This is a genomic window from Microvirga sp. 3-52, assembly GCF_018383585.1.
Taxonomy (GTDB): domain Bacteria; phylum Pseudomonadota; class Alphaproteobacteria; order Rhizobiales; family Beijerinckiaceae; genus Microvirga.
In genome coordinates this window covers 1-55,716 of sequence record NZ_JAHAMK010000023.1, presented here as the reverse complement: position 1 = coordinate 55,716, position 55,716 = coordinate 1, and the positions used below count along the sequence as shown (strand labels likewise).

Below are 55,716 nucleotides of genomic sequence, written 5' to 3'. Positions count from 1 at the left end.
TCGAGGCCGCCGATATGTTTCTGGGCGTAGAGCTCGATGCCGACCTGCTCGACAAGATTGATCTGGGTCTCGAGGAAGTCGATATGGCCTTCCTCATCCTTCATCAGCTCTTCGAACAGGATCTTGGAAACACGGTCGCCCACGCTCTCGCAATAGGCGGCGGCCTCCCCGTAGAGGTTACGGGCGTCGTATTCCGCCGCGAGGTCCGATTCGAGGATTTCCTGGATGTTCTGGCCGATGCGCAGGGGATCGAGCACTTGCAGGTTGGCGAAGCCCTCGAGGAAAATGATGCGCTCGATGAAGCGATCCGCGTGGTGCATCTCCTCGATGGATTCCTTGCGCCAGGTTTTCGCAAGCTCCTTGTATCCCCAATCGTCCAGCAGCCGGTAATGCAGCCAGTACTGGTTGACCGCCGTCAGCTCGCTACGCAGGCCGCGATTGAGATACTCGACTACCTTGGGATCACCCTTCATCCTACCCTCTCGTCCAATCGGCGCCGGATGCGCCGGACCATTCTTTAGAGGATTTATGAACTAGGGTGAAAGTCCTTTTGTTCAAAGGGTAGGTTCGGCAGCCGCTTTTTCCAGTGTCGTCGGGCAGCAGCCGCGGTTGCAGGCGGCGAGTGGTTCCACGCCCGCGTCACTCAGGGCCTGGTCCATGATGGCGCGGATCGTCCGCGCGCAGCGCCCGCAATTGGGACTGCAGCCGAGACAGCGATAGACCTGCGCCGGGGTACGCGGACATTCCGGTCCCGGCCTGAGGCACGCTTTGACATCACCGTCGGAGAGGATGTTGCAGGAGCAGACGATCATTTGTTGTTCTAGTTTAGAATGACTAAAAACTACATGCGATTTCAAATACTTAGCTGAGAAATGGGCCAAGCGCCAGCCCTATTCCCTGTGCCCAGATGTCACGGTTAAGCCGTAACGCTCAGGCGAGGCGCTTGAACAATCCGGGGTAGTCCAGGACGAAACCGTCCCCGTCCACCGGCAGGTCTGCTGTGAAGCCGCTCTCCAGGCTGTCGAAACGATAAAGGGAGCCTGTTTCGAGTGCCGTGTAGCGCTGGTCGGAGGGTGCGACGGTCAGACCAGGCACGTCGATGTAGCAGAGGCGGATGTCCATGCTCTCGCCGGTCTCAAGATCGAGGCGCCGGATGGGTAAGGTGTTGGTGAGCGGCGTCGCCTGGATGTCGACATCGATGCAGCCCTGGAGATCCGACCGGTCCTTGCCGTTCTCCTGCCAATGCCCCCGGCCGTCGCTCTCCAGATGCAGCGCCTGGCCGGAGGTGGTTCTCACGTGAACCTCCTTCGTGTGCCACAGGGCATCCAGCTTGAGGCGATAGGTGAGACCGAACTTGTTCTCACCTTCCTGGGCGATCACGACGCCGGAGATATGGAGCCCTCCGTCGGCCGGCCGCACATCCACATGCTCCATTCCCGTTGCGCAACCGTCCCAGGCCGACCAGCGGATGGTGCGGAAAATCAGTGTCGGAATGGACATGCCGAGGCTCCAAGCTTCACAGCTGCTTTGCCGGACAATTATGGCTCAGCCGGACGGCTTGTGAAATCGAATGCTCCGCAGGCGCTTGAGAAAAGCCATGCGCTTTTCCTCGAGCGGGGAGGGGCGACGGGCTGAAACCTTCCCGTCATGGCCGGCCTTGTGCCGGCCATCTCGATCAGAAGAGCGCTGCGCCTTTCGCATCGAGATCACCGGCACAAGGCCGGTGATGACGTGGTGGAGGTGGGTGAGAGGCCGCGGCTCTTCCAGCGTTTTCCATCATCCAGTCGCATCAGTACCCCTGCCGTCATGGCCGGGACAGGCCCGGCCATCCCGATCGGAAGAGCGCGGCGCTTCAACCAATCGGGATCACCGGCGCGAGGCCGGTGATGACGGGAAGGGGCGGCTTATGCCTTGAATTGGATGCGAGGCCCTGACTTTGCGCGCCTCGCCCTCAGTCCCGCACCACCACCACGTGGAGCCGCCGCGGACCGTGGGCGCCGAGCAGCAGGGTCTGCTCGATGTCGCCGGAGCGGGACGGGCCGGTGATCCAGTTCACCGTGCGCGGCATGGAGCCCTTGCCATAGGCGAAGCGCACCCGGTTCCAGACGGATTCGTAGTCGCTCGCGATATCCTTGGCCGAGACCACAATGATGTGGTTGTCGGGCAGGAAGTTGAGGGTGGAGGGATTGTCCGAGCCGGACACCATGGCCAGCGTGCCGGATTCCGCAATGCCCCCGAAGGCATGGCTCACCGCATTGAGATCGCTGCCCCGGCTCGGCCCATGGGCGATCTCGAGGGTCGTGTCGGACCATGGCATGGCCTTGAGGCGCGGATCGTCGCCCATGCGCAGGGTCGCGGGCAGGTTGTGGTTGCGCAGGAAGAGCGCGATCGATTGCGGCACCTCCGCCGGGGAGGCGACCTCCGTCACCGTGGCGAGCGCCGTCTCGACCATGGTCTTGAAGAGAGCAATCCGCTCGTCGCCCGAGACCTGTCCACGCTTGGGGATCACGCCTTTGGGCGCGCGTTCCAGGCGGTCCGCCACGATCTGCTGCCGGATGGTCTCGCTGCCCTTGACGCCGAGCGACCGGCGGATGTTGGCGAGGATGTCGTCGCGGGCGCTCATGCGTGGGTTCCCCGGCGCTCGCGCTTCCAGCGCTGCTGGAACGTCTCGCCCTGCGGGGCCGGGAAATCACGATACTTCGTCCAGCCCTTCGACAGGGGCAGCCACGTGAAGCGTCCGCGCCGGCGGCCCGCCAGAGCGAGGGCGCCCATGGCGACGCGGGTGGCCAGCCGGTAGAGGGCAGGGCGCTTGGCGAAGAAGCCCCAGAGCTGGAGGCCCGAGCGCACGGTGGCGGGCGTCAGGTGCCGCTCGAATTCCCGCTCGCGCCAGTGGCGCATGAGCTTGGGCAACGGAATGCGCACGGGGCACACGCTCTCGCAGCGCCCGCAGAAGGTGGAAGCGTTGGGCAGGTGGCCCGCCTTGTCGACGCCGATCAGGGACGGCGTGAGCACTGCGCCCATGGGGCCGGGATAGACCCAGCCATAGGCGTGCCCGCCGACCGCGTGATAGACCGGGCAATGGTTCATGCAGGCGCCGCAGCGGATGCAGCGCAGCATCTCCTCGAAGCTCGTCCCGAGCATGGAGGAGCGGCCGTTGTCGATGAGAACCACGTGGTAGTTCTCCGGCCCGTCCGCGTCGGCGCTGCGGCGGGGACCGGTGGAGAAGGTGGTGTAGACCGAGAGCTCCTGCCCGGTCGCCGAGCGGGCGAGCACGCGCAGCAGCTGGCTCACATCCTCCAGCGTCGGAACGAGCTTCTCGAGGGACGCCAGCACGATATGCGTCTTCGGCAGAATTTGGGTGAGATCGCCGTTGCCCTCGTTCGTCACGATGATCGACGTGCCGGTCTCGGCGACGAGGAAGTTGGCGCCCGTGATGCCCACATCCGCCGCGAGGAAGCGCTCGCGCAGGACGGCGCGCGCCTCGGTGAGGAGCTGCACGGGCTCCGAGAGATCGCGCTTGGCGTCGAGATGGGTGTGAACGCGCCGGAAATCCTCCTCCACCTGGGTGGCGTTGAGGTGGACGGCGGGCGCGATGATGTGGCTCGGCAACTCGTTGCGGAGCTGGATGATGTACTCGCCGAGATCCGTCTCGACGGGCCGGATGCCGTTCGCTTCCAGGTGATGGTTGATCCCGATCTCCTCCGAGATCATGGACTTGCCCTTCGTGACCGTCCTGGCACCGGCCTCGCGGCAGATGGTCAGGATGATGTCGCGGGCTTCCTGCGCATCGCGGGCGAAATGGACGTGCCCGCCGGAGGCCTTCACCTTCTCCTCGTAGGCTTCGAGGTAGAGGTCGAGATGCTCCAGCGTGTGGTTCTTGATGTCGCGCGCGGCATCCCGCAGCGCCTCGAACTCCGGCAGCTTGTCGGCGGCCATCTGGCGCTTGTCGATGAAGCCCTGCTTCACGTTGCCCAGCGCCTTCTGCAGCTGGTCGTCGTTCAGCGCCCGCGCGGCATTCTGCTTGAACTGGGGAGAAGTGGAATGAACGGTCATCTGACCTCTTTCTGTCCGACCCGTTGCCATTCGGCATAGGGGGGATGCTTGTCTTTCATCTCGTCATAGAGCCAGACCATGCGATCGCAAAACCACATCTTTGCAAACCAGGCGATCAGTCCGCCGGACACCGTGGCGAGGAGGTCGTTCAGCAGAGCTCCGACCAAGGCCAGAGCAAAGCCCGCTGCGGAGATGGCGGTCAGGATGTGTGCGGCACGAGCATGATGTTCAGGGATCGGCACGGCCTTTCGATTGAGCCAGACACGTTCCCCGAAGGTCGCCTTCGCGCTCCAGCCGTTCCTTCTAGCAGGAGCCGGGAACAGGCGCGGGTTGAGCCAGAGCCAGAGAACCACGAGTGCCACGGGGACCAAGGCCCAGATCCCGAGCCAGACATGGCTCCAGATCGCTGCAAGGAGGAGGGGCAGGGATGCCACGCGTGTCCAGACGCTCCACGGGCTTGCATGCCGCTCCCAGACCCGCTCATCCATCTGGAAGAGCCTGGCGGCAATGTGGCCGTATTCCGTCATGCGGAACGTGCTTCCTTCCCGGCAGCGATCGGCGGCTCGTCCGTCATGCCGGCGAGAACCTCCGCCACGTGGCGCACGTGGATCGGCTTGCCGTCGCGGCTGAGCTTGCCGGCCATGTTCATGAGGCAGCCGAGATCGCCTGCCAGCAGGGTGGGCACATGGGCATCCTCGACGTTCCTGGCCTTGGCATCGACGATGGCGCCCGAGATGTCGCTGTATTTTACCGCGAACGTGCCGCCGAAGCCGCAGCAGACATCGCTGTCCTTCATCTCGACGAGGGTCAGGCCCTCCATGCTGGCGAGGAGGCGGCGCGGCTGGGTCTTCACGCCGAGTTCCCGCAAGCCTGAGCAGGAATCGTGATAGGTGACGGCGCCATCGAAGGAGGCACCGACCTTGGTGACGCCGAGCACGTCGACCAGGAAGCTCGTGAGTTCATAAGTCTTGGCTGCAAGCGCATCGGCCTTGGCACGCCAGTTCGGATCCTCCTCGAAGAGTTCCGGGTAGTGGGCCTTGATCATGCCGGCGCAGGAGCCGGAGGGGGCAACCACGTAATCGTAGCCGTGGAACGCTTCGATCACCTGCATGGCCAGATCGCGCGTCGTGCCGCGATCGCCCGAGTTGTAGGCCGGCTGGCCGCAGCAGGTCTGCACGGGAGCATCGACGATGCAGCCGGCATCCTCCAGGAGTTTCACGGCCGCAAAGCCCACGGAGGGGCGCATCAGGTCGACGAGGCAGGTGACGAAAAGGCCGACGCGGGGTTTCGCCGGACGGCCCTGCGACATCAGAACGCTCATTGGGTCGCCTTCTTGCCCGAAGCGTCGAACTGCTTGAGATAGGCGACGAGGTCGTTGATCCGCTGCTCGTCCTTGAGGCCGGCATAGACCATCTTGGTGCCGGGAATCTTGGCGCGCGGGTTCTGGATGTATTCCTTGAACGTCGCCTCGTCCCAGGTGATGCCGGAATTCTTGTTGGCCGGGGAGTAGTTGTAGCCTTCGACGGATCCCGAGTGGCGGCCGAAGAGGCCGTTCAGCACCGGGCCCACGGCATTCTTGGCGCTTTCCCCGACTTGGTGACAGGCCCGGCATTGTGCAAACACCTTCTCGCCGGCGGCCGCATCCTGGGCCTGGGCAGACCCGAGCCCGGCGAGAAGCAGGGCGGCGGATAGAACGAAGGAACGCATCAAAAACTCCTTTGCTGGACACCTGTCCCATCTTAGAGAGATTCTACATTATTGGAAAACGCCACCAGGGAAAGCCGCCTTATTGTTAAGGTAGCCATTCCTTGAACGCAGCGATGATTCCTCCAGGAGGGTGCCATGACCATTGCATTTCCGAGACCGGACGAAAGGGTTCTGGCGCGCCGGAAGGAGATCGTCGAGGGTTTGGGACGCCTTGTCGCGTCGGAGGCGCTGATCGTTTCCGAGGATGAGCGCCGCGCCTTCGAGACCGACGGTCTGACCTCCTATCGCCAGATACCGCTGGCGGTCGTGCTGCCTTCCACCACTGAGGAAGTGTCGGCGATCCTGCGCTTCTGCCACGCGAACGGCGTGAAGGTGGTGCCGCGTGGGGCCGGAACGTCGCTCTGCGGCGGTGCGATCCCTCAAGCCGACGCGATCGTGCTCGGCGTCGCCAAGATGAACCGGGTGCTGGACGTCAGTTTCGAGGGGCGCACGGCGCGCGTTCAATCGGGCATCACCAATCTCGGCATCAGTCAGGCGGTGGCGCATGAGGGCTTTTTCTACGCCCCCGATCCGTCGAGCCAGCTCGCCTGCACCATCGCGGGCAATATCGCGATGAATTCGGGCGGCGCCCATTGCCTGAAATACGGCGTGACCACCAACAATCTTCTGGGCGTCACCATGGTGCTCCTCGACGGCACGGTGGTGGAGATCGGCGGCGAGCACCTGGACGCGCCGGGCTACGATCTCCTGGGCCTCGTCTGCGGCTCCGAAGGCCAGCTCGGCGTGGTGACGGAGGCGGTGGTGCGGATCCTGCGCGCGGCCGAGGGCGCGCGGCCGGCGCTCTTCGGCTTCGAGAGGGCGGAGGATGCGGGCGCCTGCGTGGCGGCGATCATCGGGGCGGGCATCATTCCCGTAGCGCTCGAATACATGGACAAGCCCGCGATCCAGATCTGCGAGGCCTTCGCCCATGCGGGCTATCCGCTCGACGTGGAGGCCATGCTGATCGTGGAGGTCGAGGGCTCCGATGCGGAGATCGACGACATGCTGCGCCGCATCGTCGCGATTGCGGAACCGTTCAAGCCGAAGACCATGAAGGTCTCGCAATCGGAGGCCGAGAGCGCGGCGATCTGGAAGGGGCGCAAATCGGCCTTCGGGGCCACGGGGCGCGTGGCCGATTACATCTGCATGGACGGCACGATCCCGACGGGGCAGCTGCCCTACGTGCTCAACCGGATCGACGAGATCGTGAAATCCTACGGGCTCGGCGTCGCCAACGTGTTCCACGCGGGCGACGGCAACCTGCATCCGCTCGTCATGTTCAACACCAACGTGCCGGGCGAGATGGAGAAGGCCGAGAAGGCGGGGGAGGACATCCTCAAGCTCTGCGTGGAAGTCGGCGGCTGCCTCACCGGCGAGCATGGGGTCGGCATCGAGAAACGGGATCTGATGACCCATCAGTTCAACGCCGCCGACCTGGAGCAGCAGATGCGCGTGCGCGGCGTGTTCGATCCTCAATGGCTGCTCAACCCCGCAAAGGTATTCCCGCTCGAAGGAAGGTTCGCCGCGTGACCACCCATACCCCCCGCGACGAGCAGGACGCATCGATCATCATCCGCGAAGCCGCCGCAACGGGCACGCTTCTGAACGTTTCCGGCAATGGCACGAAGGCGCCGATGGGCCGGCCGAACCAGACCGACGCCTCGATCTCGTCCTCCGCCATGGCCGGGATCACGCTCTACGAGCCGGCGGAACTGGTGATCTCCGCCCGCAGCGGCACGCCGGTGCTGGAGGTCATGCGGGTGCTGGCCGCGAAAGGGCAGGAGCTGCCGTTCGAGCCGATGGATTACCGTTCGCTCCTCGGCACCAGGGGCGATCCGACCATCGGCGCCATCGCGGCCATGAACATCTCCGGCCCGCGCCGGATCATGGCGGGCGCCGCCCGCGACAGCCTGATCGGTGTGCGCTTCGTCAACGGGCGCGGCGAGGTGGTGAAATCGGGCGGCCGCGTGATGAAGAACGTGACGGGCCTCGACCTCGTAAAACTCCTGGCCGGCTCCTGGGGCACGCTCGGCTTTCTCACCGAGGTCACCTTCAAGGTTCTGCCCAAGCAGGAGCGCATGGCGACCCTCGTCATCCGCGGCCTCGACGACAGGCAGGGCATCGAGGCCCTGTCGATGGCCCTCGGATCGCCCTTCGACGTGACGGGCGCAGCCCATGTTCCCGACCGCGACCGGCGCGGCGGCAGCACGCTGATCCGCCTCGAAGGGTTCAGGGTCTCGGTCGATTACCGCATGAACGAGCTCAAGCGCCTGCTGAAGCGCTTCCGGTTCATGGATCTGCTCGAAGGCGTCGGGGCCGAGGCGCTCTGGCAATCGGTGCGCGATGCGACGCTGCTGACGGATCAGGGCAATCGGGCGGTCTGGCGCGTGTCGACCGCGCCGATGAAGGGACCGGATCTCGTCGCCCAGGTTGCACGATCCCTCGATGCGCAATGGTTCTACGATTGGGGCGGCGGGCTTCTCTGGATCTCGACGCCGATCGACGGCGATTCGGGCGCCTCCGTCATGCGCGAGGCGACCAGAGCCTTCGGCGGTCATGCCACCCTCGTGCGCGCACCGGCCGAAATCCGTTCCACCCTAGACGTATTCGAGCCGCAGCCGGAGGCGCTCATGACGCTCACCCGCGGCATCAAGGCTTCCTTGGATCCGGCCGGAATTCTCAATCCGGGCCGGATGTATGCGGGGATCTGAGATGGCGGGCACGGCTTCTCTCGCGTCGGAGGCAAGGACGTCGAGCGCCTCGCGGACGGCGCTCATCGCCGGGCTCGCCCTCGGGCTCATTGCCCTCACGGCCGTCATCCTTCTGATGATGGGCCGGACGCCGATCTGCACCTGCGGCACCGTTGAACTGTGGCACGGAACCGTCAAGGATTCCGGCAATTCGCAGCACCTGACCGATTGGTACACGCCCTCCCACGTCATCCACGGCTTCCTGTTCTATCTGGGAGCCTGGAGCATCGGCGTCTTGCGCGGAAAGGCGCTTCCCCTCGGTGTCGCGCTTCTGCTCGCCATCGGCCTGGAGGCCACGTGGGAGATCGCCGAGAACACCAGCGCGGTCATCGATCGTTATCGTGCAACGAACATCGCGCTCGATTATTATGGCGACAGCGTCATCAATTCGGTTTCTGACATATTCGCGATGATCGCCGGGTTCGTGCTGGCGCGCCTCTGGCCGGTCTGGCTGACGGTTCTGCTGGCCGTGATCATGGAAGCCTTCGTCGGGTTCTGGATCCGCGACAACCTGATCCTGAACATCATCATGCTGATCCATCCCATTGACGCCATCAATCGATGGCAAGGGGCGATGTGAGATAAAACGATGCAAACCAATTTCACGCCCGATCAGCTCAGAGATCCCGCCATGGCCAGTTCGGAGAAGATCCTCCGGACCTGCGTCCATTGCGGCTTCTGCACCGCCACCTGCCCGACCTATCTGCTGCTCGGCGACGAGCTCGATTCCCCGCGCGGGCGCATCTACCTGATGAAGGACATGCTGGAGAGCGGGAAGCCCGCCTCTCCGGAGGTGGTCAAGCATATCGACCGCTGCCTCTCGTGCCTGTCCTGCATGACCACCTGTCCGTCCGGCGTGCATTACATGCATCTGGTCGATCATGCCCGCGCCTATATCGAGGCCACCTATACCCGGCCCTGGCACGATCGGCTCCTGCGCTGGGTTCTCGCCAGCGTGCTGCCGTATCCGAACCGCTTCCGCTTCGCCCTGGGCGCGGCGATGCTGGCCAAGCCCCTCAAGGGCGTGATCGGAGCGCTGCCGCTCCTCGGCAACCGCCTGCAGGCGATGATCGACCTGGCGCCGGTGAAGGCTCCCGCGCGGTCGCCCTTCGACCAGCCCGGCACCTTCAAGGCGCACGGGGAGCGCCGGGGCCGGGTCGCCATTCTGTCCGGCTGCGCCCAGCCGGTGCTCAAGCCGGGCTTCAACGAGGCGGCCGTTCGCCTCCTCAACCGCCACGGGGTCGACGTGGTCCAGCCCAAGGGGGAGGGCTGCTGCGGCGCGCTCGTGCACCACATGGGTCGCGACGAGGAGGCCCACGGCTTCGCCAGGCGCAACATCGACGCCTGGATCGCCGAGATGGACGGGGAGGGGCTCGATGCCATCATCATCACGGCGTCGGGCTGCGGCACGACGATCAAGGATTACGGCTTCATGTTCCGGGAGGACCCGGATTACGCCGAGAAGGCGGCCCGCGTCTCCGCCATCGCCAAGGACATCACGGAATACGTCACGTCCCTGACGCTCATGGAGCCGGTACGTGAGACGGATCTCGTGGTGGCCTACCATTCGGCGTGCTCCATGCAGCACGGGCAGGCGATCCGCACCGAGCCGAAGACCCTGCTGAAGCAGGCGGGCTTTACAGTAAAGGACGTGCCGGAAGGTCATATCTGCTGCGGATCGGCCGGCACCTACAACCTGCTCCAGCCGGAGATCGCCGCCCAGCTCCGGGCCCGGAAAGTCGCCAATATCGAGCGCACCAGGCCGGATCTCATCGCCACCGGCAATATCGGCTGCATGACCCAGATCGGGAAGGGCACCGAGATCCCCATCGTCCATACGGTCGAGCTTCTCGATTGGGCGACCGGCGGGCCGATGCCGGAAGCCCTGGAGGCGGCCGGTCTCCAGAAGCGCGTCTCCCAGCCGTTAACCATCGCGGCAGAGTAGGGCTGCTACATTCTTACGCAACGAAATTTCATTTCCAAACCGCTCCTATCTGAGCTAAAAGTTAGGAAAGTGTGAATTTCAGGGGCGTAAGGGCCGGCACATGTCTTCGGGATGGACGTCTTTCAGAAACCGTTTTGGCAAGAGGCACGATGAGGCTGGGGGCAGCCCCCTGCATCAGGGAGACGAGAGCGCCGAGGCCGTTGCTGCGCCTGCCGTTGCGCCTCCGGAAAAAGGCGAGACGATCGTGGTTCGCCCCAACGGAGCGCTCGATTCCGTCGGCCAGAAGAACGAGCTGATCCGCGTCCGCTTCGCCAACATGATCGACCGGCTGGAGGAGATCCGCAGCCTCAAGGAGGATTTCGCCCTTCTCAACGAGCCGGTGAACGACCTCATCCGCAGCTATCCACAGCTTCAGTCGCGCCTGCTCGAGACCGAGGCGGTGCTCAGGCAGGAAACCGACACGACCGTGGCCCTGCGCCGGGAACTCGGCGATCTCAACAGCCTTCATGCCCGGATTGTGGACGACCTGAACTCTGCCGTCGCCCAGCTGCGCAAGGCGGAGGCCAGGGTCCGCGATCAGGATTCCTTCATCGAGGATCTGCGCCTCAACGTGAAGGACAAGGAGGCGATCGTCGCCGACCTGGAGAACCAGCTTTCCATCGAGACCGAGCGCGCCCGCAACATCACGGAGGAGAACCAGGCTCTGCGTCTCGAGGCGCAGGAGGCGGACCAGACGGTGGCTCGTGCCGAGCGGGAGCTCATCGAGACCCGCGAGCGCAACGGCCTGCTCGATCATGAGGTCAAGCGCCTGCAGAAGGTGGCCGAGGAGCAGAATTACCGTCTCTCCAGCCTGACCAACCGTTATGGTGAAGTGGAAACGCAGCTCGAGGCCACGCGCCAGCGCGCCTCCGAGCTCGAGACCAAGCTCATGGCCGAGCAGGTGCTGCGCCAGCGTCTGGAAACCCAGATCGATTCCGAGCGCTCCGCCCATCAGACCGATCTGTCCTCCCTCGACATGAAGATCGAGGGCCTCAATTCCCGCCTGTCCGCCACGGACAAGATCCTGGCCCATACCCGCGACCAGCTGCGCGACAAGAACGAGGCTCTGCGCGGCGTCGAGCGCACCTTGAAAGAGACCACGATCGAAAAGAACACCCTCGACCGACGCCTTGAGGCGACTCAACAGGAAGTCGAGCGTCAGGTGGCCATGGTCAACGAACTCCAGCGCTCGCGCATCGAGCTGCAGGAGCGCGTCGAGATGCTCAACAAGGCCATCGCGGCCAAGGACTTCCAGATCGAAAGCTCCGACAACAAGCTGACGAGCCTCTCCGAGCGCATCGACCAGGTCACCAAGCGCTTCGAGCAGGAGCGCAACACCCTGGAGGCCGCCAACCGCCGCCTCACGGAGGAATTGCAGAACGAGAAGGCCGAGCGCTCCCTCATGCAGGGCGCCCTCGAGATCGCCCGCGAAAGCCGCATCAAGATCCAGAAAAAGTACATCTCGCTGCGCAAGAAGACGCGCCTCGACGCGCAGGAGGACGATCCGACCCTCCTCGACGAGGAGGAGATCGAAACGAATGTCCGGCCGCTGAAATCATCAGACGCGGAATAGACCCTTTACCTCCAGAGCCCCGCAGAGACGCGGGGCTTTTTCTTTTGGAATTGGAACTCCTCTCCACCACGTCATCACCGGCCTTGTGCCGGTGATCTCGATGCGAAAGGCGCATTACTTCTCCGTATCGGGATGGCCGGCACAAGGCCGGCCATGACGGGGAGGGTGTCATTTCCGACGGCTGGAAGACCGGGAGGGATACCCACTGACTGGTGTGGTGCCATGGATTCTCTTCCCCTGCGCTGACGCTCTGGCCAGGGACGACAATGCAGCGAGCGATGTGCCGGACGCATATTGCCGATCCATCCACTGCCCTTGGCGAACGTTCCGCTGCGCGCCACTTTGGGCTCATCGTCGAAATTCAGACCTCTCCCGAGCAAGAACGAAGGAAACCAGCGATGGCCCAGCATCCAGCAATCGCCCCCGACCGCGTCGCCGTCATCACGGGAGCCGCAAGCGGCATCGGGCTTGCGGCCGCCAGGCGGTTCGCGGAACTCGGGATGAAGGTCTGCCTGGCGGATCTCGAGGGCGAAGCGCTCCGGCGCAGCGCGGAGGACGTGGCACGCGTTGCGGGCCAGCCGGAGAACGTGCTTGCGGTGGCGACCGACGTCAGTCGCCTGGAGGATGTCGAGAGCCTCAAGGACAAGGTCCATGCGGCCTTCGGCGAGGTGGCTGTGCTGATGAACAATGCCGGGACCGAGGGCGGCGGGCAGATGTTCGGGGGTCCGCAGCGCTGGCGTGCGATACTCGAGACGAATCTCTGGGGCGTCATCAACGGCGTGCAGGTCTTCGCCCCGTCCATGATCGAACATAAGAGCCCGTGCGCGATCATCAATACGGGATCGAAACAGGGCATCACCACGCCGCCCGGCAACACCGCCTACAACATCTCCAAGGCCGGCGTGAAGGTTTTCACCGAGGCCCTCGCCCATGAACTGCGCAATACGCCCGATTGCCAGGTGAGCGCGCATCTCCTCATCCCGGGCTTCGTCTATACGGGCTTCACCAGGGCGAGAGGCCTCACGGAGAAGCCGGCCGGCGCCTGGGAGCCGGAGCAGGTCATCGAGTTCCTGCTGCCGGCCCTGGGGCGGAACGATTTCTACGTGCTCTGCCCCGACAACGAGACGACCAGGGAGATGGACGAGAAGCGCATCCGCTGGGCCGCCGAGGACCTCATCGAGAATCGCCCGCCGCTGTCACGCTGGCATCCCGACTACAAGGATGCGTTCGCCAAGGTGATGGAAGGCTAGGAGACCGCATCCGTGAGTTTCGATCCGGCAGTCTTCCGGCATCAGGTCAAAGGGATCCTCGACGATCACGCCGGGGCCTTCGGCGTGCCCGACGACCGACACACCATCCTCCGGCGCCAGATCGAAAGCGGGGACGACATTCATTCCCGCCGCACCTTTCCTGGGCATGTCACGACATCGGCGTTCATCCTCGACCGGGCAGGACGGCGCATCCTCCTGATCCACCACCGTTCCCTCGGGCGCTGGCTTCAGCCGGGCGGTCATTACGAGCCGCCGGACGATCTGGCGGGCTCCGCTCTTCGGGAGGCTATGGAGGAAACAGGCCTCCACGGTCTTGTGCTCGACCCGTGGCATGAAGCATCCCTCGTGCCCATCGACATCGACAGCCACCGCATACCGGCACGGCCCGAGCGGGATGAGCCCGAGCATTGGCACCATGATATGCGCTATGTGGTGAGGGCATTGGAGAGCGATGTAATACGGCCCGATCTGCGGGAGGTGCATGCTGCCGAATGGCGCAACCTTCGGGATTTGGAAAGCATCGCCCCGCAGGCCTTGCGGAATATGCGCAAGCTCGGCCTTGTCCGCCTCTAACAAAAGCCAGGGCCATGCTTACATCCTTCTCCAACGATCGATTGAAGGAGGCATGCCATGAACGATCAGGAACGCCAGGTCATCAGCGATATCTTCCGACGCTTGGAGCAGGTGGCGAACCAGCCCCGCGATCCGGAGGCCGAGCGCTTCATCGCCGAGAAACTGCGTCAGCAGCCCTATGCGCCCTACGCTCTGGCGCAGGCGGTCTTCGTTCAGGAACAGGCCTTGGCCAATCTCCAGGCCGAGAACGAGCAGCTGCGCGGCGCGCTCGATCACGCCAGCCGCCAGCCGCAGCAGGGCGGCTTCCTGTCGAGCATCTTCGGCGGCGGCGCATCGCGTCCGCCGGGACCGGCCTACAACACGCCGCCGGCCCGCCAAGCCTCGCCGTGGGGCCAGCCTCATCCCTCCCAGCAGCATTACGGTGCTCCCCAAGGCGGCATGACGGGTGGCGCGCCCGGCCCCTGGGGCGGCGGCATGATGCAGCGCGGTGGCGGGGGTGGGTTCCTCGGGACCGCTCTCACGACGGCGGCAGGCGTTGCGGGCGGCATGATGATCGCCAATGCCCTGACTCACGCCTTCAGCGGTGAGAACAATCCCCTGGGCGATGTGGCGTCCGCGGCCGGTCTCGGAGGAGCCGACAAGGCGGCCGATGCGGGTGCAGCTGATGCGGGCAATGCCGGCATCACGGACTCGCTCTACCAGGACGCGAACCAGCAGGAAGATCAGGGCGACTTCTCCGACTTCGGCGGCGATGGCGGAGACGAGGGCGATTGGGCCTGAGGACGGGTCATCGGTTTCGGAAGCGCCCGCCGGATGGCGGGCGTTTCTGTTTCAATGACCGGCCGTCTTCGAAAACACGTTGATGATCAGCACGCCCGCCAGAATGAACGCCATGCCGATGAGCGCAGGTGCGTCCAGCGGTTGGCGGTAGAACAGCAGGCCCACGAGAGCGATGAGCACGATGCCGACGCCGGACCAGATCGCATAGGCGATGCCGATGGGGATCGTGCGCATGGTCAGGGACAGGCAATAGAAGGCCAACCCATAGCCGACGATCACGATGACAGACGGCCAGAAGCGCGAGAAGCCCTCGGCCGCCTTCAGGGCCGAGGTCGCGATGACTTCGCTGACGATGGCGGCGAAGAGATAGGCGTAGTTCATGGCGTCCCTCATGCGGCTGGCAGTGTCGCCTTGAAGGAAGACGTCCCGCGATCCTCAAAAGCGAATGGCCGGGGCAAGCCCGGCCATCACGAACGACGATGAATGTCGATCGGGCGCGATCAGATCACGATCACGGTCGTTCCGACCTTCACGCGGTTGTAGAGATCGACCACGTCGTCGTTGAGCATGCGGATGCAGCCGGAGGAGACGGCCTGGCCGATGGTGTGCGGCTCGTTGGTGCCGTGGATGCGGTAGAGCGATGAGCCGAGATAGAGCGCGCGGGCGCCGAGCGGGTTGTCCGGCCCGCCCTCCATGAAGCGGGGAAGGTCGGGACGGCGGCGCAGCATGTCCGCCGGCGGACGCCAGGACGGCCATTCGCGCTTCATGGAAACGGTCTGGCGTCCGCTCCACTCGAATCCTTCGCGGCCGACGCCGATGCCGTAGCGGATGGCGCGACCACCGCCCTGAACGAGGTAGAGGAACTTGTTGTTGGTATCGACGACGATCGTGCCGGGACGCTCGGCGCCGCGATAGGACACGAGCTGGCGCTGGAACTCCGGCGCGATCGCATAATCGATGCTGTTGTCGTAGCCCGTGCCGTTCCCGTAATCCTGCGGCAGGGAGGCAACCGTGCTGCCGGTGGACGTCACGTCGTAGGGATAGCCGGCCATGCGCTCGGCCCGATTGGCCCGGGCGCGGGAGGACGGACGCGTCACCAGGGGATAGCTCTCGGCATAACCGTCCTCGGCGCGCGCATAGGGATAATCGTAGCCCGGAGCGATGTAGGCATTGCCGTAGAAATTGCCGCTTCTGTAGACCGGCTGCGCCGAGGCGGCGGCAGGAAGGAGGACGGCCAAAAGCATTGCAGAGCAAGGGATCCAAGCACGCATTGAAGTATCCTGTTTTCCGTGTTTTGCAGAATAAACGGCAAGCGCGGCTTTTGTTTCCGCCAAGCTCCATGAATTTAAGCTGAAGCCCGAGGATCGCTTTCCTGTCGATGCCCTGAAAAGAAGGATGAAGCCTCCCGGAAAGTGCTGTAAGAGCCTCCTTTCTTGCTGGCGCTCATCCCGGATGCCGGCCTTCACATCGTCGTGACATCATGAAATTCGGTCCCGCCCTGCGGGCGGCCGCAGGCATCGCGGTTCTGTCCATCATGGACGCGGTCATCAAGGGGATGTCCGCCTATTACCCGACCTTCCAGGTCGCCTTCCTGCGCTTCATGTGCGGAAGCCTCGTGGTCGCTGGCGTGGTGGCCGTCCTGAAGCCCGGCTGGCCGAACCGCGAGACCATCGCGGCCAACGCGATCCGCTCCGTGATCGCGGTCATCACGGCCTTGAGCTTCTTTTATGCCCTGGGGCAATTGCCGCTCGCCGAAACCCTCGTCCTCTCCTTCCTGTCGCCGATGTTCATCGCTCTGTTCGGGATGCTGATGCTGAAGGAGAAGGTCGATGCCCGGATCGTCGGCGCCATCGGGATCGGGTTTCTCGGAACCCTCGTCGTCGTCCTCGGCCAGTCGGAGGAGGCTGGTGCCGCCCGCTCGTGGATGGGCGTCGGCGCGGCGCTGCTGTCGGCCATCACCTATGCGCTGAGCCTCGTGCTGCTGCGTCAGCGCGCCCAGCGGGACAAGTTCCTGCACATCGTCATCTTCCAGAATATGGGGCCGTTCCTGCTGGTCGCGCCGTTCGGCATCTGGGCATGGCAGCCCCTGAACTACGCGCACCTGGCCTGGTTCATGCTGATGGGGGTGCTGGGCGTGATCGGCCACGTGCTCATGGCGACCGCCTATGCCAAGGCCGAGGCGGCGCGGCTGGCCCCGCTCGAATACACCGCCCTGATCTGGGCGGTGCTGATCGGGTACGGCGTGTTCAGCGAGATCCCGACCTGGGCGACGCTCGGCGGCGGCATCCTGATCGTCGGCGCAGCGATACTGACATCCAGGCGTTAAGCAGCCTTGCGGGCAGCCGCATCGAAGATCATGCAGGTTTCGGTGCCGTGGGCGAGAAGCCTCCCCTTGGCATCGAACAGCTTGCCCTCGGAGGTCGCGAGCGTGCCGCCGCGATGGATCAGAACGCCCTCGCAGGTGACCTTGCCCATGTTCGGCAGGATCGGCCTGACGAAATTGAGCTTCATCTCCACCGTCGTGTAGCCCTGGCCGGCCGCCAGGGTCGTGTGGACGGCGCAGGCCATGGCGCTGTCGAGAATGGCTGAGGTCCACCCGCCATGAATCGTGCCGAGTGGGTTGAAGAAGGCCTCCGTCGGCTCGCCCTCGAAGACCACCCGGCCTTCCTCCACAGGGGTCATGTAGACATGGGTCGAGCGCGAGAAGGGCGGAGCCGGGTGGCGGCCTTCGAGCATGCTTCGCAGGAAGGCCAACCCCGGCTCGGCCGTCAGAACATCCCGTGATACGATTCCGTGAGCCCGCTCAAGCATCGCCGTCTCCATCTGTGCAGATACACAGTATGGCAGGCTTGGAGGCTTCGCAACGGTTCTTAAGAGGGGTAGGCCGCCCTTCGCAGGGCCCTCATGGCCCTGTGGGCCTCCTCCGCATCGGTGTCCTTCAGTTTGGCTTCCAACTGGTCTTGGGCATTCTGCCAGAGCGGGATGGCAGCTTCCAGAATGGCCTGACCGGCAGGCGTCAGCCGGTGCCGCAGCCCCCGGCCGTCCCCCGTTACGGGCTCGATCCAGCCGTTCTCGGCCAGGACCTTCAGGTTGCGCACCAGGGTCGTTCGCTCCAGACCCAGGCGGTCCGCCAGAACGGTCTCGGAGGCTGTCGTGCCATGGCCGATGGCGCCGAGAATGCCGAATTGGGGCAGCTTGAGGCCCAGGGGGCGCAGGGCCGCCTCGTAGGTCCGGCTCAGGAGCCGGGCCGTCATGCGGGCATGAAGGGCAAAGCAGGTCTTGCCGATGGCTTCCAGGTCGGTCATGAAACGATCATGACCCGCCGTTAAGGAGCGTCAAGCCTCACTTTTTGAAGCTGACCTTCAGGCAGGCGTCTTGACTCCCTCCTCGCATATGCCTATCTCGCCGCAAGCGTTAGCACTCGTCAACGAACAGTGCTAACAGCCAGCAGACCACGGTGCGGCCAGAGGGGCCGCGCCCATCGTCAAAGGGGAAGTTCCATGAAGTTCCGTCCGCTGCACGACCGCGTTGTCGTCCGCCGCATCGAAGCCGAAGAGAAGACGGCCGGCGGCATCATCATCCCGGACACCGCCAAGGAAAAGCCGCAAGAGGGCGAAATCGTCGCCGTCGGCCCCGGCGCCCGTGACGAGAGCGGCAAGATTGCTGCCCTCGACGTGAAGGCCGGCGACCGCGTGCTCTTCGGCAAGTGGTCCGGCACCGAGGTGCGTATCGACGGCCAGGATCTCCTGATCATGAAGGAATCCGACATCATGGGCATCGTCGGCTAAATCGAGCCGCCGGAAGCCCTATCCCAAGTTTTCCAATTTAACTGGAGGCATAGCCCATGGCTGCCAAAGACGTTAAGTTTTCCTCGGACGCTNTCGAGCCGCCGGAAGCCCTATCCCAAGTTTTCCAATTTAACTGGAGGCATAGCCCATGGCTGCCAAAGACGTTAAGTTTTCCTCGGACGCTCGCGACAAGATGCTCCGTGGCGTCGACATCCTCGCCGATGCGGTGAAGGTCACCCTCGGTCCCAAGGGCCGCAACGTGGTGATCGAGAAGTCCTTCGGCGCGCCGCGCATCACCAAGGACGGCGTCACCGTCGCCAAGGAGATCGAGCTCGCCGACAAGTTCGAGAACATGGGCGCCCAGATGGTGCGCGAAGTGGCCTCGAAGACCAACGACATCGCCGGTGACGGCACCACCACCGCGACGGTTCTGGCCCAGGCCATCGTCCGCGAGGGTGCCAAGGCCGTGGCCGCCGGCATGAACCCCATGGACCTCAAGCGCGGCATCGATCTCGCCACCGCCGAGGCCGTGAAGGACATCCAGTCCCGCGCCAAGAAGGTGAAGTCCTCCGATGAGGTCGCCCAGGTCGGCACGATTTCGGCCAACGGCGACAAGGACATCGGCGAGATGATCGCCCACGCCATGCAGAAGGTCGGCAACGAGGGTGTCATCACCGTCGAGGAAGCCAAGACCGCCGAGACCGAGCTCGACGTCGTCGAGGGCATGCAGTTCGACCGCGGCTATCTCTCGCCGTACTTCATCACCAACGCCGAGAAGATGGTGGCCGAGCTCGAGGATCCCTACATCCTCATCCACGAGAAGAAGCTCTCGTCGCTCCAGCCGATGCTGCCGATCCTCGAGGCCGTCGTTCAGACCGGCAAGCCGCTCCTCATCATCGCTGAGGACGTGGAAGGCGAGGCTCTCGCCACTCTCGTGGTCAACAAGCTGCGTGGCGGCCTGAAGATCGCCGCCGTGAAGGCTCCGGGCTTCGGCGACCGCCGCAAGGCCATGCTCGAGGACATCGCCGTCCTTACCGCCGGCCAGACGATCTCCGAAGACCTCGGCATCAAGCTCGAGACCGTTCAGCTCCCGATGCTCGGCCGCGCCAAGCGCGTCCGCATCGAGAAGGAAAACACCACGATCATCGACGGCGCCGGCCAGAAGGCCGACATCGAGGCCCGCGTGTCGCAGATCAAGGCGCAGATCGAGGAGACCACCTCGGACTACGACCGTGAGAAGCTCCAGGAGCGTCTGGCCAAGCTCGCAGGCGGCGTCGCGGTGATCCGCGTCGGCGGTGCGACCGAGGTCGAGGTGAAGGAGAAGAAGGACCGCGTCGACGACGCTCTGAACGCCACCCGCGCTGCGGTGGAAGAGGGCATCGTTCCCGGCGGCGGCACGGCTCTGCTGCGCGCCAAGGCTGCGGTTGCGAAGCTCAAGACCGACAACCCGGACGTCCAGGCCGGCATCAAGATCGTGTTGCGCGCGCTGGAAGCTCCGCTCCGCCAGATCGCCGAGAACGCCGGCGTCGAGGGCTCGATCGTTGTCGGCAAGATCAACGACAACACCAAGTCCGACACCTACGGCTTCAACGCCCAGACGGAAGAGTTCGTGGACATGCTCCAGGCCGGCATCGTCGATCCGGCGAAGGTCGTCCGCACGGCTCTGCAGGACGCCGCTTCAGTGGCCGGCCTGCTCGTCACCACCGAGGCCATGGTGGCCGAGGCTCCCAAGCGCGAATCCGCTCCGGCCATGCCGGGCGGCGGCATGGGCGGCATGGGCGGCATGGACTTCTAACAAGTCCTCGCTAAACAGCACTGACTTAACGAGAGGCCCCGGAGGAAACTCCGGGGCTTTTCTTTGGGCGGAAGAAACCGGGTGGTTCACTCGGGAATGGCAGGTTGGAAATGTGTCAATAGTCGAACGAGTAAAATCATCCATTTTGCAACGTGCTTAAAAGCACTTAAGTTATAAAACTATATAACATATAAAGGACTGCCTTCCTCCGCTTAGGAGCATCCTGTGACCGTCCATATTATTGACGCAGCCAACCCACTGCCGCCCACCCATGGCGATGGCGAAACCGCTCTCCTGCTGAATGATAGAGACATAGTCGTCCTTGCGTCCGGATCGGAGATCGCAGCGCATGGCCAGTATACACAGGCCATTCAAGGCGGGTTGGCAACGACAATGATGTTGGATGGCCGCGTCTTCAGCGGAGCTGGCACAGCCATATACAGCCACGGAACAGTCAATGTTGGAGCCCGTGGTGAGGTATCGGGCCACTTGGCCGGTGTGGTGCTCAGCTATGATTTTGACTATGGCAGACCGAACGTCGTGATCAATGCCGGTACCATTTCAGGTGCACATGCTGGTGCCGTAGCGATGGCTGGCCGACAAAACTTCGTGACCAATTCTGGTGAGATCATTGGCGAGACTGGAATCTCAACGTCTGCTGGCATTCTCAATGTAACGAACTCTGGCCTCATTCGGGGTACCGACTTCGCAATCCGTTCGACTGGTCCAGCCATTATTGTCAACACGGGCCGTATCGAGGGATATGTCATCCTCAACTCTTCCGCAGGAACGACAAGTCTTTATGATGGACGTGGCGGCACGTTAACAAACGCAGTGTATTTTTCCAACGGTGACGATGTCGCTTATGGCGGAGATGGAGCCGAATGTTTCGCACTCGGGCTAGGCACAAATCTCGCTGATGGCGGTGCTGGCGTCGACTTGCTCATGTTTGATGAAGCGGGCACGACAGTCGACCTGAGATTAACCACACGTCAACAAACGACAGCAGGCAGTTGGGATACCATTCGCAACATCGAGGATCTCTCCGGAAGCAGTCAGGCCGATCACTTTATCGGAAACGAGGTCGCGAACACTCTTGCCGGTAATTCAGGAAATGACGCGCTTGAAGGGAATGGTGGCGATGATGTCCTAAGAGGCTGGGCAGGCTCCGATGAGTTATCTGGCGGGGATGGTACCGACATAGCGGGCTTTAATGGCCTATTCTCTGACTACATGATCGAACGGCTATTCAATGGTAGCGTAAGAATTGTCGACAAACGCGACGTAGAGACTAATCCGTTTTATCACGACGGCACTGACATCCTCACAGGCATCGAATACGCTCAATTCGCCGACCGCACGATTGCGCTGACGGCGACGACCAACTCTGCGCCGACCTTCATCAGCCTCGACGACACGAGCATTGAAGCGAGCGCCAAGCCCGGCGCTCTCGTCGGCCGTTTGAGCGGCGTCGATCCGGATGGCGATGCGCTCGGGTATTTCCTCGCCGCCAATCCCGGAAATCATTTCCGCATCCACGGTGATCAGCTTCTCGTCGACAAGGCGTTCGCCCCGAGCGATAAGTCCTTCGACATCGTCGTGCGGGCCAGCGACCCCAAGGGCGCGTCGCTCGACATGCATTTCCTCATCACGGTGACGGCCAACGGCGTGACGGTCCTTCCCTCTGATGCTCCATCAGAGCCCAGCGCACACCCGGAGGCGCGCGTTCTCCGGGGCGGCAGGAAGGCCGATATCCTCGCCGGCGGCGATGGCGACGACCATCTCAATGGCGGGCTCGGCAAGGACAGGATGACGGGCGGGGAGGGCGATGACGTGTTCGCCTTCACGACCAGGCTCGGCAAGGCGAACGTGGATCGGATCCTCGATTTCTCCTCCTCGGAGGATGCGATCCATCTCTCATCGAAAATCTTCGGCCGGCTCGCCAAGGGCGCTCTGTCGGAAGAGGCGTTCCACATCGGAGCGAAGGCCGCCGAGGCGGACGACCGCATCATCTTCAATAAGAGGACAGGCGCCCTGTCCTACGATGCCGACGGCTCGGGAACGCAATACGGAGCCATCAAGTTCGCGCAGCTGAAGGCCAAGACGGAGCTGACGGCGGACGACTTCTTCATCGTCTGATCGTTCACCGATCCGTTCAGATCAACACAAAGGCCCCGGGTCTCCCCGGGGCCTTCTTCGTATGAAAAGCGGAGAAGCGCTTACGCCGCCTTCTTCACCAGGCCCTCGGCTTCCAGCGCCTGCTGCACGCTCGGGCGGGAGGCGATGCGGGCCTGGAAGGCCTTCAGGTTCGGGAAGGGCGAGATGTCGACCGCATGGAAGTTGGTCCAGTTCACGACGGTGAAGAGATAGGCGTCCGCAATCGTGAAGGTCTCGCCCATCAGGTAGGGCTGCTTGGCCAGGGCCTCGTCGAGATAGGCGAAGCGGGTGGCGAGGCGCTCCTTGGTGGCGGCCTTCACCGCATCCGGGGTAGCCGGGTTCCACAGGGGGCCGAAACCCTTGTGGATCTCGGTGCTGATGAAGCCGAGCCATTCCAGGAGGCGGTAGCGCTCCATGGTGCCGGGAGCCGGCGCCAGATCCGTTCCGGGCTGCTGGTCGGCCAAGTACTGGACGATGGCGCTGGCCTCGGTGAGCACGGAGCCGTCCTGCAGGCCCAGCGCCGGCACATAGCCCTTCGGATTGACGGTCGCGTAGTTCGCCCCGGTCTCGGTGGTGCGGTTGGCGAGATCGACCTTTTCCAGGCTGAGGGGAATGCCGGCCTCACGGGCGACGATATGGGGCGCGAGCGAGCAGGCGCCCGGATAGTAGTAGAGCTTCATGGGTTTTCTCCAGGGTTGAAAAAGGATCAGGCTGCGGACTTGAGAGGGGCTGACGCGGGAGCGAGCGTCAGCGGGCTGGACGGCTTGAGGGCGTAGGCGCCGTCACCGAGGAGGGCTTGTGCGACGGACAGGACGATCAGGTAAAGCGGGTATTCCCAGCCGCCGCCTTGCGCCGAGAAGACCCAGCCATTGCCGATATGGACCCAGGCTGCGCCGAACAGGATCGGCAGCAGGCCCAAGGCCACCCAGCGGCTCTGCACGCCGAGCACGAGCAGGACGCCGCCGAGGAACTCGGCAAGGAATGTCGCATAGGCGAGGACACCGGGGAGACCCAGGGACTCGAAGTACTGCGCCGTGCCGGCCAGGGTGAAGGTTATCCCTTTCAGGACGATGCTGTGCGCGATGTACATGACACCGAGCGAGACGCGCAGGAGCAGGGCCGCGTAATCTGAAGCGGAAGGACGAGCGTGTGACATTGCAATTCTCCATGCAGGTGCATAGAGTTTTGATGCAAATGCATGGACCTGTCAATTTATATGCACTTGCATAGAAACCAGCGAAGGTTTGCCCCGATGCAAGAACCGTCTGCCGCTGTCATCAAGGCCTGGGGACGCCTGATCCGCGCCGAGCGCACGGTGGTGGGGCGCATCGAGGCGGAGCTCAAGGGCGCCGGATTCCCGTCCCTGCACTGGTACGACGTGCTGCTGGAGCTCAAGCGCGGGCCCAACGGACGGCTCACCCCGCGCCAAATCGAGGAGGCGGTGCTGTTCGAGCAGTACAACCTCTCGAGGCTTCTCGACCGCATGGAGGTCGAAGGATTGGTGCGGCGCATCCCCTTTCCCGGAGACAAGCGGCGTCAGCTGGTCGAGATCACCGGAGCGGGGCGGGCGCTGCAGGAGCGCATGTGGACCGTCTACGGCGCTGCCATCAACCGGTTCTTCGGAGAGAGGCTCGGGGAGAAGGAGGCAGGACAGCTATCGGCCCTGCTGCTCAAGCTGTTGCAGTCGGAGAATACCTGAGGCTCGAAGAACGAACTGGACTGAAGGGCGTTCATGAGAGAAGACGGCTAAGTTCCGGCGGCCGACGAGGGATTACCCGTGAAACAAAGCTCCTCTGCCTTGACCATCCTGCGGCGCAGCATTCTTGCCGGCCTTCTCGCCGGCCTCGCAGCCGTTCACGTGGCGGAGTGTTCTCCAGCGCAGGCACAGTCGGCATCACCCTCGCGCTCCAGTTCCACCTCCATCCGCACGCCGGATTTCGATGAGAGCGTGCGTTGGTACCAGGACAAGCTCGGGTTTCGGCTGATCGGCAGTCAGAGCCTCGTTCCCGGGCGCCGGGCCGTGCTGGAGCGGAGCGGCTTCCTGCTGGAAATCACCGAGGTCGATCACATCCTGCCGTCGGAGCCCAATACGACTGCGGCCGTTCAGGTGACCAAGGCTCCCGTGGTCAGTTTTCTCGTCCCCGATGTGGACAAGGAGATCGAGCGCCTGCGGAAGGCAGGCGTCGAGATTCTCCAAAATCCCGAGGACGAGCTCGACGGCCGCTATCGCACCGCGCAGATCCGCGACAACGGCCGCCATCGCATCGAGCTGCGCGAGCCTATCGACGAGAACGGCTTCAACGCGATGGGGCGGTGACGAAATTTTCTTGGTGCCGGGAATAATGTCAGGCGTGGCGTGTCTTGGAGGGGTGGTCATCATCGACCTCAGGAGGACACCCATGAAGCTGTTTCTGCGTCACGCCATTCTGACCGGAGCCCTCGTCGCCGCATCCGCCGCTCTCGCGCAGACCGCAGCCCCTGCGAAGGTGGCGGATACGAGCAAGGGCAAGGCTCTCGTCGACGCCAAGGGCATGACTCTCTACACCTTTGACCGCGACACGACGGGCAAGTCGGCCTGCAACGGCCAATGCGCCCAGAACTGGCCGCCGCTCATGGCGGCCGGCGGTGCCGCCGCATCGGGCGACTGGAGCGTGGTGACCCGCGATGACGGTTCCAAGCAATGGGCCTACAAGGGCAAGCCGCTCTATCTCTGGGTCAAGGACGCCAAACCCGGTGAAGTCACGGGCGATGGCGTCAACAACGTCTGGCATATTGCTGCGCCGTAGCGCATCGCGCGAAAAGGGGTTTCCACTTTTGAGCCGATGCCCTGGGCTTGTGGGACGAGCAGGTTCATCGTTGAATGATGCCTGATGCGTGAGAATTGACCTTGGACGAGATCGCTTCCCTTCTCGAGCCGCAGATCCCGGGCTTGCGCCGCTACGCCTGGGCCCTTCTGCGCGATTGCGAAGCGGCGGACGATCTCGTCCAGGACACTCTGGAGCGTGCGATCAGCCGCTGGAATCAGCGACGCGACGGCGATCTGAGAGCCTGGCTCTTCGCCATCCAGCGCAACCTGTTCATCAACGGACTGCGCCGGCGCAAGGCGCGCGGCACCCACGTGGGAGAGGAAGCCCTGAACGATGTTCCCGCGCCCGGGATGAGCCCTGAGAGCCATGCCGGTCTGCACGACGTTCTGAAGGGCCTCGATGCCTTGCCGGAGGAGCAGCGCTCCATCCTGTTGCTGGTCGGAGTCGAGGACCTGTCCTACGAGCAGGCGGCGCGGGTGCTGGACATCCCGCTCGGTACGGTGATGTCACGCTTAAGCCGGGCGCGGGCACGCTTGCGAGAGTTCATGGAGGCCAGGCGCAGCACCGCCTTGAGGAGAGTGAAGTGACGGGCGAGCGACCCATCGGAGAAGACGATCTGCAGGCTTATGTCGACGAGAGGCTCTCGCCTTCGCGGCTCGAGGCGGTGAAGGCGTATCTCACCGATCATCCGGCAACGGCCGAACAGGTCGAGCGCGAGATCGCGCACCGCGACGCCTTGCGCATGCGGCTCGCCTTCAAGGCTCAGGAGCCCATTCCTTCACGCCTGCGCATTGCCAATCTCGTTGCCGCCCGACGCCGTTCCCCGCTGGCCCGTCCCGCTGCTTACGCCGCGTTGGCATGGCTCGCCATCGGCGGAATCCTTGGGACCTGGGGTGGAGTGTGGTGGGCTTCCCGCCAGCCGATGCAGGCTGAGGCTATGAGCGTTGCCGACAACGCCATTGCGGCGCATCGCATCTATGTCGGCGAGCGGTTGCACCCTGTGGAAGTTCCCGCCGATCAGGAGGCGCATCTCGTACAATGGCTGTCGCGCCGCGTGGGCAAGCCGCTGACCGCACCGAACCTGAATGCCCAGGGCTATCATCTCATCGGTGGTCGCTTGCTGCCCGACGGCGGCGAAGCCGCCGCTCAATTCATGTACGAGGATGCGGGGGGCAGCCGTCTCACGCTCTATGCCCGCTCGGGGGGAAACGAGGCGCAGACATCCTTCCGCTTCGAAGAGAAGGGCGGTGTGTCCGCATTCTCCTGGATCGATAAGGGACTGTCTTACGTCGTCTCGGCGAAGGCGGATCGAACGCAGCTCCTGCCGATTGCCGAAGCGATCTATAAGCAGTTCGAGGCTACAGGCGACCCCGCGAAGGGCCGCCTGTAGCATTCATGGCGATCGTCAGCCGAAGACCGCAGGATCAGGCCCGACCCGGCCGGAGGCGTCGTCGAGGCCTTCGATCGCACGCATATCCTCTGCATCCAGCTTGAAGTCGAACACGTCGATGTTCTCGCGGATGCGGGAAGGCGTCACGGATTTCGGAATGACGACGAGGCCGTTGTCGAGGTGCCAGCGCAGGATGACCTGAGCCGGTGTTTTGCCATACTTGCGGCCGATTGCGGCAAGAGTTTCATCGGCGATCAGAGTGCCTTGCCCAAGCGGACTCCAGGACTCCGTGGTGATCCCGTTCCTCGCATGGAACGCACGCAGCTCCTTTTGCTGGAAGCGAGGATGCAGTTCGATCTGGTTGACGGAAGGCGTCACGCCGCTCTCGTCGATCAGCCGCTGCAGATGCTCTGCCATGAAGTTCGAAACGCCGATGGATTTCGCGCGTCCATCCTGCTTCAGCTTGGTCAAGGCACGCCACGTATCGCGGTAGGCCTCGCTGCCCGCGACGGGCCAGTGGATGAGATAGAGATCGACGTGATCGAGCTGGAGACGCGCCAGGCTCTCGTCGAATGCGCGCAAGGCCTCGTCGTAGCCGTGCCGGTCGTTCCAGACTTTCGTGGTGATGAAGAGCTCATCGCGCGAGACTGGCGCGGCCTTGATGGCCTGTCCCACGCCTTCCTCGTTGCCGTAGATGGCAGCGGTATCGATGGAGCGATAGCCCGCCTTGATGGCCTCGCCGATGGCACTCGCAGCTTCTTCGTTGGAGACCCGCCAGACGCCATAGCCAAATTGCGGCATGGCGTTTCCATCGTTCAGGCGGATCGTGGGTATGGTCGACATGGACTGCTCCATTGATTGTGCTGCGGGAAGGTAGATCTCACTCGGGCTAAGCAAATAGTGATCGCCTCGGGTCAGCGCCATCCCGGAACCGGCATGGCCAGCCTGCGTTCCAAGCTTGGCACCATTTCCTTGTAACAGGAGCTCGTCTTGTCCGTTCCAGAAGCGCGGAAGGGCACGCCCGATCCGACCCTCGACGAAGGTGAGTTCCGGAAACGGTTTCTCCAGCAATTCCAGGACCCGGCCTTCGAGCCGCTGGGAGGCGAGCTTCAACGGGTCGCCGATGCCGCCTGGGATGCCTACAGCCATCACCGGAAAAGTCCTCAGACCCGCAAGGCGGGTCCAGGGTTCGCCGATCCCGAATACGATCTCGCGGTCGCTTGGATCGCCGCGAAGGAGGCGATCGACCTTGCGCGGAAGCGGCACGAGGACAGGACGGGTCCGGCCCGCTTTCTCCTCGTCTCCGCTTCGTCCCGCAGCGAACTTACCTGTCCCGGCGAGATGTCCAAAAGCTATCGCCTCGTGGAGATTGCGCATCAGGTTCTTGCCAGTGCCGGCAACACCGAGGTCGAAGTGCTCGAATTGAGCCGTCTCACCGCCGAGTACGGCCGTCACATCCATCCCTGCAAGGCCTGCTTCTCGACGGCCGCCGCTTTGTGCCACTGGCCCTGCTCCTGCTATCCGAACTACTCCCTCGGCCAGACCCAGGACTGGATGAACGAGATCTATCCCCGCTGGGTCGAGGCTCACGGGGTGATGATCGTCACCCCCGTCAACTGGTATCAGGTCTCATCCCCCTTGAAGCTGATGATGGACCGGCTGGTCTGCGCCGATGGCGGCAATCCGGACCCGACTTCGACCCAGGGCAAGAAAACGGATCTCGCGAAGGGGCTCGAGCTGAGGGGCTGGGATTATCCCAAGCACCTGGAGGGCAGGCTCTTCTCCGTCATCGTCCATGGCGATACCGAGGGCGCGGGAAGCGTCCGCCGAAGCCTCTCCGACTGGCTGCGCGCCATGGACCTCGTGCCCGCCGGCGGGGCAGCGGAATTCGACCGCTATATCGGCTACTGGAAACCCTATGCCACCAGCCACGAGGAACTCGATCAGGATCAGGCCGTGCAGGACGAAGTGCGCAACGCCGCCTGGACTCTGCTGGAGGCCGTCCGCGCGAAGCGTTCCGGGGAACTCGTGACCGCCGGTGAAAACCTCAAGGAGCCGCGCCAGAAATAGGCCACATGCACAAGAAGCCGGGCGTCGTGCCCGGCTTCTGCATGAGACCTTGTCCGCCCACGCCTATTTCGGGGCCGACTTGACCTCGGCATCCCACTTCTTGAGCAGGCGCGTCCGCTCCGCCACGGAGCCGTATTTGGCGGTATCGTAGTTGATCAGCTTCATTTCCGCGAGCTTCGGCGCGTCCGGCGAGACGGGTGCGCTCTTGTTGGACGCGATGGAATAGATCTTCAGGTCCGCGCCCACCAGCTTCTGGGCCTCGGCCGAGAGGGCCCAGTCTACGAACTTTTGTGCCATGTCCGTGTTCTTGCCGCCTTTCACGACTGAAATCGAACCGGTCTCGTAGCCCGTGCCCTCGCAGGGCGCGAGGGTTTTGACGGGAGCCCCATCGGCGATCATCGTCACCATATCGTGCATGAACGCGATGGCGATTCCGGTTTCACCCAAGGCAACGGCCTTGACGGGTGCGGCTCCCGACTTGGTGTACTGATTGACGTTCCTGTGCAAGCCTTTCATGTAATCGAAGGCCTTGTCCTCGCCCATCAGCTGGACGAGCGAAGCCAGGAAGACATAAGCCGTGCCCGACGAGTTCGGGTCGGAGACTTGCACTTCATCACGGTACTTGGGATCGAGAAGATCCGCCCAGCACTTCGGTTCCGGCAGGCCGCGGCTTTCAAGCACTTTCGTGTTGTAGCCGATCCCGAGCGCGCCGAGATAGGTTCCCGTCGCACGATACCCGGCCTGCTGGGCGAAGCGCTGGGCCCAATCGTGCAACTCCGGCAGCTTGGGCGACTTGTATTCGACCGTCAGCCCTTCCTCGGCCGCCTGGATGTGGGAATCGCCAGGTCCACCCCACCAGACATCGGCGCGCGGATTCGATGCTTCAGCCCGGATCTGCGCCAGGGTTTCGCCGGTGCTCTTGCGCACCATCGTGGCCTTCGCACCCGTGGCCTTCTCGAAGGCCGCAACGCCCGCCCGGCACTGTTCTTCGAGAATGGAGCAATAGATAGTGATCGGCGCCTGAGCATGAGCGACGAGGGGGGGCGCGCAGAGTGTCGTCGTGAGAGCCAGGCCCAGCAGTGACAATCGCATGAGATTTCCTCCTGAGAGATCGGGCTGCATGGGCCCGACTTTCGGTTCTGCCTTTAGGACTGTCCGATGAGGAAGCTTAGCCGGCTCTTTGTCAAGGCGGCCTTGGTTGAACTTCCAGTCTCGATTCAGGGTTGGATGCCGAGGGCTCCATACGAAAAAGGCCGGGCTCTAAGCCCGGCCTTCGGATGCGGAAGGAATGCGTCGCTTACCAGCTGGTGAGCACGGAGCCTTTGAACTTCTCCTCGATGAACTGCTTCACCTCGGGCGTGTGGTAGGACTCGACGAGGGCCTTCACCCAGGGCTTGTTCTTGTCCTCGCTGCGCACCGCGATGAGGTTCACATAAGGACCTTTCGGATTCTCGCGGGCGATCGGGTCCTTCACCGGATCCAGGCCGCCCGATGTCGCGTAGTTGGTGTTGATGACAGCGGCATCGACGTCGTCGAGCACGCGTGGTCCCTGAGCGGCTTCGATCTCGACGAACTTGATCTTCTTCGGATTGTCCGTGACATCGAGCGGCGTCGGCTTGTAGCCCGTGCCTTCCTTCAGCTTGATGAGGCCCTTATCCTGCAGAAGAATGAGCGCGCGGCCGCCGTTGGTCGGGTCGTTGGGGATCGAAATCGTCGCCCCGTTCGGCAGCGCCTCGAGGCTCTTGTGCTTCCTCGAGTAGATGCCGATCGGGAAATTCACGGTGAGTGCGACGCTCTCGATCTTGAAGCCGCGGTCGGCGACCTGATTGTCGAGATAGGGCTGGTTCTGGAACGAGTTGGCCTCGATGTCGCCACCGGCCAGAGCCGTGTTCGGCACCACGTAGTCAGAGAACTCGAGGATCTTGATATCGAGGCCCTTCTTGGCGGCGATCGGCTTCACGGCTTCGAGGATCTGCGCATGCGGGCCGGGCGTGGCGCCGATGCGGATGGTCTGCGTCTGCGCGAGAGCGGGCAGGGCGGCAAAGGAGAGGAGGGCGGCGAGGCCCAGTTTCTTCAGGGTCATGTTTGTACTCCTTGTACGATGTTTTCTCGAAGGTCAGGCGTGACGGATGCGCTTGTTGAGGTTGCGCGCGAGGCGATCGCCGATGCTCTGCACGGCCTGAACGAGGACGATGAGCACGACCACGACGGCGAGCATCATTTCGGGCATGAAGCGCTGGTAGCCGTAGCGGATGCCGAGATCGCCGAGGCCGCCGCCGCCGACGGCGCCCACCATGGCCGAGAAGCCGAGGAGCGACACGACCGCGAGCGTGAGGCCGAGCACGATGCCGGGCAGGGCCTCGGGGATCAGCACCTTGCCGACGATCTGCAGCGGGCTCGCGCCGAAGGCGCGCGCGGCCTCGATCAGTCCCTGGTCGACCTCGCGGATCGCGCCCTCGATGAGACGTGCGATGAAGGGTGTAGCGGCGATCGTCAGCGGCACGATGGCGGCATTGGTGCCGATGGAGGTGCCGGCGATCAGACGCGTGAAGGGAATGATCGCCACGACGAGAATGATGAACGGCGTCGAGCGCGTGGCGTTGACGATGACGCCGAGCACCCGATTGACCCAAGGCGCGGCGAAAAGCTCGCCCTTGCCGGATGTGGCGAGGAACACGCCGAGCGGCAGGCCGAACGCGGTGGCGATCAGCGCTGCAACCGCGACCATGTAGAGGGTTTCGCCGGTGGAACTGGCGATAAGGTTGATCATCTCAGGCGACATGGCCGAGGACCTCCGTGTCGAGACCGTGCTTGTTCAGGAAATCGAGTGTTGTGGCGAGGGACTGCTCCGGGACACCCACGACGAGGGTGCCGAAGGGACGGCCTGCGATTTCGTCCACCGAGCCCGACAGGATGTTGGTCTCGATGTTGAGATCGCGGGCAAGGCGCGCGAGGACCGGATCCGTTGCATGCGGACCGCGGAATCCGATCCGGATGACCGCCTGGCTGCCGGGAGCCGCCTCGGGCCGAAGCCTGCCCTGCACATAGGGCGGCAGCGCACGGCCCGATTCGTCGGCCAGGAAGGAGCGGGTCACTTCGTGCTGCGGGCGGGTGAAGACCTCGAAGACGTCGCCCTGCTCGACGATCCGGCCGCCCTCGATCACAGCAACCTCGCGGGCGATGTTACGGATCACCGCCATTTCGTGAGTGATGAGCAGGATGGTCAGGCCGAGCTCGTCGTTGATGCGGCCGAGCAGGTCGAGGATCGACCGGGTGGTTTCCGGGTCGAGGGCCGACGTCGCTTCGTCGGACAGGAGAACCTTGGGCTTGGTGGCGAGCGCTCGGGCGATGCCGACGCGCTGCTTCTGGCCGCCGGAGAGCTCGGACGGATAGCGATTGCGCTTGTCCGTGAGGCCGACGAGGGCGAGGAGCTCCTCGACGCGGGTCTTGATCTCGGCCTTGTCGTAGCCTGCGACCTCCAGCGGCAGGGCGATGTTCTGAGCCGCCGTGCGCGAGGAAAGCAGGTTGAAGTGCTGGAAGATCATGCCGATGGAGCGCCGGGCATGGCGGAGGGCGGCCTCCGGAAGGGCCGCGATATCGGCGCCGTCCACGATGACCTTGCCGGAGGTGGGCTTTTCGAGCCCGTTCACAAGACGGATCAGGGTCGATTTGCCGGCGCCGGAACGACCGATCACGCCGAGGATGGAGCCCTGGGGCACGGCGAGGTTGATTTCCTGCAGCGCCGTCACGGGCTGGCCGTCGCGGCCGGGGAAGGTCTTCGACACCTTTTCCAGGCGCACGATGGGCTCCGCCGGGATCAGGCGCTGGGCTGTCTGGCCGGCGAGATATCCAAGAGGGGCGTTCATGAGGTCGCCTTTTTCGAGTGACGTTGGGGATGTCGATGTGACACATGAAACATCCCGTTCTCTAAGTCAACCTTTTCGTTCTTTAAACAGGACAATCTGTTTTGCCGAACGTGAGTGCCCTCCAACGGTCTGTTGCTCTTCTCACAAGGCTGCTATCGCTTGTCCGGGAAGGTGGTTCCTCCTTTCTTTCGCCACAAGCACGATTGATCCGGCTTCTCCAGGTTTCTATGGAGCCGAGAACGGGATCTCGGCAGGAGATGTGTATGATCAAGGCGAGCATCGCGCTGGCACTCGTGGGTCTGGGCGTACTGGCAGCATCCCTGTCCGGGGCGGCTGCGGTTCCGTTCTACCTGCCCCTCTCGACCCTGGCCCTCGCCGGGATCGTGTTCGTCGCAAGGGACATCCCCAAGTTCCTGCGCATCTTCGTCGTGATGCTGTCGGCGACCCATCTCGTGCTCGTCGCGCTCATCCTCGGTGCCGTCGCAGGGGCGATCACGGGCGACTACACCGGATATGTTCCGCCGCCCACCGCTGCGCTTGGTGCCACGGCCTTCGGGGCCATCATCTACGGCCTGTCATATGTCCCGGTCGTCCGCACCATCTGCCGCATCACCGATCGCTATCTCGACTCCCAGGCCGACAGCGTCATCCGCATCCCCTTCATCGGGCTCGTGCGGGCTCGCGAGGGCACCATCGGCACCTGGATGATCGGGATCCTCATCGCGATCAACCTCGCTCAGGTCGCGCTCAACGTTCGCCTCAGCTTCTTTTCGCGCGACATGTTCAATGCGCTCGAGGCCAAGGATGCCGCGGCCTTCTGGTATCAGCTCTTCGTCATCTTCACGCCTCTGGCGGGCGTGTTCGTCGCCATCGCACTGACCGAGGTGCTGCTGCAGAACGTGCTTACCATCCGCTGGCGCGCCTTTCTCAACACCTATTACGTGCGCGAGTGGCTCGGCGACGGGACGCATTATCGGATGCAGATCATCGGCCGGGGCGCGGACAACCCGGACCAGCGCATCTCGGAAGACCTGCGCAAGTTCGTCGAGAGTACCTATTCCCTGTCCGTCGGCCTGATGAATCAGGCCGCCACCCTGGTCTCCTTCGTGGCCATCCTCTGGACCATCTCGGCCGGGTTCACGTTTCCGGGAACGAGTGTCGAGATCCCCGGCCTGCTAGTGTGGGTCTGCGCGGCATACGCCATTCTCGGCACGTGGGTGACGCACCTCATCGGCCGACCGCTGATCGCCCTGAACTTCGAGCAGGAGCGGGTGGAGGCGAACTACCGCTTCTCTCTGGCGCGCCTGCGCGAATACACGGAGCAGGTCGCGCTACTTTCGGGCGAGTCGGCGGAGCGGGAAGGCCTCGGGCGGCGGTTCGGTCAGATCGTCGACAACTACATGCGGATCGTGTTCCGCCTCATCAAGCTCAACACCTTCACCTCTGCCTACTTCCAGGCCAACGTGGTGGTGCCTTACATCCTGACGGCGCCCTACTACTTCATCGGCAAGATCTCTCTGGGCCAGATGCAGCAGGTGGTCGGCGCGTTCTCGCGGGTGGAGTCGGCTCTTACCTATTTCATCACCATCTATACGACGCTTGCCGACTATAAGGCCGTGCTCGACCGTCTCACCACGTTCGAGGGCGCCATTGCATCGGCGCAGCGCGTCGGTGGCGAGAGCAAGCTCGTGATCACGGAGAAGGCCGGTCGGGAGCTGCGCCTGGAGGATCTGGACGTGCGGCTCCCCGACGGCAGCGCCCTGCTGCACACGGACGAGCTTGCCTTCCGTCCGGGCGAGCGCACCCTGATGACCGGTCCATCCGGCTCGGGCAAATCGACCCTCTTCCGCGCCATTGCCGGCATCTGGCCCTTTGGCCAGGGACAGATCCAGGTGCCGGAGGGGCAAAGCATGATGCTCCTTCCGCAGCGCCCCTATATTCCCATCGGAACCCTGCGCGACGCCGTGACCTATCCGGGCAAGATCGATGCCTACACGGCTGCCGAGATGGCGGAAGCCCTGCGCACTGCCAAGCTACCGCAGATCGCGGACAGGCTCGACGAGGAGCGAAACTGGGGACAGACCCTGTCGCTCGGCGAACAGCAGCGCTTGGCCGTCGCCCGCGCGCTCCTCGCCAAGCCCGACTGGCTGTTCCTGGACGAGGCGACGGCTGCCCTCGACGAGCCCACGGAACAGGACATCTACCGCATCATCAGGGAGAAGCTGCCGAACACGACGGTCGTCTCCATCGGTCACCGCTCGACGCTTGCCGCGTATCACGATCGGCGCATCGACATGAAGAAGACCGAAAGCGGCCTCTCGACCCCCGTCGACCTGCGCCAGGCCGAGCCTGCGGAGTAGTTCAACACTCCCTGCGACGTCATCACCGGCCTTGTGCCGGTGATCCCACTTCTGTAGGGCGCAACGCCTTTCCAATCGTCATGGCCGGAACAAGCCCGGCCATGACGATGAGGGTGTCATTCCCGGCAAACGTAGCGAAGGAAGAGTCTCTGCTCATAAGAGCTGCGGCTATTGATTTCCTTCCCCTCCGCGACGTGCTGGGCGGGAGCGACATCGAGAGAAAACGGAAAGGCCGGCGTCACGCCGGCCTTTTCATTCAAACTCAGCAGGAAAAGTCAGAGCGAGCGCTCCAGGATCAGCCGGCCGCCGTTCTGTGTCTGGATGATCAGGTTGCGGCCCTGGATGTCCCACTTGCCCGAGGAGCGGAGCGCCACGAGAAAAGCCTGTTCGATGGCCATGGTGGTCTTGTCGCAGCTCTTCTTCGTCAGGGCGAAGGGGCCGACGGCCAAGCCTTGCTCGCGCAGGGGATAGGCTGCCGTCGCATAGGTGTTGCACCCGCTGAAGCCCGTGGCGCGGAGCTGATCGTCGAGCTTGAAGCTCGGGCGGTCGCCGCTGAAAGGCTTGCCGTTCAGGCTGACGGCCACCCAGGAGGAGTTGAGCGGGAAGATCTTGCCTCCCTCACCCGGTTGCGGGACCTTGTTGTCCACCTGGCGGGTCGGGCCGACCGGCCGGCCGAGCGTCGCGGCCGTCTGGGCGTGAGCCACGGAGACGATGGCGAGGGCCGCCAGAAATGTCGCAAGTCGAAGGGCGTTCATCGGAACCTCTTCATCGAAAAAACGCAGGGACCATAAGGGGCCTTGAGCATTGAGGCAACGCCCAAGGTGATGTTGTCTTGTGTCTCACGTAATGGAACGCACGAAATCTGAAGTCTTCGTGAAAGAGACGGCAGGATCATGTCAGCCGATCCGTCGCAGGAGCCGCTCGGTGAGCGCGTTCGACGGCCGGAACAGATAGTCGAAGGCGCGGACCGTGATGTCCTGCGCACCGATGCCCTGCAGGGCCGCCACGATCTCGAACACCGTTGCCGCGCGGCAATGAAGCACGACCTCTCGGCCGAGGGCATTGCCGTAGGGGAGAGTTGCGCCATGGTCCTTCGCCAGCGCCACGAGCGCAGAGGCCCGGGCCGGATCGAGCGCCGCCCGCACCTCGCGGCTGGTGCGTGCCTCTTCCTCGGCGGCGATGCGCGTCAGCACGGCGGTCGCGGCATTGCGTGCCCTGTCTGACCAGGGCGCGCGGGCGGAGGCTACGAGGTTGGCCTCGGAACGCAGCATCACGCCGTCGTCGAGGATCTTCAGCGCATTGGCCGCAAGCGTCGCGCCCGTCGTGGTGATGTCGACGATGAGCTCCGCCGAGCCCGCCCCCGGCGCGCCTTCGGTGGCGCCCAGGCTCTCGACGATCCGGTAATCCGCCACGCTCTTCTCGGCAAAGAACCGGCGGGTGAGGTTCACGTATTTGGTCGCGACCCGCATCTTGGTGCCGTGACGGGCGCGAAGGTCGGCCGCCACCTCGTCGAGATCGGCCATGGTGCGCACGTCGATCCAGGCCTGCGGCACGGCGACGACCACATTGGCATGGCCGAAGCCGAGCGGGGTCAGCATCTCCACCGCCTCGTCCGCATCCGCGATCTGCTCGCGGATCAGATCCTCGCCGGTGATGCCGAGATGGGCCGTGCCGCTGGCGAGCTGGCTCACGATCTCGGAGGCCGAGAGGAAGGCGACCTCCACGTCGGGTACGCCGGCGAGCGTACCGCGATAGTCGCGCGCGCCGCGGGACTGGGTGAAGACAAGGCCGGCACGGGCGAAGAACGCAGCTGCGTTCTCCTGCAGGCGCCCCTTGGAAGGAACGGCCAGAATGAGAGGGGAATCGGTCATCAGGGCCTCCCCACGATGCGGTCGAGCCAGAAGGAGCAGCCGACCGCCGGGATCGGAGCCTCGGCGCCGAGATGCTCGAGCAGGTGGTCATAGCGTCCGCCGCCCACGATGGGCTTGCCGTCGCTGCGGCGCGGGTCCTGCACCTCGAAGATGAAGCCCGTGTAGTAGTCGAGGTTGCGGGCGAAGGTGGCGGCAAAGGAGAAGGCGCCCACATCGAGCCCGCGCGCTGCCATGAAGCCGGTGCGCTCCTCGAAGGTGGCGAGTGCCCCGTTTAGGTCGAGCCCCGCATCCTTGGCGAGGATCCTGACTGCATGAGCCGCCTGGTCCGGGTCGCCCGCGATGATGAGATAGCGCTCCAGCACCTGCCGCGCTTCATCGGGCAGGCCGGTGCGGTTCGCGGCGCGGGCTAGGAAGCGCTCGGCGATCTCGCCTGCGCTGCGTCCCCCGACGCGCGCAATGCCGGCAATCGAAAGAATGTCCTCCACGAAGGCCTTGGCGGCCTGAGGGGCTTGGCCCTCGATGGCGGCGAGCAGGCCGGCATGCTCTTGGGCACCCGGCCCATCGGGCTCGGCAAGACTCGCGAGACCCTGTCCCGACACGATGGCCCGGATCACGCGCCGCTTGGCGGCGGGCGCGATCCCCAGGGCATCGATCAGGGCATGGAGAAGGCCCATGTCGCCCAGCTTCACGATGGGGGCGGGGCCGCCGATCTGCTTGAGGCCGTCCAGGGCGACGGCGAGGATCTCCGCGTCGACGGCCGAGACATCCGTCCGGCCGATGGATTCGAGGCCTGCCTGCAGGAACTCGCCGTTCTCGCCTGCGCGCATCCGGAAGACGGGTCCGCCATAGGAATAGCCGGAGGGCTGGGCGCCATGTCGGGAGAGGTGCTGGAGGCAGACGGGAATCGTGTATTCGGGCCTGAGGCACAGCTCCGCCCCCGAGGCGTCCTGCGTCACGAACATGCGGCGCCGGATATCCTCGCCCGAGAGGTCGATGAAAACGTCCGCCGGCTGAAGCACCGGCGGCTCGATCCGCGCAAAGCCCTCACGCTCGAACAGCGCAATCAGCGCAACAATGGCATCCGTCTCCGTCACTGGCCCTGCCCAATCCTTGTGTTGGCATGCTCTCTAGCAATGCCCGGCCAGGAAGGCGATTGTTTTTGACGGGAAGGGTGAATGGGCGCGGGAAAGTGCGTGGTTCCGGGGCTGCGAAGCAGAACCGGGAACGCATGAGCATCTGATTGGAGGAAGATCGGTAGAGTAACCGCTACGTCAATCTGTATGCCGGCAGCGATTATGGGTCCCGGGTTCGCGCCAGAGGCGCGCCCCCGAATGACGGCGTGGCAATGAGAAACTCAGGGCTTCTCGGCCGTTTCGCTCTTCGCGCTCTTGGCCCTGGTCGTCTTCCGCTTGGTGTGGTCGCTGGAGCGTTGGACGTACTTGACCTTCTTGGGCTCCGACTTGGCGCCGCCCTCGGCCTCCCCTTCGCCCAGGAGGCTGGGGGGCAGGAAGTGACGGGCGGCTTCCGTCACGACGCCGGCCACCGCGCCCGCGGCCGTCTGGGTCAGGTCGGCACCCTGTGCGCCCGTATTGGCCACGGCGGCGCCGGCCTTCTTGGCCGTGCGGGTCTTGGTCAGGGCGGCAGCGGCGGCGCCGGCGGCGGCGATCAGGGCATCCGCGAGGATCTCACGGCCGAGGTCCGTGTTGATCAGGTCCATGAGGCCGGACTTCTTCGCCGATTTCGCCAGCTTCGTCCCGGAGCCCTTGCCCGAACCCTTCTTCGATTTTGCAGTGCTCTTCTTGTCCTTATCCTTCGGCATATTCATCTCCTGATGGTCAAGCTTGGGAGATAACCCCTATGAAACCATAGGGGTTCCCGAAAGGCCAAGCTTATCCGAAGTGGCGGCCCAGGACCTCGCGCACCGCCTTGACGAGATCCGCTTCAGAAACGGAAAACTGCGCCGGACGCGCAGCCTTCCACTCCTCGTTGGACGCGATGGCCTGGGCCGCCTTGGCGCCTTCGATCAGGTCCTTGATCTCGACCTCGCCGCGCTCGCGCTCGTTGGATCCCTGGATCACGACGCAGGGGCTCTGGCGCCGGTCGGCATATTTCATCTGCGCCTTCATGCCCGACGAGCCGAGATAGAGCTCGGCGCGGATGCCGGCCTGGCGCAGGGTGAAAACCATGCGCTGGTAGGCGGCGATCTGGTCTTTGTCCATGACGAGCACGACCACCGGACCGGGCTTCTCGGCCCCGGCGACGATGGGGCTTTTGACCATCTGCAGGGCCGAGAGAAGACGCGACACGCCGATGGAGAAGCCGGTGGCCGGAACCGGCTCGGAGCGGAAGCGGCCCACGAGGCCGTCATAGCGTCCGCCGCCGCCCACCGAGCCGAAGCGGACCGGGCGCCCGTCCTCGTCCTGGACCTGGAAGGTCAGCTCGGCCTCGTAGACGGGGCCGGTGTAATATTCGAGGCCTCGGACAACGGAGGGATCGATGGTGACGCGATCGTCGTAACCGGAGGAGGCCACGAGCGCTGCGATCTCCGCAAGCTCGTTCACGCCCTCAACGCCGCGGGCGGAGGAGCCGACCACCGTGCGCAGATTCTCGACCGTTGCCGCATTGTTCCCGCCCTTGGCGTCCGTGAAGGCGAGCACGCGCGCGATAGCATCGGGCTCGAGGCCTGCGCCCTTGGTGAAATCGCCGCTCTCGTCCTTGCGGCCCGCGCCGAGGAGCTGGCTTACGCCCTCGGGACCGAGGCGATCGAGCTTGTCGATGGCACGAAGAACCGTCAGGCGCTGATCGGCCCTGTCCTCGCCGCCGAGGCCGATGGCCTCCAGCACGCCGTCGAGAACCTTGCGGTTGTTGATCTTGATGATGAAGTCGCCGCGCTTGAGGCCGAGCCTCTCCATCGTGTCGGCGGCCATCATGCAGATTTCCGCATCCGCCGCGACGGAGGCTGCACCGACCGTATCGGCGTCGAACTGCATGAACTGGCGGAAGCGGCCCGGACCCGGCTTTTCGTTGCGGAACACCCAGCCGACCCGGTAGCTGCGATAGGGCTTCGGCAGGGCATCGAAGTTCTCGGCCACGTAACGGGCGAGCGGCGCGGTCAGGTCATAGCGCAGGGACAGCCACTGCTCGTCGTCGTCCTGGAACGAGAACACGCCCTCGTTGGGACGGTCCTGGTCGGGCAGGAACTTGCCCAGCGAGTCGGTGTACTCGACGAAGGGCGTCTCGACGCCCTCGAAGCCGTAAAGCTCATAGGAGTCGCGGATCGCCGCGAGCATGCGCTCTGTAGCGGCGAGGTCGGCGGGAATACGGTCGGCAAAGCCGCGCGGGGCGCGGGCCTTGATCTTGTCGGCCTTGGACATGGGTTTTTACAGCAGCCGTTGGATTGGAAAAACGTGCTGCGGTCCTACTCCCTGCGGCGGGGAGGGGCAAGAGAAGTTGCGATGTCCGCAACACCGCCCGCCATCCCGGACGAAGCGCAGCGAAGAACCGGGATCGGGTGCGAGTCCGGTGCCTGGACCTCCTCTGTCATTGCGCGCAGGCGGGAATCCAGAACCGCCGACAGTCCCGACGGTAGCACCGTCGCTGCTGGGACCCCGGCTTTCACCGGGACGACGGTGCCGGGCTGGTTTTCACGATCCCGATCGGCTGGCGCCGTCCGGCTCTGGCATTCTCAGCTCTCGCACCCTCCTTCGTCATCACCGGGCTTGACCTGGTGATCCCGATAAAGAGAAGCGCCGCGCCTCACCGCATCGGGATGGCCGGGACAAGCCCGGCCATGACGGGGGAGGATGTGACCCAGGACCGTGCCATGCCGTGAGCACGCACAGGGAACGAGCACCCGTAGCCCGGGGCCGGATCCCGTCCCGATGCGGCGGATCCCCGTCCCGGTCGATATCCGACCGGGAACGACAAGGGGTCGCTACGCCACCGCCCTGATCACCTTGGTGAGCTTCTCGACGATCTCGCCGATCTGCTCCTCGGTGATGATGAGCGGCGGGGAGAGGGCGATGGTGTCGCCGGTGACGCGCATCATCAGGCCGAAGTCGGCGAAGGCCCGGTCCATGGCCTCGTAGGCGCGCTTGCCCACGCCGTCGGGGCGCGAGGCGAGGTCGATGGCGCCCACGATCCCGATGGTGCGTATGTCGAGCACGTTCGGCAGGTCCTTCAGCGAATGAATCGCGTCGGCCCAGACCGGCTCCAGGGCTTTGGCCCGCTCGAACAGCTTCTCGTCGCGGTAGATGTCCTGGGTGGCGAGCGCCGCCGCGCAGGCGAGCGGGTGGCCGGAATAGGTATAGCCGTGGAACAGCTCGATCATGTGCTCGGGGCCGTTCATGAAGGCTTCGTAGAGGCCCTCGCGCACCAGCACGCCGCCCATGGGCACGGTGCCGGAATTCACGCCCTTGGCGAAGGTGATCATGTCGGGCACGACGCCGTAGCGCTCGGCGGCAAACGCCGTGCCGAGGCGGCCGAAGCCCGAGATCACCTCGTCGAAGATGAGCAGGATGCCGTGCTTGTCGCAGATCTCGCGCAGGCGCTTGAGATAGCCTTTCGGCGGCGGCAGCACGCCCGTGGAGCCCGCCATCGGCTCGACGATCACGGCCGCGATGGTCGAGGCGTCGTGGAGCGCCACGATGCGCTCCAGCTCGTCGGCGAGGTGCGTGCCCCATTCCGGCTCGCCGCGGGAGAAGGCCTGCTCGGCCCGGTTATAGGTGTGGGGCAGGTGATCGACGCCCGCCAGCAGGGAGCCGAAGAACTGGCGGTTCTTGACGATGCCGCCCACGGAGATGCCGCCGAAGCCGACACCGTGATAGCCGCGCTCGCGGCCGATGAGGCGCGTCCTGCTGCCCTGACCCTTTACGTTCCAATAGGCGAGAGCGACCTTGAGCGCCGTATCCACCGCCTCGGAGCCCGAGTTGCAGAAGAAGACGTGGTTCAGGTCGCCGGGCGCGAGCTGGGCCAGGCGTGAGGCGAGGGCGAAGCCGCCCGCATGGCCGAACTGGAAGGCCGGCGAATAGTCGAGTTCCTGCGCCTGGGCCTGGATGGCGGCCGTGATCTCGTCCCGGTTATGGCCGGCATTGCAGCACCAGAGGCCGGCAGCGCCGTCGATCACCTCCCGGCCATCCGGGGTGTAGTAGTACATGCCCTTGGCGCGGGCGATCATCCGGGGGCGCTGCTTGAAGGAACGGTTGGCCGTGAACGGCAGCCACCAGGCATCCAGGTCGTTGGGTGCAATGAGGTCGTTGGCGGCTCTGGAGGTCTGTGCGGTCATCATGGTCCCCGAAAGTGGCTGGCGGACGGAAACCTAAAGCATCGGACCCAAAAGTGGAAACCACTTTTGGGTCCGATGGGATGCTCAATCCCTTGAGTATCTCATCGTTCGGTGCGGCAAACCGGGATCACTTTTCAGTGGCGTGGCCCTGCGGGTCGCTGACGCGACCTCCGGGTTCGCACGATGCGCCCCGTTTCCAAGTGCAGCAAAAAGAACTTTCGGCAAAGCCATGAGCCGGGCGCAACCCTCGTCTCAGCCCGTCATGGCGTGCGCTTCATAGCCGGCGGCGTCCAGGGCGCTCGCCACCTCGACGCTCTGCGCCGTGGTCACGACATGCACGCGGCCATGCTCGAGATCGACCTCGACCCTGGCGCTGGGATCGAGACGCTGGATCGCCTTGGTGACTGACGTGACGCAACCCTGGCAGCTCATGCCATCGACTTGCATCAGCAGATCCTTGCGGGGTTCCTCCATCTGAAAGGTCCTTTCCGTTGCATCGGTCCGTCCGCCGACACCATGGGCGGGCAACGCGGCGCTGCGTAAAAATGTCCATTGCGGGAATACGAAACTTGCCCGGCGAATCGCCCTGATTCATTGTCGGTTAACAACTGATTCGCGCAAATCTGCCGAGCCAGGGGAGCGGGGGCACCCATGGTGACGAACAAGAAAAATAGATCAGTCCTGAGGGACAGGAAGGCGGCGATGCTCGCCTTCACGCCGGCCGTTCTGACAGCTGCCGCTTCGGCCTATGCGCCGATGGAGGCGAGTCACGTCCTGCCGGTTTTCGGTTTCCTGATCCTGGCCGTCTTCTTCGGTTTCGTCGTCCTGTGGTGGCAGGCCGAAACGGAGCGGCAGGGGCTGGCCATGCAGCTTGCGGGCCTTGAGCAGGAAGAGCGGGTTTCGAATGCTCCGCTGGTTCTGCGCCGGCCGATGCCCGCAGGCAGCCCGGGGGCCGTTCTGCGCGAGCTGGCGATGACCGCCGGCGTGCAGGAAGCCAGCGTGGCGATGAGCCCCGTGCCGCCGGCGCAGGTGCAGGCCGCGCGCTTCCCCGAGCCGGCCCTGCTGCCGTCCATGCGCAGGCCCTCTGCCGAGGAGTTCAGCCGCATGAGACTCGTGGCCCAGGCCTTCGAGGCCGACCGGATCGAGATGCACCTGCAGCCCGTGGTTTCGCTGCCGCACGGCAAGATCCGCTTCTACGAGGCGCTGGCCCGGTTGCGCCTGACGGACGGAACGCTGTTGGGTCCGGTTGAATTCCTCCCTCTCCTCGAAGCTTCCGGCCGCGCGTCGGATTTCGACCGGCGGGTCCTGATCCGCTCCATGGCCATCGCCCGCCATCTCGTCGCCCGCGGCAGCGAGGCCATCGTGGGCGTCAATCTCACCGCCCATTCCATCGCCGAGTCCGGCTTTCTATGGTCGCTGGCCGGGGTGCTCGACACCAGCCCGGACCTTCTGGGCAAGATCGTCCTGGAAATGCCCCAGCACAGCTGGCGCCACCTCGACGCGGATCTCAGGGCGGCGCTCGCCGTGTTGCGCGAACGCGGCGTGCCGTTCTCCCTCGATCGCGCCGTCGATCTCCGGTTCGATCCCGAGGCGCTGGCGGATCTCGGCATCCGGTTCATGAAACTGCCGGCCGATCTCATGATCGAGGCGGCCGAGCAGGCGGATGGCCGCTATGCCGGGCCGGAGCTCGACGTGCGCGATTTCGCCCCGTCCCTGCGCCGCCAGGGCATCCGGCTCATTGCCGAGCGGGTGGAGGACGATGAAATGGTGCCTGTGCTCTGCGATCTCGGCGTGCCGCTGGCGCAGGGCTTCGCTTTCGCGGGACCTCGCCCGGTCAAGCCGGAGGTTGCCGGTGAGCAGACGGCTCCGCAGCCCCTCGGCCTGGAGGATGCGCCGACCCTCCTGCGCCGCGCCGGTTGACGTGGAGCGCGCAGGAGCCCGCCCGGTTTCACCAATCGAGCGTCGGATTGTTCCTCAAAGCGGGACGCACCTTTGAGGAACAATCCGATGCTCATCATCTTGACTTGCGCATCGTTTGGCGCGGAAAACCGGGCCGACTTTCCGCCCGATGCGCCAGTGAGACCCCATGACCGCCTTGTTCCGCCCTGTTCACGTCGAGGGCCTGAAGCCTCTCGCCGATCGCTACGACCTCGTCCTCTGTGATGTCTGGGGCGTGCTGCATAACGGCGTGAAGGCCTATGAGGCGGCAAGCGATGCGCTCACGCGCTTTCGCGCCAAAGGCGGACGGGTCGTCCTCGTCTCCAACGCGCCGCGTCCCGGCGCATCGGTCGGGACCCAGCTCGACGGGTTCGGCGTACCCCACACGGCCTATGACGCCATCGTTACCTCCGGCGACCTGACGCGGCTGGCCATCGAGGAGCGCATCGACAGGATCGTCCATCATATCGGGCCGCCCCGCGACATGCCGATCTACGACGGCCTCGACGTCCGCTTCGGCTCCATCGACGAGGCCGATTACGTGGTCTGCTCGGGATTCGACAACGACGAGGAGGAGACGGTCGAGGATTACCGGGCCCCGCTCGAGGCCATGCTCCGGCGCGGCCTGCTGATGGTCTGCGCCAATCCCGATCTCATCGTCGAACGCGGCAACCTGATCCTGCCCTGCGCGGGCACGATTGCGCTCGCCTACGAGGAGATGGGCGGCAAGGTCTTCTATGCCGGAAAGCCCCATGGCCCCGTTTACGACAGGGCTCTCGACGTCGCGGCCGCGTTGAGCGGCCGGACCATTCCGAAGGCGAGGGTGCTCGCCGTCGGCGATGCGATCCGCACCGACATCGCGGGCGCCGTGGGTTTCGGCATCGACTCGCTGATGGTCGCCCGCGGCATCCACGCGGAAGAACTCGGCCTGCACAACGGGGGCCTGGTATCGGATCACGTGCAGGACTGGGTGGACCGTCAGCCTGCCCGGCCCACAGCTTTTACGGAAGTGCTGTGCTGGTAGGACACGGCCGGAAACGAGCTTGTCATCACCGGCCTTGTGCCGGTGATCCCGATCGGAAGAGCGCGGCGCCTGTCAGCATCGGGATGGCCGGGTCAAGCCCGGCCATGACGTAAGAGGATGTTACAAACGTCCGAGAATAAACTCCGGTCGGATCCCCAGTGCTCCCTCCCTTGACCCGAGAGCCGCTTTTCGACAGGGTCGCGCCCGCACCGATATCCGCCCGATGACTTCCGAGGTTCCTCCGCTGATGCCCCCTACGTTCGCGATCTGCCGCGATGGCGAGCCCGTGCCCGGGAGCCTCAAGGGAGCCATGGCGGCCATCGGCAATTTCGACGGCGTGCATCGGGGGCACCAGCATCTCCTGAAGATGGTCCTGACCTCCGGAAAACCGGCGGCGGTCGTCACCTTCGAGCCGCATCCGCGTACCTTCTTCCAGCCCGACAGGCCGCTGTTCCGTCTGACGCCCGAGGCCGTGAAGCTCAAGATCTTCGCGCGTCTCGGCCTCGATGGCGTATTCCAGAGACGGTTCAGCGGAAGCCTCGCGGCGCTGACGGCGGTGGGCTTCGTGGATCTGCTGGCGCAGGAGCTGCAGCTCTCGGGGGTGGTGATCGGCCACGATTTTCATTTCGGTCGCGGACGTGAGGGCAATCCGGCACGCATGGCCGAGCTGTGTCGCGCGCGGGGGCTCGAATGCCTGATCGCGCCGGCCATCATCGAAGGAACGGAGCCCGTTTCCTCGAGCGCCATTCGCGCCGCTCTGGAGGCGGGCGACATCGCCACCGCCAACTGGCTCCTCGGCTATCGCTGGTTCGTCGAGGCCGAGGTGCGCCACGGCGACAAGCGCGGCCGGGAGCTCGGCTACCCCACGGCCAATATGCGCCTTCCCGACGATTGCCGCCTCCGGCACGGGATCTACGCGGTCAGGGCCTCGGTGGCGGGCCAGCCGATCGACGGCGTGGCCAGCTTCGGCCGCCGCCCTACCTTCGACAACGGCGCGCCTCTGCTCGAGGTGCATCTGTTCGATTTCACCGGCGATCTCTACGGACAGATTCTCGATGTGGAATTCATCGGCTGGATCCGCGGCGAGGAACGGTTCGACGGCATCGAGGCGCTGATCGCCCGGATGGACCGGGATTCCGTCGAGGCGAGGCGAATGCTGGCCGAGGACGACGCGGTGTCGATGATCGGGTGATCCTTCAGCTTCGTGCTGCGGGCTGACATTCATCCGGGATCGGCCCCGAAGCCCCCACGTCATGGCCGGCCTTGCGCCGGCCATGACGTAAATGACATGCCGTTCTGCATCCAAGCTTGGAATGGGCGCCTCAGCTCCGGGAGTGCCATGCAACCCTATGCTGCCGGCTTCAGCGCCCGCGCGGCCATGGCGTAGCCGCCCATGGCGCCGTCGACGAAATGGATGTGATCGCTGCGGGTGGCCGAGGGCACGAAACAGGTCATGAGGGCTGCCTCCTGCCGGTGCAGGCCGTAATGGGCGGTCCCCTTCTGCTGCGCCTCCATGAGCAGGGCTTCCAACCGGTCGGCGAGGGCAGGGGTGCAGTCGAGCGTCATGCGCAGGCCGTCGTCGAATTTGCGGAAGTCCGTGTTCTCGACGAGCTGGCGCCGATAGCGGGCCGGATCGAACCGGCCGACCGTCAGTCCGAACCGGAGGATCGCGAAGGAGATCAGGCGAAGTCCCGCCAGCTTTCCCAGGGTGACGAGGCCCGCCCCGTCCCTTGTGACGGTTTTCGCCTCGATGCCGAAACCCTTGAAGGGCGTGGTCAGGGCAGGTCCGTTCTCAGGGAGAGGGCGCCCGGCCTCCTGGCCGTCGACCAGGGAGAGAACCTGCCCGACGAGAGCGTTGAAGGCGTCCGTGCTCGCCATGGGATCGGGAAGAAGGATCAGGGAGAGAATGACGCCGCGCTGGGGCATGATCTCGTCGAAGCGGCAGGTCAGCCCGGTCAGGTCGGGCAGGGTGCCGGGTCGTGCGGGAGGAATGGTGAAGGCGCCGTCCTTCATCCGCTGTTCCGCATAGGCGAGGCCGCCGCCGGAGAACATGGCGTAGGAGACGTCGGGAGAGGCCGCGAAACGGGCGATCCGCACATCGTGGCCTCTGGCGCGGATCTCGGACACGGGAACGACGGCGATGCGCAGTTCGAAATCGAACGAATCGCGCACCCAGGCCGCGACGGCCGCAAGCGTTTCCCGCGCCAGATCGGCTTGCGAGGCGGGCAGGGCGAAGCTCGCCCCGTCCCCGCCGAACACGAAGGGAAACGCGCTCGTACCGAGCTTGTTGGAGACAGCCGCGATGACGGAGGCGGCCGCCGTGTTGACCTCCTTGTAGCGCCCGGCCCCGATGGCGGAGGTCGAGCGCACGATGTCGCTGAGGCCGAGCACCCAATCGTCCGGCACCGGCATGTAGAGCCCGGGATCGGTCAACTGGGAGAAATGACCGAAGACGGGCAGGCGGGCGTAGAAGTCCGCCTCAGCCCTGCCGCCCGTCTCATGCAGGCCGGCCGCCACGGGCCGTCAGCCCACCGCTTCGCCCTCCGGCGCCCCCCGGCCCAGCTCGTCCGGCAGCGGATCGCCTTCGGCCACGAAGCGCAAGGAGACCGAGTTCATGCAGTAGCGCTCGCCCGTGGGAGGCGGGCCGTCGTTGAACACGTGGCCGAGATGGCCCTCGCAGCGGGCGCAGCGGATCTCGGTGCGGACCATGCCGTAGCTAGTGTCGCGCACGAAGGCGACGTGCTCGCGGTCGATCGGGTCGAAGAAGCTCGGCCAGCCGGTGCCGGATTCGAACTTCGTGCCTGCATTGAACAGGGGCAGCCCGCAGAGGCGGCAGCAATAGGTGCCTTTCTCCTTGGCCTCGTTGAAGATGCCGCAGAACGGCCGTTCCGTTCCGTGCTCCAGAAGAACCCGGCGCTCCTCGTCGTCGAGATTGGCGACGAGCCTGCGGAATTCCTCCGGATTTGGGGCTGTCAGGTCGAAGCCCGCACGGGAGCGCTGTCCGGCTGTGGTGGTTGAGTCTGCCATGGGTCAAATCCTCCTGCCCGTCGCATCGCTCGGGAGACTATAAGGTTGGTTCCTGCCCTTAAATAGGGAGTCGGCCCGGCAATCACCACGCTTTATTATCCGGCCCGGCGCTGCTAAAAGGCTCGTCATGTCCATGGTTTCTCAGGCTCAGCCGGCGGCCCGCATAGGCGCTGCGCGAATTATCGGCCCGGCTTTCGCATGACCTGCGAAGGTCCGGGATCCTAGCCGTTCGACCCTGACAGAAGCCCGATGCGCCCGCCTGATTCACGGGCCACACAAGACCGATTGACCATTATGACCGATAAGCCTGAAAGCGCCGCCCGAGACTATTCCGAGACCCTGTTCCTGCCCCAGACCGAGTTCCCCATGCGGGCTGGCCTGCCGCAGCGCGAGCCGCAGCTCCTGCAGCGCTGGAACGAGAACAGGCTCTACGAGCGTCTGCGCGAGGTCCAGAAGGGCCGTCCGCGCTTCGTGCTCCACGACGGTCCTCCCTATGCGAACGGGAACATCCATATCGGCCATGCGCTCAACAAGATCCTGAAGGACATGGTGGTCCGCTCGCAGGGCATGCTGGGCTTCGATTCCAACTACGTCCCCGGCTGGGACTGCCACGGCCTGCCGATCGAGTGGAAGATCGAGGAGGAGTATCGTTCCAAGGGCAAGAACAAGGACGATGTGGACATCGTCGAGTTCCGCCGCGAGTGCCGGGCGTTCGCCGAGAAATGGATCGACGTACAGCGCGAGGAGTTCAAGCGCCTCGGCGTCGAGGGCGACTGGACGAACCCGTACCAGACCATGAGCTACGACGCGGAAGCGCAGATCGCCCGCGAGATCATGAAGTTCGCGGTGAGCGACCAGCTCTATCGCGGCTCCAAGCCGGTCATGTGGTCCTCCGTCGAGAAGACCGCGCTCGCCGAGGCCGAGGTCGAGTACCACGAGAAGACCTCGACCACGATCTGGGTGAAGTTCAAGATCACCAACACGCTGGACGGCGATCTCGACAATGCGTCCGTGGTCATCTGGACGACGACGCCGTGGACCATCCCGGCCAACCGCGCCATCGCCTATGGCGAAAACATCGCCTACGGCCTCTACGAGGTCACGGAAGCGGCCGAGGACAATTGGGCTAAGGTGGGCGACCGTCTCGTGATCGCCGACAAGCTTGCCGCCGACGTGTTCGCGGCGGCGCGCGTTGCCGAATACGAGCGCGTGAAGGACGTGCTGCCGGTGATGCTCGAGCGCTGCGCGCATCCGTTCCGCGGGCTCGAGGGCGCGCACGGCTATTGGGATTTCGGCGTGCCGGTCCTGCCGGCCGATTATGTGACCGACGATGCGGGCACGGGCTTCGTGCACACGGCTCCCGGCCACGGCGCGGACGACTACAACACGTATGTGAAGCACCGCGACGTGTTCGCCGCCTGCGGCACCAGGGAAGTGCCGCACACGGTCTCGCCGGACTCGTCCTACTTCCCCGACGTGCCGTTCTTCGCGGGCGAACGCATCTATGACGACAAGGGCAAGGATGCGGGCGCCAACGAAGCGGTGATCAGGAAGCTCGTCGAAGTCGGTGCGCTCATCGCGCGCGGGCGTCTCAAGCACCAGTACCCGCATTCGTGGCGCTCGAAGGGTCCGCTGATCTTCCGCAACACGCCGCAATGGTTCATCTCCATGGACAAGCCGCTCGACGACAAGGGCGACACCCTGCGTCAGCGCGCGCTCCATGGCATCAAGACCGTCGAGTGGGTGCCCGAGACGGGCGAGAACCGCATCAACGGCATGATCGAGAACCGGCCCGACTGGGTGGTCTCGCGTCAGCGCGCCTGGGGCGTGCCGATCGCCGTGTTCGTGAAGAAGGGCACCAACGAGATCCTCAAGGACGAACGCGTCAACAACGCCATCGCGGAAGCCTTCGAGAAAGAGGGCGCCGATGCATGGTACGCGGATGACGGTTCGCGTTTCCTGAAGGCGGGCGGCTACGACCTCGCCGACTTCGACAAGATCAACGACATCCTCGACGTGTGGTTCGATTCCGGCTGCACGCACGCCTTCGCGCTCGAAAAGCGCGAGGACCTGAAGGTGACGCGCAAGGTGGACGGCGGACCCGATCAGGTCATGTACCTGGAAGGCTCCGACCAGCATCGCGGCTGGTTCCACTCGTCGCTGCTCGAGAGCTGCGGCACGCGCGGCCGCGCGCCCTACGACATCGTTCTGACCCACGGCTTCGTCCTCGACGAGAAGGGCCAGAAGATGTCGAAGTCCCTCGGCAACGTGGTCGCGCCGCAGAAGGTGATCCAGGATTCCGGCGCCGACATCCTGCGCCTTTGGGTGGCGGCATCCGACTACTCGGACGATCTGCGCATCGGCCCAGAGATCCTGAAGACCTTCGTCGAGACCTATCGCAAGCTGCGCAACACGGTCCGGTGGATGCTGGGTTCGCTCGCGCATTTCCGCGAGGCCGACAGGGTTGCGGTGGGCGAGATGCCGGAGCTCGAGCGCTTTGTGCTGCATCGCCTCGCAGAGCTCGATGGCGAGATGCGCGAGGCCTACAGCACCTTCGACTACAAGCGGGTGATCGCGCTCCTCAACTCGTTCATGACCACGGATCTGTCGGCGTTCTATTTCGACATCCGCAAGGACGCGCTCTATTGCGATCCGATCTCGAGCACCGTTCGCAGGAGCGCGCTGACCGTGATCGACCAGACCTTCCGCTGCGTGGCGACCTGGATCGCGCCGATCCTGGCGTTCACGGCGGAGGAGGCCTGGCTCGCGCGCTATCCGCAGGCCGAGTCGGTGCACCTCGAAACCTTCCCGCACGTGCCGGCGGAATGGCGCGACGATGCGCTGGCCGAGCGCTGGGCGAAGATCCGTCGCGTGCGCCGCGCAGTCACCGGCGCGCTGGAGATCGAGCGTGCGCAGAAGCGCATCGGTGCGAGCCTCGAGGCGGCACCCGTCGTTCACATCGCCGACGAGAGCCTGTTCAAGGCCGTCCAGGGTCTCGACCTTGCCGAGATCTGCATCACGTCCGGTATCCGGGTGGCGCAGGGCGAGGGGCCGTCCGAGGCCTTCCGTCTCGAGGACGTGAAGGGTGTCGCCGTCGTGCCGGCGCTCGCTCAGGGACACAAGTGCGCCCGCTCCTGGAAGGTCACGCCCGATGTCGGCGCCGATCCCGATTACCCGGACGTGACGCCCCGCGATGCGGCGGCTTTGCGCGAGTGGGATCAGCTGAAGGCTGCGGCGGAATGAGCAAGTCCGAGGATCCCGGCATCCCGCTCACCGAGGGCGGAATGGCATCTCAACCCGGTTCGCCGCGTCCGCGCGCGGCGAGCAGGCCCCGTTCTTCGAAGGGGCGGGGCAGGGGCCGCGCGTCCCGGAAGGGCCTGTCCGTTGCCGCGTTCCTCGGCTTCTCGGCAGCCCTGATCACCCTCATCCTCGATCAGGCCACCAAGCTCTACAGCCTGTTCGTCTACGACCTGCCGGTGAAGGAGCCGGTCGAGTTCGCTCCCTTCATCAACCTGATCGTGGTCTGGAACCGGGGCATCTCCTACGGCCTGTTCCAGCAGAACTCGGAGATCGGCCGCTGGGGGCTGATCATCATTTCCATCCTGGCCGCCATCGGCCTGTCCTTCTGGATCCGCCGTACCACGGCCAAGCTGCTCGCCGTTTCCCTGGGCCTGATCGTGGGCGGAGCGATCGGCAACGTCATCGACCGGCTCGCCTACGGGGCCGTGTTCGATTTCATCCAGATCCATATCGGTTCATGGTCCTGGTACGTGTTCAACGTGGCGGATGCCGCCATCGTTGCGGGGGTGGTCGGTTTGCTTTATGACTCCTTCGTCCTGGAGGGGCGGCGGGCGAAATAATGATATTTTATGTCGTCGTCTGCCATATGTTCGCCAGAATGAGCGATCAGGCCTTCCGGCCACAATGAGAAACTGATGGTGGGTGCCATGAAGGGAATGAAAAACATCGGCCGGGCGGGGGCCTTGGCGCTTCTGATCGTCGCCACCGGCGCTTCGGCCGAGGAGGGCGAGGCCGTGAAAAGCATTCTCGGCGCCATCGGCATCATTCCCAAGGAAAAGGCGCCCATCACCTACAACGAGCGTGCCCCGCTCGTGCTGCCGCCCAAGATGGACCTGCCCCATCCGGCCGCCGGCGGTGCCGAAGCGCGCAACGGCAACTGGCCCAAAGATCCGGACGTGGCCGCTCGCCGGAAGGCTGCGGCCGAGGCTCGCACACCCTATACCAGCTCCGAGCTTTACAAGCACAGCGAGGGCAAGCCTCTCTCCATCGACGAGATGCGGGCCGGGCGCAATCCTAACAACGTCTCGACCGGCCCGCAGGGGCCCGTCGGCCGGCAGACCGATATCGCCCGCATGAGCCCCGACGAGCTGCGCGCCTTCGCGAAAGACGACAAGCCGCAGCTGCAGGGCGACGGCCTCGACCGCCGCTACCTGAGCGATCCTCCGGGCACACTGCTCAAGGCCCAAGGCGGCGGCAAGCTCAAGGCCTCTGCCGATCCGATCGTGTCGGGCGATCCCGACAGCCCTTCGGCCTATCTCCGCCAGCAGCAGAGCAGGCAGTAAGCATTGTCTCTCCCTTCTTTCTTCAGGCGAACGGGTTCACCCGCTTCGCCTGAAAACGTTATGGGATCCGTGAAAAGCCAAGTCTGTCCCAGCGACTCCAGACAAAGAGTGCCGCACAGGAAAGATCAGCGGCTTCGCTTGCATAGCCTCTCGATTTGACTATCCCGTAGGAACCATCCTGCGAAATGATTTGATGTCGCCAAGGTTGAAACATCATGGACACTGCCTCAAAGCCCCTTCTTCGCGCCGACGCCGCCTCTTTCGGGCGGACGGAAGGCAGTGGTCCGAACCTGTCTTCCTTCACGCTTGATAACGGCCTCGATGTCGTGGTCATTCCGGATCGCCGCGTTCCCGTCGTCACGCATATGATCTGGTATCGCAACGGCTCGGCGGATGATCCGCTTGGACAATCCGGTATTGCGCACTTCCTCGAGCACCTGATGTTCAAGGGCACCGAGAAGCATCCGGCCGGCGAGTTCTCGAAGGTGGTGTCCGGTCTCGGCGGACAGGAGAATGCGTTCACCTCGTTCGATTACACGGCCTACTTCCAGCGCGTCGCCCGCGAGAACCTCAAGACCATGATGGAGTTCGAGGCGGATCGCATGACGAACCTCCTTCTGGAGGAATCCGTCATCGCGCCTGAGCGCGACGTGGTGCTGGAAGAGCGCCGCATGCGCGTCGAGACCGACCCTTCGGCCCAGCTCTCGGAAGCGATGGCGGCTTCGCTCTTCGTGCACCATCCCTACGGCATTCCGATCATCGGCTGGATGCACGAGATCGAGACGCTCAACCGCGACCATGCGCTCGACTACTATCGCCGCTTCTACACGCCCGAGAACGGCATCCTGGTCGTTGCAGGCGATGTGGGCGAGGACGAGGTGCGCCGGCTGGCCGATGCCACCTATGGCCGCGTCGCACCGCAGGGCAAGCGTCCAGTGCGGTTGCGTCCGCGCGAGCCGGAGCCCGTGGCCGCGCGTCACCTCACCGTAGCCGATCCCAAGGTCGAGCAGCCGACCATGCAGCGGCTTTATCTCGTGCCCTCCTGCCGCACGGCATCGCAGCGCGACTGCTATTCGCTCGAGCTTCTCGCCGAAGTGATCGGCGGCGGCCCGACATCTTATCTCTACCGCAAGCTCGTGATGGAGCGCGGCATCGCGGTGAATGCCGGCGCCTGGTACATGTCCTCCGCCATGGAGGACACGCGTTTCTGCGTCTATGCGGTGCCGGCTGAAGGTGTGTCGCTGCAGGCGCTGGAAGAGGCCGTCGATCAGGTGCTCAGGACAATTCCCGCCGAGGCGCTGGATGCGGATTCCATCGAGCGCGCCAAGACGCGCCTTGTGGCGGAGACGATCTATTCCACCGACAGCCAATCCTCGCTCGCCCGCATCTACGGCTCGGCGCTCGCCATCGGCGAGACCATCGAGGAGGTGCGTCGCTGGCCGGTCGAGATCGAGACCGTTCTGAAGGACGATCTAGCCTCTGCGGCCGAGCGCTATCTCACCCCCCGCCGTTCCGTGACGGGTTATCTGCAGAAGTCGGCTTCCTGACCGCCTGCACAAGAACCGAGGTAACCATGACAGCGTCTGTCGAAACCATGTCCTCGTCTCCGACCACGGTGAAGGCCCTGACCTCAGCCAGCGGTGTCGAGGCGTGGCACGTCGAATCCGACGTAGTGCCGCTGATTGCCGTTTCCTTCATTTTCGAGGGCGGCTCGGCACACGATCCTGCGGACAAGCCCGGCGTGGCGCAGATGCTCGCGCGTCTGCTCGACGAAGGTGCGGGTGAATACGATTCCGATGCGTTCCAGGAACGGCTGGCGGCACGTGCCATCGAGTTGTCCTTCAACGCCGGCAACGATGCGCTCGGCGGCTCCCTGAAGACGCTGGTCAAGCATGCGGATGAAGCCTTCGAGCTGCTGCGCCTCGCGCTCGCCGAGCCGCGCTTCGATCAGGATTCCATCGAGCGCGTCCGCGCCCAGACCATCGCGGGACTCAAGTACCAGCAGAACGATCCCGGCGTCATGGCGACGCGCCGGTTCTTCGAGGAGGGCTTTGCCGGCCACCCCTATGGTCGTCCGACTTCCGGCACGCCCGAGAGCGTCGCGGCGATCACGCGGGACGATCTCGTGGCCATGCACAAGGCGATCATCGCCCGCGGGCGCGTGAAGGTCGCTGTCGTTGGCGCCATCAGTGGCGACAATCTCTCCGCTCTGCTCGACAAGGTGTTCGGCACCCTGGCCGAAGCCAAGGCGCTCAGCATCATCGAGCCCGCGTCCCTGCAGAAGCTGGGGTCGCGCATCGTGGTCGATCTCGACGTGCCGCAATCGGTCATCCGCTTCGGCATGAACGGCATTGCTTGGCGCGATCCGGGATTCATCCCGGCCTATGTGCTCAACCACATCCTGGGCGGCGGCGCGTTCACCTCGCGCCTGTTCCAGGAGGTGCGCGAGAAGCGCGGCCTCGCCTACAGCGTCGGCACCTCCCTCGTGAGCTACCGCTCGGCGAGCATGACCTGGGGCTACACCGCCACCAAGAACGAGCGCGTGGTCGAGGCCCTCGACGTCATCGCCGACGAGATGGCGAAACTGACGAGCGAAGGCCCGTCCGACGAGGAGCTGCAGAAGGCGAAGGATTACCTCATCGGCTCCTATGCGCTCGGCTTCGATACCTCGACCAAGATCGCCCATACCCTGGCGCAGATCGCCTTCGAGGGTCTCGGCATCGATTACATCGCCCGCCGCAACGGCCTGGTCGGGGCCGTGACACAGGCCGACATTCGCATGGCTGCCGAACGCATCTTCAGTGACGGAAAGATGCTTACGGTGATTGCGGGGCGGCCGACGGGGGGCTGACGCTGCCAACCCGAGCCAGCGAGCTTGTCCTAAGCTCGACTTTGGCCAATCAGGCTGCTCGGCAGAGTGCGTAGACCAGGCATTGCTGAAGTGCCCGCGAGGGTTTTGGTGTTTTGTTCCGATGTTGGGACGTGAGGAAACCCGTTTCACGCCAGATATCCCGCCGCACGGCGGC

The 55,716-nt window shown here is 64.4% G+C and carries 55 protein-coding genes (1 of these 55 only partly in view); 27 read left to right on the top strand and 28 right to left on the bottom strand.

Annotated features, from left to right (window positions below; all coding sequences use genetic code 11):
* From bfr to KHP60_RS17095, 8 genes are all read right to left on the bottom strand, one after another.
* Positions 1-473 carry the 5' portion of a bacterioferritin gene (gene bfr, locus KHP60_RS17130; RefSeq protein ID WP_213565542.1) on the bottom strand. It extends 13 nt beyond the left edge of the window, so 473 of the gene's 486 nt are visible here — the first part of the coding sequence; the start codon lies at positions 471-473; its stop codon lies beyond the left edge, outside the window.
* Between the two features lie 81 nt (positions 474-554).
* A complete protein-coding gene (locus KHP60_RS17125; RefSeq protein ID WP_213565541.1) occupies positions 555-812 on the bottom strand; it encodes a bacterioferritin-associated ferredoxin in 258 nt (85 codons plus the stop codon).
* Positions 813-930: 118 nt separating this feature from the next.
* Positions 931-1,500: a putative glycolipid-binding domain-containing protein gene (locus tag KHP60_RS17120; protein ID WP_213565540.1), complete on the bottom strand. Its 570-nt coding sequence runs from the start codon at positions 1,498-1,500 to the stop codon at positions 931-933.
* Between the two features lie 451 nt (positions 1,501-1,951).
* Positions 1,952-2,623 carry a lactate utilization protein gene (locus KHP60_RS17115; protein ID WP_213565539.1) on the bottom strand — a complete coding sequence of 224 codons (672 nt, stop codon included), beginning with the start codon at positions 2,621-2,623 and terminating at the stop codon, positions 1,952-1,954.
* Positions 2,620-4,053 (bottom strand): LutB/LldF family L-lactate oxidation iron-sulfur protein, encoded by a 1,434-nt coding sequence (locus tag KHP60_RS17110; RefSeq protein WP_213565538.1) that lies wholly within the window; start codon positions 4,051-4,053, stop codon positions 2,620-2,622. Before KHP60_RS17110 ends, KHP60_RS17115 begins: the two co-directional genes overlap by 4 nt.
* Positions 4,050-4,580, bottom strand: a complete 531-nt coding sequence (locus KHP60_RS17105) for a DUF6653 family protein (protein ID WP_249688872.1) — start codon at positions 4,578-4,580, stop codon at positions 4,050-4,052. Before KHP60_RS17105 ends, KHP60_RS17110 begins: the two co-directional genes overlap by 4 nt.
* Positions 4,577-5,374 carry a (Fe-S)-binding protein gene (locus KHP60_RS17100; RefSeq protein ID WP_213565537.1) on the bottom strand — a complete coding sequence of 266 codons (798 nt, stop codon included), beginning with the start codon at positions 5,372-5,374 and terminating at the stop codon, positions 4,577-4,579. Before KHP60_RS17100 ends, KHP60_RS17105 begins: the two co-directional genes overlap by 4 nt.
* Complete coding sequence (locus KHP60_RS17095) at positions 5,371-5,760, bottom strand: cytochrome c family protein (RefSeq protein WP_213565536.1); 390 nt, start codon at positions 5,758-5,760, stop codon at positions 5,371-5,373. Before KHP60_RS17095 ends, KHP60_RS17100 begins: the two co-directional genes overlap by 4 nt.
* Before the next feature lie 135 nt (positions 5,761-5,895).
* On the opposite strand from KHP60_RS17095, the gene KHP60_RS17090 reads away from it, so the two are divergent.
* From KHP60_RS17090 to KHP60_RS17055, 8 genes are all read left to right on the top strand, one after another.
* A complete protein-coding gene (locus KHP60_RS17090) occupies positions 5,896-7,329 on the top strand; it encodes an FAD-linked oxidase C-terminal domain-containing protein (RefSeq protein WP_213565535.1) in 1,434 nt (477 codons plus the stop codon).
* Positions 7,326-8,510 carry an FAD-binding protein gene (locus tag KHP60_RS17085; protein ID WP_213565534.1) on the top strand — a complete coding sequence of 395 codons (1,185 nt, stop codon included), beginning with the start codon at positions 7,326-7,328 and terminating at the stop codon, positions 8,508-8,510. Before KHP60_RS17090 ends, KHP60_RS17085 begins: the two co-directional genes overlap by 4 nt.
* A 1-nt stretch (position 8,511) precedes the next feature.
* Entirely contained in the window at positions 8,512-9,129 is a 618-nt protein-coding gene (locus tag KHP60_RS17080) for a DUF2585 family protein (RefSeq protein ID WP_213565533.1), read from the top strand.
* A gap of 9 nt (positions 9,130-9,138) precedes the next feature.
* Positions 9,139-10,494 carry a glycolate oxidase subunit GlcF gene (gene glcF / locus KHP60_RS17075; RefSeq protein ID WP_213565532.1) on the top strand — a complete coding sequence of 452 codons (1,356 nt, stop codon included), beginning with the start codon at positions 9,139-9,141 and terminating at the stop codon, positions 10,492-10,494.
* 244 nt (positions 10,495-10,738) lie between these two features.
* A complete protein-coding gene (locus KHP60_RS17070) occupies positions 10,739-12,106 on the top strand; it encodes a chromosome partitioning protein ParA (protein ID WP_213565531.1) in 1,368 nt (455 codons plus the stop codon).
* Between the two features lie 398 nt (positions 12,107-12,504).
* Positions 12,505-13,356 (top strand): SDR family NAD(P)-dependent oxidoreductase, encoded by an 852-nt coding sequence (locus tag KHP60_RS17065; protein WP_213565530.1) that lies wholly within the window; start codon positions 12,505-12,507, stop codon positions 13,354-13,356.
* 12 nt (positions 13,357-13,368) lie between these two features.
* Positions 13,369-13,950 (top strand): NUDIX hydrolase, encoded by a 582-nt coding sequence (locus KHP60_RS25245; RefSeq protein WP_213565529.1) that lies wholly within the window; start codon positions 13,369-13,371, stop codon positions 13,948-13,950.
* A gap of 57 nt (positions 13,951-14,007) precedes the next feature.
* Positions 14,008-14,730, top strand: a complete 723-nt coding sequence (locus tag KHP60_RS17055; protein ID WP_213565528.1) for a DUF2076 domain-containing protein — start codon at positions 14,008-14,010, stop codon at positions 14,728-14,730.
* Between the two features lie 51 nt (positions 14,731-14,781).
* On the opposite strand, the gene KHP60_RS17050 is transcribed toward KHP60_RS17055, so the two are convergent.
* Entirely contained in the window at positions 14,782-15,111 is a 330-nt protein-coding gene (locus KHP60_RS17050) for a multidrug efflux SMR transporter (protein WP_213565527.1), read from the bottom strand.
* Between the two features lie 119 nt (positions 15,112-15,230).
* Positions 15,231-15,974, bottom strand: a complete 744-nt coding sequence (locus KHP60_RS17045; RefSeq protein WP_213565526.1) for a L,D-transpeptidase — start codon at positions 15,972-15,974, stop codon at positions 15,231-15,233.
* Between the two features lie 236 nt (positions 15,975-16,210).
* Between KHP60_RS17045 and KHP60_RS17040 the strand changes: the two genes are divergently transcribed.
* Complete coding sequence (locus KHP60_RS17040) at positions 16,211-17,056, top strand: DMT family transporter (protein ID WP_213565525.1); 846 nt, start codon at positions 16,211-16,213, stop codon at positions 17,054-17,056.
* Here the strand turns inward: KHP60_RS17040 and KHP60_RS17035 are convergent.
* Both KHP60_RS17035 and KHP60_RS17030 read right to left on the bottom strand, forming a co-directional pair.
* The gene (locus KHP60_RS17035; protein WP_249688871.1) at positions 17,053-17,541 is read right to left on the bottom strand and encodes a PaaI family thioesterase; all 489 of its coding nucleotides are present in this window, start codon (positions 17,539-17,541) and stop codon (positions 17,053-17,055) included. The genes KHP60_RS17040 and KHP60_RS17035 overlap by 4 nt on opposite strands.
* A 59-nt stretch (positions 17,542-17,600) precedes the next feature.
* Positions 17,601-18,035 (bottom strand): MarR family winged helix-turn-helix transcriptional regulator, encoded by a 435-nt coding sequence (locus KHP60_RS17030; protein WP_213565523.1) that lies wholly within the window; start codon positions 18,033-18,035, stop codon positions 17,601-17,603.
* Between the two features lie 195 nt (positions 18,036-18,230).
* Between KHP60_RS17030 and groES the strand changes: the two genes are divergently transcribed.
* The 3 genes from groES to KHP60_RS25710 all read left to right on the top strand — a co-directional run bounded on the left by groES (position 18,231) and on the right by KHP60_RS25710 (position 22,452).
* On the top strand, positions 18,231-18,518 hold the full coding sequence (gene groES, locus KHP60_RS17025) for a co-chaperone GroES (RefSeq protein ID WP_152711490.1): 288 nt from the start codon (positions 18,231-18,233) through the stop codon (positions 18,516-18,518).
* A 148-nt stretch (positions 18,519-18,666) separates the two neighbouring features.
* Positions 18,667-20,313 carry a chaperonin GroEL gene (gene groL / locus KHP60_RS17020; RefSeq protein WP_213565522.1) on the top strand — a complete coding sequence of 549 codons (1,647 nt, stop codon included), beginning with the start codon at positions 18,667-18,669 and terminating at the stop codon, positions 20,311-20,313.
* Positions 20,314-20,538: 225 nt separating this feature from the next.
* Positions 20,539-22,452, top strand: a complete 1,914-nt coding sequence (locus KHP60_RS25710) for a calcium-binding protein (RefSeq protein ID WP_213565521.1) — start codon at positions 20,539-20,541, stop codon at positions 22,450-22,452.
* Between the two features lie 80 nt (positions 22,453-22,532).
* On the opposite strand, the gene gstA is transcribed toward KHP60_RS25710, so the two are convergent.
* Together gstA and KHP60_RS17005 are read right to left on the bottom strand one after the other, a co-directional pair.
* Positions 22,533-23,150, bottom strand: a complete 618-nt coding sequence (gene gstA, locus KHP60_RS17010) for a glutathione transferase GstA (RefSeq protein ID WP_213565520.1) — start codon at positions 23,148-23,150, stop codon at positions 22,533-22,535.
* 26 nt (positions 23,151-23,176) lie between these two features.
* Positions 23,177-23,626 carry a DoxX family protein gene (locus tag KHP60_RS17005; RefSeq protein ID WP_213565519.1) on the bottom strand — a complete coding sequence of 150 codons (450 nt, stop codon included), beginning with the start codon at positions 23,624-23,626 and terminating at the stop codon, positions 23,177-23,179.
* A 96-nt stretch (positions 23,627-23,722) separates the two neighbouring features.
* Between KHP60_RS17005 and KHP60_RS17000 the strand changes: the two genes are divergently transcribed.
* The 5 genes from KHP60_RS17000 (at position 23,723) to KHP60_RS16980 (ending at position 26,667) form a co-directional block, all read left to right on the top strand.
* Positions 23,723-24,169, top strand: coding sequence for a MarR family winged helix-turn-helix transcriptional regulator (locus KHP60_RS17000; RefSeq protein ID WP_213565518.1), 447 nt, complete (start codon positions 23,723-23,725; stop codon positions 24,167-24,169).
* Positions 24,170-24,247: 78 nt separating this feature from the next.
* Entirely contained in the window at positions 24,248-24,787 is a 540-nt protein-coding gene (locus KHP60_RS16995; protein WP_213565517.1) for a VOC family protein, read from the top strand.
* An 82-nt stretch (positions 24,788-24,869) separates the two neighbouring features.
* A complete protein-coding gene (locus KHP60_RS16990; RefSeq protein ID WP_213565516.1) occupies positions 24,870-25,256 on the top strand; it encodes a hypothetical protein in 387 nt (128 codons plus the stop codon).
* Between the two features lie 101 nt (positions 25,257-25,357).
* Complete coding sequence (locus KHP60_RS16985; RefSeq protein ID WP_213565515.1) at positions 25,358-25,864, top strand: sigma-70 family RNA polymerase sigma factor; 507 nt, start codon at positions 25,358-25,360, stop codon at positions 25,862-25,864.
* Positions 25,861-26,667 carry an anti-sigma factor gene (locus KHP60_RS16980; RefSeq protein WP_213565514.1) on the top strand — a complete coding sequence of 269 codons (807 nt, stop codon included), beginning with the start codon at positions 25,861-25,863 and terminating at the stop codon, positions 26,665-26,667. Before KHP60_RS16985 ends, KHP60_RS16980 begins: the two co-directional genes overlap by 4 nt.
* A 15-nt stretch (positions 26,668-26,682) precedes the next feature.
* On the opposite strand, the gene KHP60_RS16975 is transcribed toward KHP60_RS16980, so the two are convergent.
* Positions 26,683-27,510, bottom strand: a complete 828-nt coding sequence (locus tag KHP60_RS16975; RefSeq protein WP_213565513.1) for an aldo/keto reductase — start codon at positions 27,508-27,510, stop codon at positions 26,683-26,685.
* Between the two features lie 147 nt (positions 27,511-27,657).
* Between KHP60_RS16975 and KHP60_RS16970 the strand changes: the two genes are divergently transcribed.
* The gene (locus KHP60_RS16970; RefSeq protein ID WP_213565512.1) at positions 27,658-28,737 is read left to right on the top strand and encodes a flavodoxin family protein; all 1,080 of its coding nucleotides are present in this window, start codon (positions 27,658-27,660) and stop codon (positions 28,735-28,737) included.
* A gap of 63 nt (positions 28,738-28,800) precedes the next feature.
* Here the strand turns inward: KHP60_RS16970 and KHP60_RS16965 are convergent, their stop codons facing one another.
* The 4 genes from KHP60_RS16965 to KHP60_RS16950 all read right to left on the bottom strand — a co-directional run bounded on the left by KHP60_RS16965 (position 28,801) and on the right by KHP60_RS16950 (position 32,603).
* On the bottom strand, positions 28,801-29,829 hold the full coding sequence (locus KHP60_RS16965; RefSeq protein ID WP_213565511.1) for an ABC transporter substrate-binding protein: 1,029 nt from the start codon (positions 29,827-29,829) through the stop codon (positions 28,801-28,803).
* Positions 29,830-30,034: 205 nt separating this feature from the next.
* On the bottom strand, positions 30,035-30,820 hold the full coding sequence (locus KHP60_RS16960; RefSeq protein ID WP_213565510.1) for a MetQ/NlpA family ABC transporter substrate-binding protein: 786 nt from the start codon (positions 30,818-30,820) through the stop codon (positions 30,035-30,037).
* Positions 30,821-30,853: 33 nt separating this feature from the next.
* Positions 30,854-31,519, bottom strand: coding sequence for a methionine ABC transporter permease (locus KHP60_RS16955; RefSeq protein ID WP_213565509.1), 666 nt, complete (start codon positions 31,517-31,519; stop codon positions 30,854-30,856).
* Complete coding sequence (locus tag KHP60_RS16950) at positions 31,509-32,603, bottom strand: methionine ABC transporter ATP-binding protein (protein ID WP_249688870.1); 1,095 nt, start codon at positions 32,601-32,603, stop codon at positions 31,509-31,511. Before KHP60_RS16950 ends, KHP60_RS16955 begins: the two co-directional genes overlap by 11 nt.
* A gap of 263 nt (positions 32,604-32,866) precedes the next feature.
* On the opposite strand from KHP60_RS16950, the gene KHP60_RS16945 reads away from it, so the two are divergent.
* The gene (locus tag KHP60_RS16945) at positions 32,867-34,963 is read left to right on the top strand and encodes an ABC transporter ATP-binding protein/permease (RefSeq protein WP_213565508.1); all 2,097 of its coding nucleotides are present in this window, start codon (positions 32,867-32,869) and stop codon (positions 34,961-34,963) included.
* A gap of 275 nt (positions 34,964-35,238) precedes the next feature.
* Here the strand turns inward: KHP60_RS16945 and KHP60_RS16940 are convergent, their stop codons facing one another.
* The 7 genes from KHP60_RS16940 to KHP60_RS16910 form a co-directional block, all read right to left on the bottom strand.
* Positions 35,239-35,718, bottom strand: a complete 480-nt coding sequence (locus tag KHP60_RS16940) for an META domain-containing protein (RefSeq protein WP_213565507.1) — start codon at positions 35,716-35,718, stop codon at positions 35,239-35,241.
* 141 nt (positions 35,719-35,859) lie between these two features.
* Positions 35,860-36,834 carry an ATP phosphoribosyltransferase gene (gene hisG / locus KHP60_RS16935; RefSeq protein ID WP_213565506.1) on the bottom strand — a complete coding sequence of 325 codons (975 nt, stop codon included), beginning with the start codon at positions 36,832-36,834 and terminating at the stop codon, positions 35,860-35,862.
* Entirely contained in the window at positions 36,834-37,928 is a 1,095-nt protein-coding gene (locus KHP60_RS16930; RefSeq protein WP_213565505.1) for an ATP phosphoribosyltransferase regulatory subunit, read from the bottom strand. The genes hisG and KHP60_RS16930 overlap by 1 nt, the downstream gene beginning before the upstream one ends.
* Positions 37,929-38,188: 260 nt before the next feature.
* A complete protein-coding gene (locus KHP60_RS16925; protein ID WP_213565504.1) occupies positions 38,189-38,653 on the bottom strand; it encodes a hypothetical protein in 465 nt (154 codons plus the stop codon).
* Positions 38,654-38,723: 70 nt separating this feature from the next.
* Positions 38,724-40,208 (bottom strand): histidine--tRNA ligase, encoded by a 1,485-nt coding sequence (gene hisS / locus KHP60_RS16920; RefSeq protein WP_213565503.1) that lies wholly within the window; start codon positions 40,206-40,208, stop codon positions 38,724-38,726.
* A 560-nt stretch (positions 40,209-40,768) separates the two neighbouring features.
* Complete coding sequence (locus tag KHP60_RS16915; RefSeq protein WP_409366292.1) at positions 40,769-42,118, bottom strand: aspartate aminotransferase family protein; 1,350 nt, start codon at positions 42,116-42,118, stop codon at positions 40,769-40,771.
* A gap of 252 nt (positions 42,119-42,370) precedes the next feature.
* A complete protein-coding gene (locus KHP60_RS16910; RefSeq protein ID WP_213565501.1) occupies positions 42,371-42,592 on the bottom strand; it encodes a heavy-metal-associated domain-containing protein in 222 nt (73 codons plus the stop codon).
* Positions 42,593-42,820: 228 nt separating this feature from the next.
* Between KHP60_RS16910 and KHP60_RS16905 the strand changes: the two genes are divergently transcribed.
* The 3 genes from KHP60_RS16905 to KHP60_RS16895 all read left to right on the top strand — a co-directional run bounded on the left by KHP60_RS16905 (position 42,821) and on the right by KHP60_RS16895 (position 46,272).
* A complete protein-coding gene (locus KHP60_RS16905; protein ID WP_213565500.1) occupies positions 42,821-44,038 on the top strand; it encodes an EAL domain-containing protein in 1,218 nt (405 codons plus the stop codon).
* Between the two features lie 166 nt (positions 44,039-44,204).
* A complete protein-coding gene (locus KHP60_RS16900) occupies positions 44,205-45,080 on the top strand; it encodes a TIGR01459 family HAD-type hydrolase (RefSeq protein WP_213565499.1) in 876 nt (291 codons plus the stop codon).
* Positions 45,081-45,327: 247 nt separating this feature from the next.
* Positions 45,328-46,272, top strand: coding sequence for a bifunctional riboflavin kinase/FAD synthetase (locus tag KHP60_RS16895; RefSeq protein ID WP_213565498.1), 945 nt, complete (start codon positions 45,328-45,330; stop codon positions 46,270-46,272).
* A 155-nt stretch (positions 46,273-46,427) separates the two neighbouring features.
* On the opposite strand, the gene KHP60_RS16890 is transcribed toward KHP60_RS16895, so the two are convergent.
* Positions 46,428-47,597, bottom strand: a complete 1,170-nt coding sequence (locus tag KHP60_RS16890; RefSeq protein WP_213565497.1) for a DUF3095 domain-containing protein — start codon at positions 47,595-47,597, stop codon at positions 46,428-46,430.
* 6 nt (positions 47,598-47,603) lie between these two features.
* Positions 47,604-48,107 (bottom strand): peptide-methionine (R)-S-oxide reductase MsrB, encoded by a 504-nt coding sequence (gene msrB / locus KHP60_RS16885; protein ID WP_249688868.1) that lies wholly within the window; start codon positions 48,105-48,107, stop codon positions 47,604-47,606.
* Between the two features lie 294 nt (positions 48,108-48,401).
* On the opposite strand from msrB, the gene ileS reads away from it, so the two are divergent.
* From ileS to KHP60_RS16860, 5 genes are all read left to right on the top strand, one after another.
* Complete coding sequence (gene ileS, locus KHP60_RS16880; protein WP_213565496.1) at positions 48,402-51,350, top strand: isoleucine--tRNA ligase; 2,949 nt, start codon at positions 48,402-48,404, stop codon at positions 51,348-51,350.
* A gap of 134 nt (positions 51,351-51,484) precedes the next feature.
* On the top strand, positions 51,485-51,967 hold the full coding sequence (gene lspA / locus KHP60_RS16875) for a signal peptidase II (RefSeq protein ID WP_249688874.1): 483 nt from the start codon (positions 51,485-51,487) through the stop codon (positions 51,965-51,967).
* Between the two features lie 87 nt (positions 51,968-52,054).
* Positions 52,055-52,690 carry a hypothetical protein gene (locus tag KHP60_RS16870; RefSeq protein ID WP_213565495.1) on the top strand — a complete coding sequence of 212 codons (636 nt, stop codon included), beginning with the start codon at positions 52,055-52,057 and terminating at the stop codon, positions 52,688-52,690.
* Between the two features lie 215 nt (positions 52,691-52,905).
* Complete coding sequence (locus tag KHP60_RS16865) at positions 52,906-54,237, top strand: pitrilysin family protein (protein ID WP_213565494.1); 1,332 nt, start codon at positions 52,906-52,908, stop codon at positions 54,235-54,237.
* Positions 54,238-54,263: 26 nt separating this feature from the next.
* Positions 54,264-55,541: a pitrilysin family protein gene (locus KHP60_RS16860; protein ID WP_213565493.1), complete on the top strand. Its 1,278-nt coding sequence runs from the start codon at positions 54,264-54,266 to the stop codon at positions 55,539-55,541.
* The last annotated feature ends 175 nt before the right edge of the window (positions 55,542-55,716 follow it).

What these genes read in the sequence shown, in the direction of transcription:
- KHP60_RS17125 (WP_213565541.1), bottom strand. Translation starts at nt 812, where the DNA reads ATGATCGTCTGCTCCTGCAACATCCTCTCCGACGGTGATGTCAAAGCG.
- KHP60_RS17120 (WP_213565540.1), bottom strand. Translation starts at nt 1,500, where the DNA reads ATGTCCATTCCGACACTGATTTTCCGCACCATCCGCTGGTCGGCCTGG.
- KHP60_RS17115 (WP_213565539.1), bottom strand. Translation starts at nt 2,623, where the DNA reads ATGAGCGCCCGCGACGACATCCTCGCCAACATCCGCCGGTCGCTCGGC.
- KHP60_RS17110 (WP_213565538.1), bottom strand. Translation starts at nt 4,053, where the DNA reads ATGACCGTTCATTCCACTTCTCCCCAGTTCAAGCAGAATGCCGCGCGG.
- KHP60_RS17105 (WP_249688872.1), bottom strand. Translation starts at nt 4,580, where the DNA reads ATGACGGAATACGGCCACATTGCCGCCAGGCTCTTCCAGATGGATGAG.
- KHP60_RS17100 (WP_213565537.1), bottom strand. Translation starts at nt 5,374, where the DNA reads ATGAGCGTTCTGATGTCGCAGGGCCGTCCGGCGAAACCCCGCGTCGGC.
- KHP60_RS17095 (WP_213565536.1), bottom strand. Translation starts at nt 5,760, where the DNA reads ATGCGTTCCTTCGTTCTATCCGCCGCCCTGCTTCTCGCCGGGCTCGGG.
- KHP60_RS17090 (WP_213565535.1), top strand. Translation starts at nt 5,896, where the DNA reads ATGACCATTGCATTTCCGAGACCGGACGAAAGGGTTCTGGCGCGCCGG.
- KHP60_RS17080 (WP_213565533.1), top strand. Translation starts at nt 8,512, where the DNA reads ATGGCGGGCACGGCTTCTCTCGCGTCGGAGGCAAGGACGTCGAGCGCC.
- glcF (WP_213565532.1), top strand. Translation starts at nt 9,139, where the DNA reads ATGCAAACCAATTTCACGCCCGATCAGCTCAGAGATCCCGCCATGGCC.
- KHP60_RS17065 (WP_213565530.1), top strand. Translation starts at nt 12,505, where the DNA reads ATGGCCCAGCATCCAGCAATCGCCCCCGACCGCGTCGCCGTCATCACG.
- KHP60_RS17055 (WP_213565528.1), top strand. Translation starts at nt 14,008, where the DNA reads ATGAACGATCAGGAACGCCAGGTCATCAGCGATATCTTCCGACGCTTG.
- KHP60_RS17050 (WP_213565527.1), bottom strand. Translation starts at nt 15,111, where the DNA reads ATGAACTACGCCTATCTCTTCGCCGCCATCGTCAGCGAAGTCATCGCG.
- KHP60_RS17045 (WP_213565526.1), bottom strand. Translation starts at nt 15,974, where the DNA reads ATGCTTTTGGCCGTCCTCCTTCCTGCCGCCGCCTCGGCGCAGCCGGTC.
- KHP60_RS17040 (WP_213565525.1), top strand. Translation starts at nt 16,211, where the DNA reads ATGAAATTCGGTCCCGCCCTGCGGGCGGCCGCAGGCATCGCGGTTCTG.
- KHP60_RS17035 (WP_249688871.1), bottom strand. Translation starts at nt 17,541, where the DNA reads ATGCTTGAGCGGGCTCACGGAATCGTATCACGGGATGTTCTGACGGCC.
- KHP60_RS17030 (WP_213565523.1), bottom strand. Translation starts at nt 18,035, where the DNA reads ATGACCGACCTGGAAGCCATCGGCAAGACCTGCTTTGCCCTTCATGCC.
- groES (WP_152711490.1), top strand. Translation starts at nt 18,231, where the DNA reads ATGAAGTTCCGTCCGCTGCACGACCGCGTTGTCGTCCGCCGCATCGAA.
- groL (WP_213565522.1), top strand. Translation starts at nt 18,667, where the DNA reads ATGGCTGCCAAAGACGTTAAGTTTTCCTCGGACGCTCGCGACAAGATG.
- gstA (WP_213565520.1), bottom strand. Translation starts at nt 23,150, where the DNA reads ATGAAGCTCTACTACTATCCGGGCGCCTGCTCGCTCGCGCCCCATATC.
- KHP60_RS17005 (WP_213565519.1), bottom strand. Translation starts at nt 23,626, where the DNA reads ATGTCACACGCTCGTCCTTCCGCTTCAGATTACGCGGCCCTGCTCCTG.
- KHP60_RS17000 (WP_213565518.1), top strand. Translation starts at nt 23,723, where the DNA reads ATGCAAGAACCGTCTGCCGCTGTCATCAAGGCCTGGGGACGCCTGATC.
- KHP60_RS16990 (WP_213565516.1), top strand. Translation starts at nt 24,870, where the DNA reads ATGAAGCTGTTTCTGCGTCACGCCATTCTGACCGGAGCCCTCGTCGCC.
- KHP60_RS16975 (WP_213565513.1), bottom strand. Translation starts at nt 27,510, where the DNA reads ATGTCGACCATACCCACGATCCGCCTGAACGATGGAAACGCCATGCCG.
- KHP60_RS16965 (WP_213565511.1), bottom strand. Translation starts at nt 29,829, where the DNA reads ATGCGATTGTCACTGCTGGGCCTGGCTCTCACGACGACACTCTGCGCG.
- KHP60_RS16960 (WP_213565510.1), bottom strand. Translation starts at nt 30,820, where the DNA reads ATGACCCTGAAGAAACTGGGCCTCGCCGCCCTCCTCTCCTTTGCCGCC.
- KHP60_RS16955 (WP_213565509.1), bottom strand. Translation starts at nt 31,519, where the DNA reads ATGTCGCCTGAGATGATCAACCTTATCGCCAGTTCCACCGGCGAAACC.
- KHP60_RS16950 (WP_249688870.1), bottom strand. Translation starts at nt 32,603, where the DNA reads ATGAACGCCCCTCTTGGATATCTCGCCGGCCAGACAGCCCAGCGCCTG.
- KHP60_RS16945 (WP_213565508.1), top strand. Translation starts at nt 32,867, where the DNA reads ATGATCAAGGCGAGCATCGCGCTGGCACTCGTGGGTCTGGGCGTACTG.
- KHP60_RS16940 (WP_213565507.1), bottom strand. Translation starts at nt 35,718, where the DNA reads ATGAACGCCCTTCGACTTGCGACATTTCTGGCGGCCCTCGCCATCGTC.
- hisG (WP_213565506.1), bottom strand. Translation starts at nt 36,834, where the DNA reads ATGACCGATTCCCCTCTCATTCTGGCCGTTCCTTCCAAGGGGCGCCTG.
- KHP60_RS16925 (WP_213565504.1), bottom strand. Translation starts at nt 38,653, where the DNA reads ATGCCGAAGGATAAGGACAAGAAGAGCACTGCAAAATCGAAGAAGGGT.
- hisS (WP_213565503.1), bottom strand. Translation starts at nt 40,208, where the DNA reads ATGTCCAAGGCCGACAAGATCAAGGCCCGCGCCCCGCGCGGCTTTGCC.
- KHP60_RS16915 (WP_409366292.1), bottom strand. Translation starts at nt 42,118, where the DNA reads ATGACCGCACAGACCTCCAGAGCCGCCAACGACCTCATTGCACCCAAC.
- KHP60_RS16910 (WP_213565501.1), bottom strand. Translation starts at nt 42,592, where the DNA reads ATGGAGGAACCCCGCAAGGATCTGCTGATGCAAGTCGATGGCATGAGC.
- KHP60_RS16905 (WP_213565500.1), top strand. Translation starts at nt 42,821, where the DNA reads ATGCTCGCCTTCACGCCGGCCGTTCTGACAGCTGCCGCTTCGGCCTAT.
- KHP60_RS16900 (WP_213565499.1), top strand. Translation starts at nt 44,205, where the DNA reads ATGACCGCCTTGTTCCGCCCTGTTCACGTCGAGGGCCTGAAGCCTCTC.
- KHP60_RS16895 (WP_213565498.1), top strand. Translation starts at nt 45,328, where the DNA reads ATGCCCCCTACGTTCGCGATCTGCCGCGATGGCGAGCCCGTGCCCGGG.
- msrB (WP_249688868.1), bottom strand. Translation starts at nt 48,107, where the DNA reads ATGGCAGACTCAACCACCACAGCCGGACAGCGCTCCCGTGCGGGCTTC.
- ileS (WP_213565496.1), top strand. Translation starts at nt 48,402, where the DNA reads ATGACCGATAAGCCTGAAAGCGCCGCCCGAGACTATTCCGAGACCCTG.
- KHP60_RS16870 (WP_213565495.1), top strand. Translation starts at nt 52,055, where the DNA reads ATGAAGGGAATGAAAAACATCGGCCGGGCGGGGGCCTTGGCGCTTCTG.
- KHP60_RS16865 (WP_213565494.1), top strand. Translation starts at nt 52,906, where the DNA reads ATGGACACTGCCTCAAAGCCCCTTCTTCGCGCCGACGCCGCCTCTTTC.
- KHP60_RS16860 (WP_213565493.1), top strand. Translation starts at nt 54,264, where the DNA reads ATGACAGCGTCTGTCGAAACCATGTCCTCGTCTCCGACCACGGTGAAG.